Origin of the sequence: Massilia polaris, assembly GCF_012927275.1 — a bacterium.
GTDB lineage: Bacteria > Pseudomonadota > Gammaproteobacteria > Burkholderiales > Burkholderiaceae_D > Telluria_A > Telluria_A polaris.
Genome location: NZ_JABBGG010000016.1, coordinates 1 through 57671 on the forward strand (window position 1 = coordinate 1; position 57671 = coordinate 57671).

Consider the following 57671-nt stretch of genomic DNA (forward strand, 5'->3'; position numbering starts at 1 on the left):
GAAAGGCTGGTTAGCCTCCTGAATGACGAACGGCCCGATCGCAAATACGACCGGGCCGTCAAAGCGACACCGAAGCGCTACGCCGTTCGCGTCATTAAGAAATCACCTTAACTGAACGGCATTAGGCGCAAGCGCCGGTTTTTTCTGTTGGATGACAGCGATTACTTCGCGTTCATCAGCGCCACGGTGGTGTCCAGCATGCGGTTCGAGAAACCCCACTCGTTGTCGTACCACGACGATACCTTGACCAGGCGGCCCGAGACCTTGGTCAGCGTCGAATCGAAGTTCGACGATGCCGGGTTGTGGTTGAAGTCGATCGATACCAGCGGCTCGGTCTGGTAAGTCAGGATGCCTTCCAGCGGACCTGCGGCAGCAGCGGCCTTCATCAGCTCGTTGACTTCTTCCACCGTCGTATCGCGTTTGGCGATGAAGGTCAGGTCGACCAGCGAGACGTTGATGGTGGGTACGCGGATCGCGAAACCGTCCAGCTTGCCGTTCAGCTCAGGCAGCACCAGGCCAACCGCGGCGGCAGCGCCGGTCTTGGTCGGGATCATGCTCATGGTGGCGGAACGCGCGCGGCGCAGGTCTTCGTGCATCACGTCCGACAGTACCTGGTCGTTGGTGTAGGCGTGGACGGTGGTCATCAGGCCGGTTTCGATGCCGATCGCGTCGTTCAGCGGCTTGACCAGCGGGGCCAGGCAGTTGGTGGTGCACGATGCGTTCGAGATCACGGTGTCGGTCGACTTCAGCACGTCCTGGTTGACGCCGAACACGATGGTCGCGTCGACGTCCTTGCCGCCCGGCGCCGAGATGATGACTTTCTTGGCGCCGCCTTTCAGGTGGGCCGCCGCCTTTTCCTTGGTGGTGAAGAAGCCGGTGCACTCGAGCACGACGTCCACACCCAGCTCGCCCCATGGGATCTCAGCCGGGTTGCGCTGTGCGAATACGCGGATCGGGTCGCCGTTGACGATCATGTTGTCGCCTTCGACCGTCACGGTGCCCGGGAACTTGCCGTGCGCGGTGTCGTAGCGGGTCAGGTGGGCGTTCGACTTGGCGTCGCCGAGGTCGTTGATCGCAACGATCTGGATGTCCTGCTTTTTGCCGCCTTCATAGAAGGCGCGCAGCACATTGCGGCCAATGCGGCCATAACCGTTGATTGCTACTTTGATCGTCATACTCTACTCCTGATTAAAAGAAAAGAAGGGCGAGGCGCAGGCGCCAGCCGGCGCCCGCGCACTACAGGCAGACTTAAGCGGCCAGGACGAGCTTGGCCTTGGCGACCACGTTGTCGACGGTGAAGCCGAAGTGCTTGAACAGCACCGGCGCCGGCGCCGATTCGCCGAAGGTGTCGATACCCACCACAGCGCCTTCGAGGCCGACGTATTTATACCAAAAATCGGTGACGCCGGCTTCGATAGCAACACGCGGGATGCCGCGCGTCAAAACGCTGGCCTTGTAAGCGGCGTCCTGGCGATCGAACACGTCGGTCGACGGCATCGATACCACGCGCACCGGCGTGCCTTCAGCTTCCAGCACGGCAGCGGCTTTGAGCGCCAGTTCGATTTCCGAACCGGTGGCGATCAAAATGACCTTTGCGTTGGCGGCGTCGCGCAGCACGTAGCCGCCGCGCGCGATGTTGGCGACCTGCTCGGCGCTGCGTTCGACGAACGGCAGGTTCTGGCGCGAGAAGATCAGGGTTGCCGGGCCGTCCTTGCGCTGCACTGCCGCGCCCCATGCGACCATCGATTCGGTGGTGTCGCATGGACGCCAGTTGTCCAGGTTAGGGATCAGGCGCAGCGACGATACGTGCTCGACCGACTGGTGGGTCGGGCCGTCTTCGCCCAGGCCGATCGAGTCGTGGGTGAACACGAACACCGAGCGCAGCTTCATCAGCGCAGCCATGCGCAGCGCGTTGCGGCTGTAGTCCGAGAAGGTCAGGAAGGTCGCGCCGAACGGGATGTAGCCGCCATGCAGGGCGACGCCGTTCATGATCGCGCTCATGCCGAACTCGCGCACGCCATAGTTGATGTGGTTGCCCGGCTGGCCGGAACGGACCGCGACGATCTCTTTCCAGTTGGTCAGGTTCGAACCGGTCAGGTCGGCCGAGCCGCCCAGGAATTCAGGCAGCACAGGGGCCAGCGCCTGGATGGCGTTCTGGCTTGCCTTGCGGGTTGCGATGGTTTCTTTCTTGTCGACGGTCGCGGCGATAGCCTGGTCCAGCACTTGCTGGAAGTTGGCCGGCAGGTCGCCCTTCATGCGGCGCTCGAGTTCAGCTGCCAGCTCAGGGAATTGCGCGCGGTAGCCTTCGAACTTCGCATTCCAGTCGCCTTCGACCGCGGCGCCCTGCTGCTTGGCGTCCCATGCTTCGTAGATCGGCGCAGGGATGTCGAACGGGACCGCATCCCAAACCAGGTGTTCGCGCACTGCCGCGCATTCTGCGTCGCCGAGCGCCGCGCCGTGGACCTTGTCGCCGCCCTGCAGGTTTGGCGAGCCCTTGCCGATGATGGTCTTGCAGCAGATCAGGGTCGGCTTGTCCGACTTCTTCGCTTGTGCGATGGCCGCATCGACTGCCGCCACGTCGTGGCCGTCGACGTCCGGGATCACGTTCCAGCCGTAGGCTTCGAAACGCTTCGGGGTGTCGTCGGTGAACCAGCCTTCCACCTTGCCGTCGATCGAGATGCCGTTGTCGTCGTACAGGGCGATCAGCTTGTTCAGGCCGAGGGTGCCCGCCAGCGAGCACACTTCGTGCGAGATGCCTTCCATCAGGCAGCCGTCGCCGAGGAATGCGTAGGTGTAGTGGTCGACCACGTCGTAGCCAGGCTTGTTGAATTCAGCCGCCAGCAGCCACTCCGACAGCGCCATGCCGACCGCGTTGGCGATACCCTGGCCGAGCGGGCCGGTGGTGGTCTCGATGCCTGGCGTGATGTCGACTTCCGGGTGGCCCGGGGTCTTCGAATGCAGCTGGCGGAAGTTGCGGATGTCGTCCATCGACAGGTCGTAGCCGGCCAGGTGCAACAGCGCGTAGTGCAGCATCGAGCCGTGCCCGTTGGACAGCAGGAAACGGTCGCGGTTGACCCACTTCGGATTCGCCGGGTTGTGCTTGTAGTGCCCTGCCCACAGCGCAACGGCGATTTCAGCCATGCCCATTGGCATGCCAGGGTGGCCGGAATTGGCTTTTTGAACAGCGTCCATTGCCAGTGCGCGGATCGCGTTGGCCATCAGGGTGGTAGGGAGCGTAGGTTTCATGGATTGAATCAGTGAGGTCTAGGATTGGGAATGCGGTGCAGGCCGTGCTTGCTTAACCAAGTATTTTACCAGAGCGGGGTGGCGCCGAATTAAAATGCCTTCATTTCCACCAATAAGTTGCAGGATTTTCATGCCGCGTTTCTATTGCCCCGAGCCACTTGGCGTCGGCGCCACCATCGCCCTGCCCGAGGCAGTCGCCCACCACGTGCACGTCGTGCGCCTGCAGCCAGGTGACGAACTGTGCCTGTTCGATGGGGCCGGCGGCGAGTACCGGGCGACCCTGTCCAGCGTCGAGAAACGCCGGGCGACGGCCACGATCGTCACCCACGACCCGCGTGAGGCGGAGCTGCCTTACCAGGTGACCCTGGCGCAGGCCCTGCCCGAAGGCACGAAAATGGACTGGATTATTGAAAAGGCGGTGGAACTGGGCGTGAGCGCCATCCAGCCGCTGGCTGCCAGGCGCTGCGTGGTCAAGCTGTCGGGCGAACGCGCGGGCAAGAAGCAGGATCACTGGCAGGCGGTGATCGTGGCGGCGTCCGAGCAAAGCGGACGCAACCGGCTGGCCAGGCTTGGTGAACTGACCGACTTCGAGCGCTGGATCGGCAGCGGGGAAATGTCGAACTGTATCTTGCTGACGCCGCGCGCCACCCAGTCGCTGGCCGACTGGACCCGCGCTGTGCCGCCGCAGGCGGTCAGCCTGATGATCGGGCCGGAAGGGGGTTATACGCAGCAGGAAGAAGATGCGGCGATCCAGCGCGGGGCGATTGCGCTGTCGATGGGGCCGCGCATTCTGCGTACCGAGACAGCGGGACTCGCGGCCCTGGCCGCAATCAACGCCGCCTGGGGCGGCATGTAAGTTGGGGAAGCGGCCATGCCGGATCTGGAAACGGGTGGACAATTGCTGATCTACTGGTCCGGGAAGGGCTACCGGACGAAAACGGTCAAGATCGGCGATTAAGGCCGCGTGACCCGGCAAGCAAATTGGCCGCAGTGGCAGTTCGCGCGGAGGCGGCCTACGGCCTTGTCCGCCCTACCGAACCGGGTCCGCATAGATCAAACCCACCGTCTGTAAAAAAAACGCCCCGCAAGTTTCCTTGCGGGGCGTTTTTGCTAAGCGTTAAAGCTTAGAAGGTGTAGCTGGTGTTGAGGTACAGGGTGCGGCCCATCGTGTCTGCGTAACGTGGGTCGTAGCCAACCTGGTGGCCCGACGAAGTACGCAGCGACAGCGGTGGCTCCTTGTCCGTCAGGTTCTTCACGCCAACGCGCACATCCCACTGCTTGCTGATGTTGTACTTGCCCTGGTAGTCGATGGTCGAGTACGAAGGAACCTGCAGGCGGATCGCTTGCGTGATGTTCGCCTTGGTTGCGATGTTGTACGGGTTGGCCGCAGCATCGGTGTAACCATTGCGGTAGTTCAGCGTGAACGAGTTCACCATCTTGCCCGTTTCCAGCGCTGCGGTGATGCGAGCGACGTTGCGGAAAGTGACTTGGTTGTCGATGCCGTAACGGTCCATGCTGTCGGTCCAGACATTGTCCGTACCTGGCGTGGTGTAGTCCGCCTTCAGCATGTGGGTGCCGTTCACGTTGACCGACAGCTTGCCGAACGAGTACTTTTCACCCACGGTGAAGTCCCAGTCGATACCGCGGTAGTGCGAGCGGCCGATGTTGATTGGCGCCTGCAGGAACGACCACTTCTGTTCACCGGTTGCCGGGTTGGTGAACGGCGAGAACAGTTCGCGGAACTTGGCTGGATCGGCAAAGGCCTGGATTTCGCTGACCGACGATACCTGGTTGGTCATGCGGACATCCCACAGGTCGGCGCCGAAGGTAACGGTGTTCGACGGCTCGATGCGGAAGCCCAGGGTGTACTGCTTCGATTCCTCAGGGCTCAGCTCCGCATTACCGCCGCGCTTGACGTCGTACTGCTGGCGGCCCGGACGGCAGAAGCCTGCGTTTTCGGTCTCGAGCGACGGCGGGCAAACGTACGAACCGGAGGTGAAGCCTGCCGATACGACCGGGCTGGCGATCTGGTCCTGGTCGGCAACGCGGAAGCCGGTGCCGTAGGAAGCGCGCAGCAGGACCTGCTGTACCGGCGACCAGCGTGCGGTGACCTTGTAGGTGCTGGCGTCCTGCGAATCGCCGACGTCCTTGCCGGCCAGCGCATCCTTGACTGCCGAGTACTTGTCCCAACGGACAGCCGCGGTCATTTCCAGGTTCTTCAGGACCGGCAGTGCCAGTTCGGCGAACGCGCCGGTCGAGTCACGGGTGTAGTCGTTCTCGGCTGGCGCGTTGAACGCGTAGATGGTGCCGTTCTTGGCAGCCTGCGATGCGGTCTGCACTTGCTGCAGTTCGCGGTAGTCGGCGCCCACTGCAACGCTGGCCGCACCGCCTGGGAGTTCGAATACTTCGCGCGAGCCGCGTACATCGAAGCCCTTCAGGTCCGAATACGCTTCGCGGATCGAACCCTTGAACAGCGAGTTCTGGATCAGCGACTTGGTGGCCTCGCTCTGCGAACCCGATGGTGCGAACGGGTCGAAGCTACGGTTGCTCAGCATCGAGCGGAACTCGGAGTTGAGCATGTAACCGCCGGTGTACTTCTCGTCGATCTTGTACTTCGAGAGGGTCACGGCGCTGTTCAGGTCCCAGCCGAATGCAACGGCTTCAACGCCGGCGACCAGGTGGCGCACGTCGGTGATGGTCTGGCTGTCGCGGGTACCCCAGTCAACTGCGCGGAACTGCGCAACTGCGCCGGTCGCCAGTTCTTGCTGGGCCGGGGTCAGGTTCGGCTGGATGTACTGGTTGTACAGCGGCGTGCCTTTAGGGATGCTGACGTTGACCGGGTTGGCCGCGATACGCGCGGTCAGGTCGAAACGGGCCAGCGACAAGTCGGCGAATGCGATTGCGTTCTCGCCCAGCTTGATGCGGCCGCTGGAGAAGAAGGTGTCGCGCTTCGATTCAGGAATGATCTCGACGGTCGCGGCGAAGTCGAAGGAGCAGAAGTTGGTCTGCGCATCGTTCGACAGGTAAGGCACGTTCAGGTCGGCGCAGGCGCCGGTTGCCTTCTGGAACGGGTTGAAGCCGATCGCCTTGTTGACAGCCGGGTTGGTGAACGACACGGTGGCGTTGGCCGGGACGGTCGAGGTCGAGGTACGGTCGTAGATGTAGTTGACGCCTTCGTGCGAGAACGGAATGTAACCGGTTGCCGCGAAGCGGCGCTGTGGCGCCTTCAGCTGGCGCTGCTCGTCGTGGCGATAGGTCATCAGGACGTTGTAGCCATCTTCGTCGAGGTCGCCGAAGCCGCCGGTGATGCTGGCGTTGGCGCTCTTGCCGCCCGCGTGTTCCGGGTGCACATAGCCTGCCTCGACCGCCACGCCCTGGTAGTTTTTCTTCAGGATGAAGTTGATGACGCCGGCGATCGCGTCGGCGCCGTACAGTGCCGAGGCGCCGTCGCTCAGCACTTCAACGCGTTCAACCGCCGACAGCGGGATCGAGTTCAGGTTGACGGAGCTGCCGCTGTCCTGCAGTGGCGCCAGGCGGCGGCCGTTCAGCAGAACCAGGGTATAGGCAGTGCCCAAGCCGTGAATCGATGCACTTGTGCGGCCACCTGAGTTGGAACCGGCTGCGGTGGCTTCGATGGTGAAACCTTGCATCGCTGGCACTTTTTGAAGCAGGTCGGAGACCGTGGTCGCGCCAGTGCGCGCAATGGTTTCTTTCGAAATGACTTGCACCGGCAGAGCGCCTTCGCGCTGGATGCGCTTGATTGCCGAGCCGGTGATCTCCACTCGCTGGATGACTTGCTCTTGCGCCAGCGCGTTCGCGCCAACCAAGCCTGCCAGCAGGCCAATGGCCATGCGTACCGAACGCACGCCAGATTTCTCTTTAAACAACATATTGATCCTAGTGTTAGTTGCGATGAAAACGCGGGGCCCGGGCCGGGCGGTCTCGCTGCCGCCTTCTCGGCTTTCCAAAACACAATAAAGCCCACGCGCGCAACATTATGTCGTTTCGGCGGCGATTTAGGAAATATGCGGAATAAACTATGGGGAATTTACAACAGATGCATACATTCGACGGCTTGCCGAAGACGGGGCCAAACAAGCTTGGCACAACTAAAAAAGCCGTTCAGCTTTTAACTGAACGGCTTTTTACTGCATCTGCAGATATCTATCCAATTCTCACACCGGCGTGACCGGCCTTAGAGTTGGGTGACGACGAATTAAAACTTGTGGTCGTAGGATACCGAGAAGCGGCCCGAACGTGGTGCGGTCAGCGACAACGGGGTCTGGTACAGCGAGCTGATACGGGTACCGGTGTTGTACGCTTCGGTCACGTTCTGAACGACCTGGCGGTTGGTGACGTTGAACACGTCGAGACGCAGCTGCAGGCCAGGAAGCATTACTGGCTTGTAGGCAACGTTCAGGTCCAGGCGGTTATCCCATGGCAGACGGCCCAGGGTACCACGTGGGGTGATGACGTTTTCTGCACGGGTTGCACCAAGGCAGTAGAAGGTCGCGTTGGGGTAGTTCGGCGAATCGCCAGGCGCAGCGGCGGAGCCGATGCAGCTGCGTGGACGGCCCGATGCCAGCAGCACGTTACCACCGACGGTCACTTCAGGCAGAACCTGGTAGAAACCGTAGGCCTTGACCTGGTGTTCGCGGTCGTTTGGCAGCAAGCCATCGGCGCCGATCATCAGCTCTGGGTAATCCCAGGTCGAGGTCACAGCAACGTCAGCCTGGCCGTTGTCCGACTTGACCTGGCCTTCGGTGTTGCCTTTGTTCTTCGACCAGGTGTACATCAGCTTACCGTACCAGCCGTTGCGCAGTGGGTGCTCAGCGAAGATGTCAACCGCAGCGTAGGTACGCTTTGGCTTGTCGAAGCCTTGGTCTTCCGCAGTCAGGAACACCTTGGTCAGCTGCGAAGCATCGCCGGTGTAGTCAACCATGAAGGTGTTGTCCTGACCTGGGTTGAAGGTCTGGCAGGTGTTGCCCCACAGCGGGTTGGTGATGGCGATCTTGTTCGCTGCTGCATAGCGCTCGAACGGACGCACGTCGCAGAAGTCATCGATGGTCGACTGCAGCTTACGGTAGGTTGCCTTACCGCCGAAGTTCAGGCTAGGCGAGAACGCCTTTTCGAAACCGATCGTCAGTTCGTCCTGGAAGGCTGGCTTCATGTCGAGGGCAGCGAGGGTTGCCACGACTTTGTCCTGGCCATACTCGTTGTTGTTCGACAGTGGCTGGCTCAGCTGGGTCAGGCCGGTTGGCGCGCCGTTCGCGTCAACACCGCTGTACGTGAAGTACTGGGCGGTGAAGGTCGAGCGGCCAGCGCCACGTACCGAGATGTGGGTTGGAATAGGCACCGAGTAACGGCCTGCGGTACCGAATACCTTCAGGCTGGAATCGCCGTTGACGTCCCATGCTGCTGCGAAACGCGGCATGATCTGGTTCTTCATTTCCAGGAAGGTGGTCTTGCTGTCGTTCTGGTTCTTGAACGACTCGCTACGCACGCCCAGGGTCAGCATCACGTCCTTGGTGACCTGGTACTTGTCTTCCAGGTACAGTGCGCTCTGTTCGCCGAACGAATCGGTGACGGTCGAGAACAGGTCCTTGGTCACGTAGTAACCCTGGGTGCCGTAGCCGCCGCCGGTTGCTGGCGCAGGAATGGTCACGCCTGCAGGGCCGTCGAGCGGCGTGTTCGGGGTGTCGGTACGGAAGTAGGTCCAGACGCCGCCACCGGCGCGGATGTCACCGGCTTTCAGCGATTCGATCTTGGTCTGGTCGATACCACCACGGATGGTGTGCTGGCCGAGACGGTATTCCAGGTCGATACGGCCGGCTTTCACAATGTCCTTCGAGCCTGGCGCCAGGTGGGTGCCGGTAATGCCCTGCGGGTTGTTGTAGGTCAGGCCAGGAACGCGGTCGGCAGGCGCCGACGACACCTGGAACAGGGTCGGGTTGTAGCCTGGGAAGTCGTTGGTATGCACCGAATCCGTCTGGCCGTACAGTGCGGTCAGGGTCAGGTCCTGGGTGAAGTTACCGGTGTACTTCGCCATCTTGGTCTTGCCGCCGTTATCATTAACGTTGACGAGGGTCTGGGACGAGGTGACGGTGCCGGTACGGGTACGGGTAGCGTAGTCGAAACCGCTGTCCTCGATGTTCACGGTCGGGGTGTCGCCGATCGCGGTGAACTCGAGGCGGTGGTCGTCGGTGATGTTCCAGTCGACCTTGTCCATGTAGCGCTCGATCTCGGTGTTGCGATCGCGCCAGCCGTTTGCTGCGTTCGAGGTGCCGACGCGGAAGCCGTTGACCAGGCCCTGGTCGGTGTCGCTCTTTTCAGCAGCAGCGAAGAAGAACAGCTTGTCTTCGATGATCGGGCCGCCGACATAGGCGCCGTAGACCTTGCGTTCCTGGGTGTTCTGCTCACGGGCCAGGCGCAGGGTGCCGTCGGTCGCCGCGTGGTACGACGCGCCAGTGCGGGCGTAGTAGATGTCTTTCGACTTCGCGCGCCACGAATCCGGCTCGATCGTCATGATCGCGCCAGCTTCTCAGTTATTGGTACCGCTCTTGGTGATGATGTTGACCACGCCGCCGATCGAACGGCCGAACTCGGCGCCGAAGCCGCCGGTCAGGACCTGTGCTTCAGCAATCGCGCCGAACGGCAGCTGGGATGCGCCCTGGCCGGTCCGTGGGTTGACGACAGGGAAACCGTTGATGTAGTACGAGTTTCCCGAAGCAGCGCCGCCGCCGAAGGAAGCACCGCCGGCGAAACGCGAGTCGGCGCGGGTGGTGTTCGGAGCCAGCTGAATGATTGCTTCAACGTTGCGCGCGATTGGCAGTGCTGCCAGCTGGCGCGCGTTGAAGGTTGCACCGTTGTTGGTGCGGGTGACGTCGATGGTACGACGCTGACCGGTAATCTGAACCGTTTGGACACCGGTTGCAACCGGGGTGAACACAGCTTCAGCGCCCTGGCCGATGCTTGCGTCAACTTCGGTGGTGCCAACGACGGTGTCGCCCTTCATCTGCGTGACGCGGTAGGTACCGGTCGGCAGCGAAGTTGCCTGGAAGCGACCCTGTGCATCCGGGGTCAGCGTGCGGCGCAGGCCGGATGCCGGGTTCTCGATCGTCACTTTGACGTCTGCGCCTGGCGTCACGGTACAGAACAATCACGCACATTGCATGAAGTTGGTTCGAAGGCGATTAAAAGCAGTGCAAAAGGGCAATTTGCCGCAACGCATCAAAAGCCACGCTCGTCATATGCATATGCCGGGTCGTATCTAACGCAGGTAAAATAGCGGGTTGCAATTTAAAAACCCTATTTTTAAGCCTTGACGGAATACGTAATATGCTGCGAATTAATGAACTGAAACTGCCGCTGGACCATACCGAGGACGCGCTCACCGCTGCGATCCTCGGGCGCCTGGGAATCGGCAAAGATTCGCTGCGCGCTTATTCCGTATTCAAACGCAGCTATGACGCGCGCAAGCGCAGCGCCATCCTGCTGATCTATTCGCTGGACGTCGATACGGCCGAGGAGGCAGCCATCCTGGCGCGGCTGAAGCACGACATGCACGTGCTGCCCGCCCCCGACACCAGCTACAAGTACGTCGCCGGCGGCGAGCAGCTGCAGGGGCACGACAGCAACAAGCGCCCGGTCGTGGTGGGCACCGGCCCGTGCGGCCTGTTCGTGGCGCTGGTGCTGGCCCAGATGGGCCTGCGCCCGCTGATCCTCGAGCGCGGCAAGGAAGTGCGCGAGCGCACCGTCGACACCTTCGGCTTCTGGCGCAAGCGCAAGCTGAACACCGAATCGAACGTGCAGTTCGGCGAGGGCGGCGCCGGCACCTTCTCGGACGGCAAGCTGTACAGCCAGATCAAGGATCCCAGGCATTACGGCCGCAAGGTGCTGACCGAATTCGTCAAGGCGGGCGCGCCGGAAGAAATCATGTATGTGAGCAAGCCGCACATCGGCACCTTCCGCCTGGTCAAGATGGTCGAACAGATGCGCGAGAACATCATCGCGCTGGGCGGCGAATACCGCTTCAGCAGCAAGGTCACCGACATCGAAGTCGAGGAAAAAGACGGCGTGCGCCAGGTGCGCGGCGTGGTGCTGGCCAGCGGCGAACACATCGCCACCGACCACGTCGTGATGGCGATCGGCCACAGCGCGCGCGACACCTTCGAGATGCTGTACGAGCGCGGCGTCTACATCGAGGCCAAGCCGTTCTCGATCGGCTTCCGGGTCGAGCACCCGCAGTCGCTGATCGACGTGTGCCGCTTCGGCCCCAATGCCGGCAACAAGATCCTCGGCGCGGCCGACTACAAGCTGGTGCACCACGCCACGAACGGGCGTTCGGTGTACAGTTTCTGCATGTGCCCGGGCGGCACCGTGGTCGCGGCCTCGTCGGAAGAAGGCCGGGTCGTCACCAACGGCATGAGCCAGTATTCGCGCAATGAACGCAACGCCAACAGCGCGATCGTGGTCGGCATCACGCCGGACGATTATCCCGGCCACCCGCTGGCCGGCATCGCCTTCCAGCGCAAGCTGGAGGAAGGCGCGTTCGCGCTCGGCGGCGGCACCTACGATGCGCCCGGCCAGCTGATGGGCGACTTCGTGCGCGGCGTCGCCTCGACCGAATTCGGTTCGGTGGCGCCGTCGTTCAAACCCGCGGTGCACCTGACCGACCTGGCCACCGCCCTGCCCGAGTATGCGATCAGCGCGATGCGCGAAGCCTTCCCCGCCTTCGACAAGCAGATCAAGGGCTATTACAAGGAAGACGCGGTGCTGACCGGCGTCGAAACCCGCACCTCGTCGCCGATCCGCATCAAGCGCAACGACGGCGACCTGCAGAGCCTGAACACGCGCGGTCTGTTCCCGGCCGGCGAAGGGGCCGGCTACGCGGGCGGCATCCTGTCGGCCGCGGTCGATGGCATCCGGGTGGCGGAAGCGGTGGCGCTGTCGATGGCGGACTGACGCCCTCCCCGGCACGATTCGCGGCAGAAAAAAGGCCCGGTTACTGATCAGTAACCGGGCCTTTTGCCTTATTGCTTCCTGCTACAGCCAGCTTAGAACTTGTAGTTGGCGGTCACGTAGAAGGTACGGCCGAGCGGGTCGGTGTAGCGGCCGTCGTAGCCCACCTGGTTGCCGCCGCCGGCGTTGCGGATCGACAGCGGCGGATCTTCATCGAGCAGGTTCTTGATACCGGCCGTCAGGGTCAGGCTCTTGTACACCTTGGCCTTGAGCTGGTAGTCGAGCGTCATGTAGTCCTTGACGTCGCGCGCCATGCCGACCACGCCGCCGATCGCGCCGTTCGCATCGACGGTACGCACTGCCGCGTCGTCTTCGGTCAGCACCTGGTCATGGTAGCCCGAGCGGTAGTTCAGGGTCAGCGAGTTGCTCAGCTTTTCCGAGCTGCGCAGCGACAGCACCAGGCGCGAGATCACGCGGAAGGTGACGTTGCTGTACGAATCGAAACGGCCGATGCTGTACTCGATGCCGCTCGCGCTGCCCGGCACGTCCTGCTCGGCCTTGAGCATGTAGGTGCCGGTCCAGTTGGCCGAGAAGCTGCCCAGCCCGGTCTTGCCGAGGCGGTAGCTGGTATCCCAGTCGACACCGCGGTAGTGCGAGCTGGACAGGTTGACCGGGCTCAGGGTGGCCACCAGCACATTGCTCTTCTGGATAGGATCGAAGTAGATCGAGATCCATTTGTCGGCCAATGCAGGATCGCTGAAGATCTGCTGTTGCGACAGCGCCTGGATCTGGTTCTTCAGCTTGACGTCCCACAGGTCGAGGCCGAACGACAGGCTAGGAATCGGCTCGACGCGGAAGCCGAGCGTGGCCTGTTTCGAGGTTTCCGCCTTCAGGCCGGTGTCGCCGGACAGCGAATTGCCGCTGGTGAGCAGGCCGTATTCCGACGAACCCGGCTTGCAGTAAGGCAGGCGCGGATCGCCGGCCTTGAACGCAGGGCAAGGGAAGAAGTTGGACGAACCGAAGTTTTTGACCGGGTCGGCGATGTCGTTCATGGTCGGCGCCTTGAAACCGGTGCCGTAGGAACCGCGCACCAGCACGTTGCTGACCGGGGTCCAGCGCGCCGCCAGCTTGTAGGTCGCCTTGGCCACGTCGTTGCCGACGTCGCCAGGGTTGCTCGGCTTGCCGGCCACGTCGAAGCTGGTGTTACGGCGTTCGACGGCATCGTAGCTGTCGTAACGCACGGCAGCGGTCGCCTCGATCGTCTTGGTCACCGGCATCAGCAACTCGGCAAACGCGCCCCAGTTCTGGCGCACCGCGTCGAGCGGCAAGGCGCCGGTGCCGCCGCCGATGATCACGTCGGTCCAGTTCGGCTGGGTAGGATTCGGTCCCTGCAGGATCGCCGACGGCATGTCGTTGAAGCGCTGCTTGGTGAAGTCGGCGCCGGCGCCGAGCGCCGCGCGCCCGCCCGCCATGTCGAACAGTTCGCGCGAGGCGCGCGCGTTGAGCACGTCGATCTTCGACTCGGTTTCGTTCAGGGTCTGGCGCAGCACGGCCGGGGCCAGCGTGGCCTTGTCGTTGGGCGACAGTTCATACGGATTGAAGGCGCCCGAACGGATCAGCGCTTCGAATGCATTGCCGCTCAGGTAGCCAGCCACCGCATCGTCCTTCTGGGTGTTCTCGGAGTGGGTGTAGGAGGCGCTGGCATCCCAGCCGGCCACGCGGCCTTCGATGCCGATCACGGCGTGGGCCGCATCGGTGCTGTACTTGTCGGTGCGCCCGCCGGCGTCGTGGCCGCGGTAGTACAGGGTCGAGTTGAGGACGTCGGCCGGGTTAATGCCGAGGGCGGCCAGTTGCGGCACCACCGACTTGTTGTAGGCGCCGATGTAGTTCTGGTTGACGCGGGTGACACCGGTGACCGGATCGGTGGTGATCGGCGACAGCGGCTGTGCGGCAGGCGCATAGCGCGCGGTGTTGCTGAAGCGGGTCAGGACCAGCTCGCCGAACACGGTGGCGGCGTCCGATACCTTGACGTTGGCCGAAGCGAACACGCTGTCGCGCTTGAGTTCGGGCAGCAGCTGGACGGTCGACGCGTAATCGTAGCGGCAGACGCCGCCGCGCTCGAAGGTGTTGGCGCCGGTGCACTTCTTGTTCTTGAGCAGGTCGACCGAGAATATCTGGTAGTCGTCGGCGGTTTCGACGTCGACGTTGGCCGGGGTCGAGTTGACCGAGGTTTGCCAGGTCGCGAATTGCTTGCCGCCTTCGCTGAACTTGCGCACGCCGGAGCGGGCGAAATCGCGGTCCTTGGCGTTCAGCTCTTTCTGCTCGTCGTGGCTGTAGGCCAGCAGCACGTTGAAGCCGTCGGTGTCGAGGTTGCCGAAACCCTTGGACAGCGAGAAATTGGTGCTCTTGCCGCCCTTTTCCTGCGGCGAATTGTAGGTCGCTTCGATGTCGAAGTCCTGCTGGTTCTTCTTCAGGATGAAGTTGACCACGCCGGCGATCGCGTCGGAGCCGTACAGGGTCGAGGCGCCGTCGGTCAGGATCTCGACGCGTTCGACGGCCGACAGCGGGATCGAGGCCAGGTTGACGGCGCTGCCGGTGCCGTAAGGCGCCATGCGGCGGCCGTTCAGCAGCACCAGCGTGTAGTCGGTGCCGATCGCGTGCACCGAGGCGGTCTGGACGCCGCCGCCGCCGCCGTTGACCGAGGTCGACGAGGTGATGAAGCCCTGCATCGCCGGCAGCGCGGCGACCAGGTCGGCGACGTTGGACGCGCCGCTCTGCTCGATCTGGGCGCGGGTCAGGGTCTGGACCGGCAGCGAGCCTTCGGCGGCAATCCGCTTGATCGAGGAACCGGTAATTTCGACTCGCTGGATGACGGAACCGTCCTGCGCCACTTGCTGGGCGCCCACGGGGATGGCCATCAGGCCGAGGCTGGCGGCGGCGCCGGTCGCGAACAGCTGGCGCAGCGAACGGGATATGACTGTTTCTTTGATCATTATTATTAGTCCCTTGAAAATTTTAAAGTGATTGCACTTCGACTTCATTTCCGGTTGTAAAGACAACCTCAGGAGGCATGGAATCATAGCAAGACGATATCAGTCAATTATGTATTGACGATCTTTCAAATAAACAACAGTTTTAACTGAATGAATCACCTTGCATATGGCGGATGATCGCCATAGGGGGGCGGCCGCGATGGACGGCATCAAGGTGGCCGAAGCGGTGGCGCTGTCGATGGCGGCCAAGGTGTAAATATATTTGCAAATAGCATCATCTCTTACCCGAAGAGCATGCGAGAATTACGTAAATACACATACGCTTCTAAGCGTGGTTTTTGGGGAGTGGAGACATGCAGGACGCACAGGCGATGCGCGCGGAAGTCGCGCAACTGCAAGCGGCAGCCATTCATGCGCTGCAGGCAGGCAAGGAAGATGAAGCCGGACAATTATGGGCGCGCGTGCTCGAACGCGACGCCAGCCATGGCCTGGCGCTGATTTCGCTGGGCAAGCGGGCGTTTCGCCACGGCGACCTGGGCAGGGCGCAACTGGCCTTCGAACGGCTCGTCGCGGCCGACCCCGGACATACGCAGGGCTGGATCAACCTGGCGCTCACCCACCAGGGCCGCAAGGATGAAGCGGCCGAGCAGTCCGCCATCGACAGCGCGCTGCGCACCGACCCTTACGACCTGGTGGCGCTGATCCTGCGCGCCAACCTGCTGGAACGCCAGGGCCAGCGCCACAAGGCCGCGTCAGTCTATGGCGCGGTGGCCAGCGTGGCGCCGCCGCTTGCCGCGCTGGAGCCGGGCATGCAAGGCGCCGTCACCCATGCGCTGCAGTTCCGCGACCGCTACGATGCCGATTTCGGCAGCTTCCTGGACGGCTTCCTCGACAACCACTACCAGGCGATGGCGGGCGAAAACCTGCAGCGCTTTCGCGAGTCGGTCGACATCATGGTGGCGCGCAAGCGGCGCTACGAATCGCAGTCGATGGTGTTCCACTATCCCGGCCTGGTACCGTTGCCAATCCTGCCGCGCGCGCGCTTTCCGTGGCTGGATGCGATCGAGGCCGGCACCGACGCCATCCGCGCCGAATTCCTGCAGGTTCACGCGGCCGATCGCGGCTTCACGCCTTACCTTTCCTACCCGCCCGACATTCCGCACAACCAGTTCGCGGAATTGAATAATTCGGAGCGCTGGAGTGCCTTCCACCTGATCGCCGACGGCAAGCCGGTGCCCGAACATGCCGCACGCTGTCCGGAGACCATGCGCCTGCTGGCCGGCGCTCCGCAGCCGGACCAGCCGGGCCGCACGCCGACCGCCATGTTCTCGCTGCTCGCGCCGCGCACCCGAATTCCGCCGCATGTCGGCGTCAGCAACGTGCGCCTGGTCACGCACCTGCCGCTGATCATCCCGGAGCGCTGCGGCTTCAGGGTCGGCAACGAGACGCGCGACTGGAACCTGGGCGAGGGTTTCGTGTTCGACGACACCATCGAGCACGAGGCATGGAACGACAGCGACAAGTTGCGCGTGGTGCTGATCTTCGACATCTGGCACCCTGACCTGACGCCGCCCGAGCGCGCCATGATCACCGCACTGACCGAAGGGATCCAGCAGTTTCGCGATACGGCCGGCGAGTTTGCGCTATAAGCCGCGCCCCCTCCCTTCATGCCGCCCGGTCACTCCGCGCGGCATTTTTTTGTCCGCACTTCTGCATTTCTCCAGGCGTCCCTATTGTCGGGAACCGCCACCTGCTTCCATCCGAATGAGGCACGGGCTGCGATTGACAAAGTGTTCGAGAAATTCCGCCCGCTTAATCGCCTTGTTGCATACCTCGCCCGCCTCTGCATCTACCCAGTGGAGCTGAAATACATCCTTTGCCGTATCGCGACAGGATCGCCCGGGCTATTTGGCTGGCGACGCAGCAGCCGAGCGTTCGCGCGGTGGCGATCAAGACCGAAGAGCAGTCAATCCTCGCGATGCACCGCAGCCGCTAGCAGCTATCCACGGTGCCCGCGCAGCGCTACTCGCGACGAAGGAGCCGAGCATGTGGCTGCAGGAGCTGAAGAAACGGCGTCCGCAAAACGTGGTGATCGTCGCGCAGGCGAACTAGATGGGGTGAGTAGAGGACTTTCACCTGCAGGTAAGTGCGCCCTGCCGGGCGCACCAAAAAAAAACGGCGAGCCTGAGGCTCGCCGTTTTTGTCGTGCTATCTAATTAGATTAGAAGCGCGCGGTCAGGTTCATGTAGACGAAGCGACCCATCGAATCGTACACCTGTGGGAAGGTGTTCGCGTTGGCGCTGCCTGCGGCAGGAATTGCATTGCCGGAAGCCAGTGGTGGATCACGATCCGTCACGTTGTTGACGCCGAACGACAAGGTCATCTTCTTGGTCAGGTTGTACGCTGCGTTCAGGTCCAGGTAGTCACGTGCACCCAGTTGCTGCTCAACTGCAGCAACTGGAGCCGAGCCCAGCAGTTCCTGGCCACTCAGGCGCTCCTGCTTGACGGCGTCAAAGTGACGCCACGTTGCCGACAGGCTCAGGTCCCAAGGCGTGGTCCAGGTGCCGCGCAGCTTGTGACGCCATTCTGGAGTCGAGGTACCGCAAGTCTGGCCGAACAGGCCCTTGCAGTCGTACTCGCCCAAGCCAGGAACGTTCTCAACCGTGTACTTGTCAACCCAGGTGCCGTTCAACGTCAGGTCCAGGCTGCCCATTGCGCCGAGGCGCTGGCGATAGTTTGCACCGAGGTCCAGGCCGGAGGTGCCGATCGAACCGATGTTGGTCGTGGTGTTGGTCACGAAGCCAGCAGGGCCGTTAGGCGACAGCCACAGCGAACCCAGCGCATCACGCTTGATCAGGTTGCAGAATACCGGAGCGCCGGTGTTCAGGCACTGGTCCAGTGCGACGGATGGATCGACGCTGCTGATGGTGTCTTCGATCGCGATGTCGAAGTAGTCCAGCGTGATGGTCAGGTTCTTGGTCGGGGTGAAGACCAGGCCCAGGGTCTTGGTGGTGCCTTCTTCCGGCAGAACGTTCGGGTTACCGCCGTTCAGGTCCGAGTGCTGGTTCGCCGAGTTGTAAGGCACGTTGCCGTACAGGTTAGCTGGCAGGCCGGTGCGTGCGCACTGTGCCGCGGTCGCGGTCAGGGTCTCGCTGCCGATCGCGCCTTCGCACGGATCGTTAGCTGGACCGTTGTTGCCGATCGACTGAGGGTTGAACAGGTCGCGGATGGTTGGTGCGCGAACTGCCTTCTGGTACGAACCACGAACGCGAACCATGTCGACTGGCGCCCAGTCAATACCTACGCCCCAGGTGTCAGCATCGTAGCCGGCGCTGTATTCCGAGCGGCGGAACGAACCCGACAGGTCCAGGTTCTTGGCGAACATCTTGTCTTCCAGCAGCGGCAGGCGGAATTCGCCGAACGCTTCCTTGACCGAGAAACCGTCGACCAGCGCAGGCGCTGCGCCGCCGGAACCTGCCAGGTCACCGCTCAGCGATGCCTCATCAGGTTCGAACTTCAGCTTTTCCGAACGACGCTCGAAACCGAACGACACGCCGACGCCGCTGGTTGCCCATGGCGACTTGATACCGTAGGCGCCGAGATCGGAACCGATGTTGAAGCCAGCGATGATCTGCTGGGTGTAGCCCATCGAGTGGCCGGACGCGTTCAGATAGTCGAGTTGCGCCTGGGTGATGCCGCCCAGCGTGAACATGTTGTAAGGAACGCAATTTGGATCGCTGCCATCTACTTTCGAACGGCAAGCTGCTGCGCCGGTCACCGGATCGCGCACGACGTCGGTTGCCAGCGCGATGCGCTTGCTCGAGAAGTAGCCGGAGTTGGTTTCCGCGTGGTTCACGCGGGCGAACTGGCCGAATGCATCGTAGGTCCAGTTACCGACTTCGCCCTTGAGGCCAACCAGTTGACGGTACGACGTATCCTGGATGTCAGCAACGCGTGCGCCGCCTTCAACGTTACGCTTGCCCAGGGTGACGGCAACCGAGCTGCCTGGTGCGGTGATGCCCAGTGCGGTTTTCCATGCTGGCGACAGCAGTGGGTTGTCGTTGCGCAGGGTTGCCTGTGCACCGAAGAACACACCGCCCGGCGCCACTTGTGCGTCGGTCGTGTAGTTGTGGAAGTTGAACTCCTGGTACAGGCGAACTTGTTCGTTGATGTCGAAGTGAGCGCGTGCGTTAACGCCGGCGACTTTCGATGGACGCTGCAGGAAGTTCACAGGACCGTAGTTGTACGAATCGGTTGCCGCAACGTAAGGACGCACGGTGCCATTGGCGCCGTTGGTGAAGCTGCCGGCGCGGCCGTTGATGGCGACGCGGCCCGATGGGTTGGTGCCCGAACCGACGCAGCTGAAGCCGGTCGACAGGGACGAACCCAGTGCGCATGCGGAGAAATCACGCTCACTCTGCAGCAGGGCGTCGGTTTCCTTGTAGGACACGAACAGGGTAGCGTTACCACGGTTGTCGGCGAAATTGCCGCCGACCAGCAGGCTGGCGTCTTTCGACTTGCCGTCGAAGTTCTTGTCGTCAGGGACTGGGAAGCCCGCTTTCGAAACCAGCGACGAGACGCCGTTGCCCTGGCTGTGGTTGTAACCGCTGCCGTTCAACTGAAGCTCAACGCCTTCGAAGTTGTCGCGCAGGATGAAGTTGACCACGCCTGCGACCGCGCCTGCGCCGTAGACTGCGCCGGCGCCGCCGGTCAGTACTTCAACGCGCTTGATCAGTGCCGCTGGAACCTGGTTCACGTCGGCTGCAGTGCTATTGACGCTACCCGATGGCAGGCGCTTGCCGTTGACCAGAATCAGGGTGCGGTCCGAACCCAGGCCGCGCAGGCTGATCGTTGCGGTACCGGTTGCGCCGTTCGAGATGGAGGAACCTTGAGATGCGAACACCTGGGGCAGGTTGTTCAGCATGTCTTCAACGTTACGGACGCCATCAATCTTGATGTCCTTGGCGCTCAAGGTGGTGACTGGGCTTGCGCCTTCCGTGTTCAGCGTAGGAATACGCGAACCGGTAACTTCGACCCGTTGCATGGCTGCTGCTTCCTGGGCCGACGCAACCTGCATGCTGCCGAGCACCAGTCCACTAGCGAACATCAGGCGGATGGAGCGGGATAACACTGTTTCCGTGATCATTAAAAGTCCCTCGAATGTAATTATTAATACCCCGCCTTGTGGACGGAGCGTAGTCTTCATGGCTTGCGTTAAATTCCCTACGGAAATTACCCGTTCACCACGGCGAAAAACGCCGCACCTTCGTCTTCGACGATGAAGAAGGTTGTGCAGCATGGAACCATAATTAATTGTTTTTTGTCAAATAAGTAAAGATGCGTATGTGTCCAGAAACAACACATGCGGGGGAAATTTGTGCGCGTAAAACGCGGCAACAGCTTACAACCAGCCGGATTTCTTGAATCGGTAGTAGAGATAGCCGCACACTGAGGCCATCGCGATGATTGCCACAGGGTAACCGAAGCGCCATTTGAGTTCAGGCATAAATTCGAAGTTCATGCCATAGATGCCCGCAAATGCCGTCAATACGGCGAAGATAGCAGCCCAGGCGGCGAGCCGCTTGTTGACTTCGCCTGCCTCGATCGCGACCATGGATAGGTGTACCTGGATGGCGGTGGCGATGGTGTCGCGCATCGTGTCGAGGGTGGACTGGATGCGGTACAGGTGGTCGTGGATATCGCGGAAATATTCCTGTGTGTGTTCGAAGCCCGGCGGCACCCGGCCGCCGTACAGCTTGCCGACCTGGTCGATCAACGGTACGACCGCATGGCGTAGCTGCATGACCTTGCGTTTCAGTTCGTAAAGCCGCTCGATGTTGTCGCGCGACTGGGAACCTTCGGTAAAGATGCGGTCCTCGATTTTTTCCAGCTCGGATTCGAGCATGTCGACCACCGGGAAGTAGCGGTCGACCACGGCATCCATCACCGCGTACAGCACGAAGGCCGAGCCCATGGTCAGGAGGTGGGGTTCGCGCTCGGCGCGTGCGCGCACCCCGAGGAAACCCTTGGTGGCGTTGTTGCGCGCCGACAGCACGTAGTTGGGGCCGACAAAGACGTCGAGCTCGCCCAGCACCAGCTCGTCGCCGTTCAGTTCGACCATGCGGACGACGGCAAACAGCGAATCGCCGTATTCCTCTATCTTGGGACGCTGGTTGCCGCGCAGTGCGTCCTCGACAGCCAGTTCGTGCAGCCCGAACTCTTCCTTCATGGTCGCCAGTTCCCCAGGCTGGGGATCGGCCAGCGCCACCCAGACGAAGCAATTCGGCAGCGCAAGGTAGTCGCTGATCGCCTCGACCGAGATATCGCAGAGTTTCTTGCCTTCCTGGTAGGCGACGCAGTTGATCAGCATGACCGTCCTGTAAGCTGTGCAAAAGGCAACAGCTTACTATAACAAGCCCCTGCCTATTCGTCCTTTGCGCCACCTATCCCCAGTTCGGCGATCTTGCGTGTGATGGTGTTGCGCCCGATGCCCAGGCGCACCGCCGCGTCGTTCTTGCGCCCGTGCGTGTATTTGAGCGCCGCGCGGATCAGGGTCGATTCGAACTGCCGCCCCAGCACGTCCATCACTTCGAGCTGGCCGGCGCCCAGCATCCTGGCGGCCTGCAGTTCCAGCAAACTGGCCCAGTCGCCCTGCCCCGCCATGCCCGGCAGCGGCGGCGCGAGCGGGTGCTGCGGCACATCGACCGGCGCCAGCGCCACCTTGTCCCAGCCGCCGCCGTTGCCATGCATGAGCTCGGGCGGCAGGTCCTTGACTTCCACAGTCTGGCCCGGCGCCATCACGGTGATCCAGTTGCACAGGTTTTCCAGCTGGCGCACATTGCCCGGCAGCTCGAGGCTGCTGAGGAACTGCATCGCCGAATCGCTCATGCGCTTGGTTTCGACGCCCAGCTGGCGTGCACTCTGCACCAAAAAGTGGCGCGCCAGCAAGGGGATGTCCTCGCGCCGCTCGCGCAGGCTCGGCAGGCGCAAACGGATCACGTTAAGCCGGTGGAACAAGTCCTCGCGGAACAATCCGTCGCGCACGCGCTGCTCCAGGTTCTGGTGGGTGGCGGTGATCACGCGCACGTTCGCCTTGAGCGGCTGGTGGCCGCCGACCCGGTAGAAGTGGCCATCGGACAGCACCCGCAGCAGGCGGGTCTGCAGGTCGAACGGCATGTCGCCGATTTCATCGAGGAACAAGGTGCCGTTTTCGGCCTGTTCGAAGCGTCCGCGCCGGGTCGCCTGGGCGCCCGTAAACGCGCCGCGCTCATGGCCGAACAGTTCGGATTCCAGCAGGTCTTTCGGGATCGCCGCGGTGTTGAGCGCGATGAAGGGCTGGCTGGCGCGCGGGCTGTGCTTGTGCAGCGCGCGCGCCACCAGCTCCTTGCCGGTGCCGGACTCGCCGGTGATCAGGACGGTGACGTTCGACTGCGACAGGCGCCCGATGGCGCGGAACACTTCCTGCATCGCCGGCGCCTGGCCGAGAATTTCCGGGGTGCCCTGCGGCCCCGCTTCGACGCTGGTCTCGCGCAGGCTTTCCTCCTGCGCGCGGCGGATCAGCGCGACCGCCTTGTCGATGTCGAAGGGCTTGGCCAGGTATTCGAAGGCGCCGCCCTGGAAGGCCGCGACGGCCGAGTCCAGGTCCGAGTAGGCGGTGATGATAATGACCGGCAACCCAGGGCATTTTTCCTTGACGGCCTGCAGCAGTTCGAGGCCGGACTCCCCTGGCATGCGGATATCGGACACCAGCACCTGCGGTGTTTCGAGTTCCAGCGCGGCTTTCGCGTCATGGGCGTTGGCAAAACTGCGCGTGGCAAGGTTTTCGCGCGCCAGGGCTTTTTCGAGCACCCAGCGGATCGAGGCATCGTCGTCGACTATCCAGATTGGTTTCATGTATTCGCGCTTTCCCGCTAAATCGATCTGCAATGGGACCGCTTGCACACCCTCGCCGGGCCGTCTCAGGGGAGCGGCAGCAGGATGCGGAAGTCGGTCAGGCCGGGACGGCTCTCGCACTCGATCACACCCATGTGCTGCTGCACGAAGGTCTGAGCGAGCGTCAGTCCCAGGCCGCTGCCGCCATCCCTGCCCGACACCAGCGGGTAGAAGATGCGGTCGCGGATCTGGGGTGGGATGCCCGGTCCATTGTCGATGATATGCAAGTCTAATGCCAGCGCGTAGCGGACCTTCGCCAACGTCACCTGGCGCGCCACCCGCGTCTTGAAAACGATCTCGGCGTCGCCGGCCGCGATCCTCCCCGAAAGCGCCAGCGCGGCGTTGTGGGCGATGTTGAGCACGGTCTGGATCAACTGCTCCTTGTCGCCGCGGAATTCGGGAATCGAGGCGTCGTAGTCGCGCCGGATCGCCAGGCCGGTGGGAAACTCGGCCAGGATCAGGCTGCGCACCCGTTCGCATACTTCGTGGATATTGACGTCGCCCACGATGTGCGGGCGCCGGTGCGGGGCCAGCAGGCGGTCGACCAAAGTCTGCAGGCGGTCGGCTTCCTTGATGATCACCTGGGTATATTCGCGCAGCTCGGCCAAGTGGAGCGGCGGCAGCTCCAGCTCGAGCAGCTGGGCCGCGCCGCGGATGCCGCCCAGCGGGTTCTTGATCTCGTGCGCCAGGTTGCGGATCAGTTCCTTGTTGGCCTGGCTCTGGTCGAGGATGCGTTCCTCGCGGTCGAGCTTGAGCTGCTGGACGTTCGCGCGCAGCTCGATCAAGGTCGCGCCATTGTCGAGCGTGCTGACGATGCTGTGCACGTGCAGCGCTTCGCGCCCGCTCCGCTCCAGCGTCAGGTCCTGGCGGATGTCGGCGTACTTGTGGGCCTTGGCCTGCTCGCACAGCGCGACCAGCTCGTCGCCATTGGCGAACAGGGTGGAAATGGTCTTGTGCGACAGCGCCTTCAGCGAGCTGTCGAGCAGGCTCTCGGCGGCCGCGTTGGCGTACTCGATGCGCCCGGCCGCGTCGGCAATCAGCACCGCCGATGCCAGCAGGTCGAGGCCGGCGAGCGCTTCGGGTTTCATCGGATGTTTCCGATTTCGCGTTTCAGGGCTTCGACATTCTTTTCGCCGCGGAAGATGTTGTCGCGCATCTCGGCGACCCGGGCCTGATACTTGGCGTAGTTCTTTTCGTTGCCCTGGCGTTCAGGCTCGCCGCCGTTGAACTCGCGGCGCAGGTCGGCCAGGCGGCGCTCCTCGCTGCGCAGTTCGTCGGTCAGGATGGCGCGGCGGTCGTCGTCGCGCGCCTTCTGCTGGGCGTTGTCGACGCGCGGGAAGTCGGTCGGCGTTGCCGCCGTCGCGGCACGGGCCGGGGACGCCCCCTTGCGCGCGGGCGGAGCCGCGATCGAACCGGGCACCTCGAGCATCCTGCAGCCCGGACGATTGTTGTCGGTCAGCTCGCGCCGGCCCTGGCTGTCCGTGCACAGGTAAATGCCGGCCGCCGCCATCGGCGCGGCGCCCATCAGCGCGAAGCCGAGAACGGCAGGGAAAAACCTCGTTGTCATTAGCATCAGCTTAGCGAGCACATGAATCCATGCGGAAATTAAAGTCACCCCGAATATACAACATTCGAAAAAAAACGCGGGGAAAGCCGTGGCTTTCCCCGCGTTTTTTACAGCCAATTGCCACATTCGATGCCAGCCTGTTCACACAAGCTGAAAGACCGGCAACGAAAGCTGTTAGCAGGAATAGTACATGTCGAATTCGACCGGGTGGGTGGTCATGCGCATGCGTTGCACTTCGGTCATTTTCAGTTCGATGTACGCGTCGATCATGCTGTCGCTGAAGACGCCGCCGCGGGTCAGGAACTCGCGGTCCTTATTCAGCGCGTCGAGAGCTTCTTCCAGCGATGCGCAGACGGTCGGGATCAGCGCGTCTTCTTCCGGCGGCAGGTGGTACAGGTCTTTCGACGCCGCTTCGCCCGGGTGGATCTTGTTCTGGATGCCGTCCAGGCCAGCCATCAGCAGGGCTGCGAAGCACAGGTAGACGTTTGCCAGCGGGTCAGGGAAACGCGTCTCGATGCGGCGGCCTTTCGGGTTTGCCACGTGCGGGATGCGGATCGATGCCGAACGGTTGCGTGCCGAGTACGCCAGCTTGACCGGTGCTTCGTAGCCAGGCACCAGGCGCTTGTACGAGTTGGTGCCCGGGTTGGTGATCGCGTTCAGCGCCTTGGCGTGCTTGATGATGCCGCCGATGTAGAACAGCGCGTCATCCGACAGGCCTGCATAGCCGTCGCCTGCGAACAGGTTCTTGCCTTCTTTCCAGATCGACTGGTGCACGTGCATGCCCGAACCGTTGTCGCCGACGATAGGCTTCGGCATGAAGGTCGCGGTCTTGCCGTAGCTATGGGCGACGTTCCAGATCACGTACTTCATGTTCTGGGTCCAGTCGGCGCGCTCGACCAGGGTCGAGAACCTGGTGCCGATTTCGTTCTGGCCGGCGCCGGCCACTTCGTGGTGGTGCACTTCGACCGGGATGCCCAGCGCTTCGAGGATCAGGCACATTTCCGAACGCATGTCCTGGAAGCTGTCGACCGGAGGAACCGGGAAGTAGCCGCCCTTGACGGTCGGACGGTGGCCGCTGTTGCCGCCTTCGATTTCCTTGCCGGTCGCCCACGACGATTCGTCCGAATCGATCTTGACGAAGCAGCCCGACATGTCGATCTTCCAGCGCACGCTGTCGAAGATGAAGAATTCCGGCTCAGGACCGAAGAAGGCGGTGTCGCCGATGCCGGTCGACTTCAGGTAGGCTTCAGCGCGTTTGGCGATCGAGCGCGGGTCGCGGTCGTAGCCCTTGCCGTCGGATGGCTCGATGACGTCGCACTGCATGAACAGCGTGGTCTCTTCCATGAACGGGTCGATGTTCGCGGTATTCGGGTCCGGCAGCAGGATCATGTCCGATGCTTCGATACCCTTCCAGCCGGCGATCGACGAGCCGTCGAAGGCGTGACCCGACTCAAACTTGTCGAGGTCGAAGTGGGAAACAGGAACCGTAACGTGCTGTTCCTTGCCGCGGGTGTCGGCAAAACGAAAATCAACGAACTTGACTTCGTTGTCCTTGACCATCTTCAAGACTTCTGCGGCTGTTCTTGCCATTCTGACTCTCCTAAATGAAATGGGTGGTTGCCGGGCGCGACGGCGCGACACGGCAAATCTTAACCGGGATATTAGCAGGAAGCATGCCAGCCGAAAAAACCTGTCTGCCTCGTTTGGAAACTTTGAATGCAGTATGAAAAGCTTCTATAGTGAGTCTGGCGCACGCCTCGCTAGAAGCACCATCTTAGTGCATCTGGCGTTTTTTGCACCACCATGCAGCGCGATGCACCCAAATGGCGAGCCGCCCCGGGCTGGTGCGCCAGCTTCTATAATAGTCCCAAATATCCCATCTGGAACAACCATGACGACCATCGACGAGATCCTTGAGCACGCCCGCAGCGCCGCTCCCGGCCAGCCCTATGCTGGCGCAGTCACGCCGCAGCTGGCTTACCAGCTGCTGCAACTCGACCCGCGGGTCAAGCTGGTCGACGTGCGCACCAACGCCGAGCGCGCATGGGTCGGCAAACCCGCGATTCCCGAGGGGCAGCACCTGGCGATCGAATGGAACACCTGGCCGGCCGCCACCCAGAACCCCGATTTCGTTCCGCAGCTGGAGCAGGCCGCCGGCAAGGAAGATGTGCTGTTGTTCCTGTGCCGCTCGGGCGTGCGTTCGCGCCACAGCGCGAAAGCCGCCACCGAGCGCGGCTACACGCAGGCGTTCGACATCCTCGAAGGTTTCGAAGGCGACAAGGACAGCGAAGGCCACCGCAAGACCGTCAGCGGCTGGTGCAATGCCGGCCTGCCGTGGATTGGCGCGTAAGCGCGCACTTACACCACCGCCGCCGGCGCTGGCGCTGCGGCGGTTTCGTCGCGCGCTGCGGCGCGCACACGCTGGCGCACGAAGTTGATGTGGCTGCGCAGGCCGTACAGGGCATCGGCGAACGCCAGCGGAATTGAAATCCGGTTCACCATCGCCTCGATCTCGTCGAGGCGCTTGAGCATGGCGGCGCACACCTGCGCCCGGTCTTTACCGGTTGCAGCGTCGAGCTCCTGCTCCACGGTGCGCAGCTGGCCGTACCAGCGGTACACGCGCGACTTGATGCGCCACACGTACAGCGGCGGCACCACCTTCGACAGCGGAATCCACAGCGCCGCCAGCGCCACCACCACCACCCACATCCGGTCCAGCAAGTTCGCCATCCAGAAGCTCATGTAGCGCTGCAGCAGAGGCGCGCCGTCCTTGTAGAACTTCTGCGCCTCGCGCGCCACCGGGATTTCGGTAAAGCGCGCGGACGGGAACTGGCCCTGGGTCTGGAACCAGCCGGTGCCGCCGTGGATCTGGCTGGCCGACTGCACGAACAGGTCCACCAGCGCCGGATGCAGGTCGTCGCGCGCCACCAGCGTGGCGGTCGGCGCGATCAGGTGATAGTCCTGCGACGGGATGTCGCGCCCGACGTCGACGATCCCGCGCGGCAGCACCACATGCGAAACGAACGGCAGGCGGCGCGCGTAGGCTTCGGCCTGGCTGAAGTCGAACAGCTTGATGCCGGGGGTTTGCAGCAGCATCTGCACCAGCGGCGCTTCCGGGCCGGAGCTGAACACCAGCGCGTCGATGCGGCCTTCCAGCAGTTCGACGGTGGCGGGCGTGTTCTCCAGCGCGCCGATGGTCAGGTCGGACGGCTCGACGCCGTTCAGCTCCAGCACCTTGCGCAGCAGCTTGGGCACGCCGGTGCCTTCCGGGCCGAGGTTGATCTTCTTGCCCTTCAGGTCGGACAGCTGGGTGACGGCGACCGGCTCGCGCATGAACAGCCACACCGGTTCGGTGAACAGGCTGCCCAGCGAGACCAGGCCCGCGCGGCGCGCCTCGGCTTCTTCGGTGGAGCCGCTTTGCACGAAGGCGATGTCGACTTTGCCTTCGTTGAGGAGCTGGAGGTTTTCCTGCGACCCGAGCGAGCTTTGGCGTGTGACCTTGATGTCGTGTTTGGCGAGGGCGGCGGCGTACTGCTTGCCGAATTCCTCGTAGGCGCTGTTTTCCTGGCCGGTGGCAAGCAGGACCTGGCGCGGCGGGGCCGGATCGACCGCCAGGTAGGCGGCCGCGCACAGCACGGCGATGATGATGACTGTGGGACCGGCGGTGGCGACCAGGTCGCCGAACGAGAACCGGGTGAATTTACGGATGTTGGACATTACTCTGCGCATGGGTTTCATGCCCGGTACGATGCCAACAATTCAACAACAATGCAAGCCACGCTTTGTCGTTCCCGGGCTCGGCGCCCCCCTTGGCGGGAACCCAATAGCGCCGACGTTTCGATCAGCATGGGTTACCGCGGGGCCGCCGAGGCGTTGGCGGGAACGACATCCTTATCCGCCGCAGACCTTCAATGGCGCCGCACCCGCAACCGCCGTCTTCGGCGGCTCGATCATCGGCATCAGGCTTGGCGCCAGCGTCGCCAGCAACTGCACTGGCAACGCGCTGGTGAAGTCGTAATCGGCCGCACTCGGTCCTGCGACATACGCCGTCATGCTGCCGAAGAAGCGCTCACCGATGTTGAACACGAAGGTCGCCGAACGGTTCACATAACGCGACTCGATCAGCCGGCCGCCGGCGCCATACACTTCGAAGCGCTGGTCGCCGGTACCGGTCTTGCCGCCGACGGCGATGACCTGCCCGTCCGACATCATGAATGCCGTCTTGACGCGCTTGGCGGTACCGTCCGATACCACGCCGCGAATCGCCTCGGACACCGCCGCCGCGACTTCCGGCGCCAGCACCTGCTCGCCCTGCGCTTCCTTCGCAGGCTTGACCAGCGTCTCATACGGCGTGCCCTGGGCGAAGTGCATCGAGTCGATGCGCTGCGTCGGCTTGCGCACGCCGCCGTTGACAATGATGCCCATCATTTCCGCCAGCGACGCAGGACGGTCGGCCGACGCGCCCAGCGTGGTCGCATACGACGGCGTCAGCGAGTCGAACGGATAGCCCATCTTTTTCCACTGCGCGTGGATCTTGAGGAAGGCCTCGACTTCGAGCAGGCCGGCGATACGGCGGTCCTGCGCGTGCTTGCGGTGCGTATTGAACAGCCACGCGTACACCAGCTGGCGTTCGCGCACGCTGGCGTCGGCGATCTCGGCGAACTTGGCGCCCGGGTGCGTACGCATGTACCCGACCAGCCACAGTTCGAGCGGATGGATGGTGGCGAGGTAGCCGCGGTCGGCCAGCGACATGTTGGCCGGCGAGTACTGCACGTACATGCGTTCGATGCGTTCCTGGTCGACTTCATTGGCCGAGACCAGGTTATCGTTCAGGAATTTGCCGAACTGCGCGACGCTGGCTTCCGGCGCGATCGTGCGGTGCACGTTGGCCAGGCGGGTCGGCGTCGGACGCAGGCTGGCCAGCAGCACCTTCTCGGCTTCGGCCAGGTTCTTGCCGCGGTATTTGTTATAGAAGCGCGTCAGGAACTCGCGGCCTTCGCGGTCGGCGAAGCGGGCCAGGTATTCGGCGCGGCGCGGGTCGGTCGAATCGGCCAGCAGCGCCGCCGACGATCCAGGCAGCTGGAACATGTAGTAGCGGACCACGTCGCGCATCATGCGCACGAACACCAGGTTGGTCGAGCTGCGCAGCGCCGCGCGCACCGTCATGATCTTGCGGTCGTCAAGCTTGCTGAAGTTGCCGAAGGTGTGCAGGCCGCCACCGGTGAAGAAGCCTTCGTACGGGCTGGCCGAGTATTTGCGCTCGAGCGCCGCTTCAAGTATCGCGGGCAAGGTGCGCGCTTCCGCCTTCTGGTTGAGCGTGAAGTATTCGACCGCCCACTGCGACATGCGGTCCTTCGGATCGATGACCGTCGAACGCAGCATCTTCGCGTCCATGCCGGCGAAGCGCTTGTGCAACTGGTCGACGATGTCCATGTAGGTGACCAGCGTGCGCAGCTTGGCGGTCGAGCCCAGGTCGAGCTTGGCGCCTTCGTTGATGTCGAGCGGCTGGTCGTAGTTATCGGTCTGTACGCGCAGGTAGTTGGCCTTCTCGCCGCGTTCGAGCAGCGTGAAGCTGTAGACCACCTTGGACGGGTCGCCGTTGCCGAGCATGCCCTTGCCGGTCAGGCCGGCGGCGCCGGCCTTCTCGGCGTCGCGCAGTTCGCGCAGCACCGCGGTGACGGCATTCTGCGCGTTCGAATCGAGCGTGGCGACCACCGCCAGGTCGAGGCGGTCGAGATTGTACAGGCGCGATTCGCCGAGCAGGCCGCCGAGGTGCGTGCGCACCGCGTTGGAGGCCTTGCGCGTGACGAAGGTATTGGCGGCAGGCTGCGCCACGCCGGACGATGCCGACGGCTTGAGCGGCATCCGCATGGCAGCGTCGCGCAGCGCCGGTGAAATCACGCCGGCCTGGGCCAGCACGCGCAGGTGGGTATTGGTCAGCTGCTCGAGGTCGTCGCCGCCGGCGCCCAGGTAGTGGGCAGGACGGCGCTGGGCGATCATCAGGCTCAGGGCTTCCTTGTACATCTGGGCCGCCTGCGGCGTGTCGATGCGGCCGTTCAGCACGCGGTTGACGTCCTCGAACTTGCGGCCATACCAGACCCACATGCCGTCGCCGATGCCGTTCACTTCGCCGTAGCCAGGCTTGGCCGACAGCGGCACGGTGTTGAGGTAGTCGACCACGACCTGGCGGCGCGCCCTGGTGGTGTCTTCGCCGTACTGGTAGGCGCGCAAGGTGGCCGAGGCCATCTGGACCAGCTTCTCGCTCAGCGAGCTGGTACGTCCGTCCGGCGAGTGACGGTACTTTTCGATCTGGGTCGCCAGCGTGCTGCCGCCGGCCGAGCGCTTGTCGCCGCCGGTGAACACGCTCAGCGATTTGTCGAGCACGGCCTTGCTGAAGCGGTCCCACTCCACGGCGGGATTGCGTTTCGGGTTTTTGGTGTCGAGCAGTTCGCGGTTCTCGATGAACAGCAGGCTCTTGACCAGCAGCGCCGGCGCCTTGTCGAAGCCGTCGTAATAACGTTCCGGGAACTGCGACGAGAACAGCGGCGCGCCGCGGCAGTCGAGGATCGTCAGCCCGACCTTGGTCTTTTCGCGGAAGGTGGCGAACAGGCCCATGTCGGCCATTTCCACCATCTTCGGCGACTGCCGCGCCTGCGATTCGATCGCGTAGTGACGGGTCTGCAGCTTGCCCAGGTAATCGGGCAGGTTGGCGTAGCCGAGGCGTTCGTCGTACGGGCTGTCGTGCGGGAAGCGGATCGTGCTGCTCGGGCCGGGGCCGACTTTATAGTCGAGCCTGGATGCCAGGCGCGCGAAAAACTCGGCCTGCATCGTCGAAGTGCGCATCTCATATGCGGCGAGCGCGGCGATAACCGCCAGCACCAGCAACAGGATGAGGATCAGGACGGGCTTGAATCGGCGTGGCGGTTTTTTTTCTGTTTGCAGCTCGGGCATGTCGCCTTCCCCCTCCGGCACTGGCGCAGGATCGGGAACGAGCGACAAATGCGGATGCGGGTAGTTCAGGTGCGGCGCCCTGTCGGCGCCGCCATTAGTCAATGCGATCGACGCTGCACGCGCACGCATTTTGCGGACTGCGCGGTCAACGATGATGCGGGGCCGTCGAAAACGACGATTACTTTCCATGATGGCTCAACCGGTTTGAATCAATTTTACTTGGAATACACCCGTTCAACCTTCGCCATCTTGCATCTGGTCTGTACGAGTGTTTGAAGTGCACTGTGGTTAGCGAATTAACACCCGAAATCCCACTCTAGATTTCGTCTCGCGATGTATGTCATTCCACCACATCAACCCCTGTGTACGAAGGCGTGTTCAAGAAAAGTTTGATTTCGGCGTTTGATTTTCGCAAAAAAACAACGGCTGAGTTACGTGGCAAAAAATGCCGCGACCAAAGCCGCGCTTTGGCTTGCCGAAGCGCTAACGCGCGTCGGTGCGGCAACGTACACAGCACGTATTAAATTCGCAATGCACGATCGTCAAGAAACGGTTTGCACGACTTCGCTGCGCGCGCGTGCGCCGCGCAGGTCCGCCAGCGCCTGCATGCAGTAATACTGGAACCACAGGCCGGTGAAAATGAAGATCACCACATACAACCAGATCGACAGCGCGGCCAGGAACGGGAACAGGAACACCGCCACAATCGTCCCGCCGATCCACACGATGCCTGGCAGGGCGCCGGCCGCGCCGGAGAATATCCCGATCAGCATCAACTGGCGCTTGTGCGCCTTGATGATGGTGGTGCGCTCTTCTTCGCTGGCGTGTTCGGACAGCGCGTCGTAGCTCATCACGCGCTGGGTAAGCCATCCCCACAAGGCGGCCTGCGCGATGATGGCGATGGGCGCGATCGCATACAGCGGCAGCGAGAACAGCCACAACGGCACGAAGACCAGGAAGCCGGAAAGGTTTACCATCAGGCTGCCGATGAAGCTGCCGCCCTGCTTCTTTTCAAGCTGCGCGAACTGGCGCTGGCTGACGTGGCGCACGATCGCCGGCATCGCCACCACGCCCATGAACAGCAGCGAGCTCACCACCATCAGCGGCAGCAGCGTCAAGAGCGCGACCAGCGGGACGATGACGGTCTTCAGGAAGCCGAGGCCGAAGGTGGAGAGGACGCTGCCACTGGTGCTGAACAAGCCGTAGTCGGCGAACAGCGCGTGCATGGTGTCGAGCATCGGCTGCAAGCCGGTCCACAGCAGCGCGCCCCACAGCAGCAGCGACAGCAGGAACGGAATCACCGACAGCAGCAGCATTTTTCCGGTCAGCTGCGACATCAGCGCGCGGCCATAGGCGGTAAGTACGGGGCGCAGCAGGTTCTGGTTCATGGATGGCGTTGCCTGGTGGTCGTGGAAACAGGCAAAGGATAATCGAAACGCCGCGTTAGCGTTGCAAGGTGCTCAATTGGCGGATTGCTACGCCATGGACTACAATTCCCGATCACCCCGTACTAATTAAGGAAAACACCATGTCCACTACCACTACTGAATCCGGCCTGCAGTACGAAGACAGCACCGTTGGCGACGGCGCCGAAGCGAAAGCCGGCCAGCACGTCACCGTGCACTACACCGGCTGGCTGCGCAACGACGACGGCACCCAGGGCGCGAAATTCGATTCGAGCAAGGACCGCAACGATCCATTCCAGTTCAATCTCGGCGCCGGCCAGGTCATCCGCGGCTGGGACGAAGGCGTGCAGGGCATGAAGGTCGGCGGCAAGCGCCGCCTGACGATTCCGGCGGCGCTGGGTTATGGCGCACGCGGCGCGGGCGGCGCGATTCCGCCGAACGCCACGCTGATCTTCGATGTCGAACTGCTGGGCGTTTAAGGAGCTTCCATGAGCTTGCAGGAACAATTCACCCAGGCCCAGGCCGATTCGAAGAACTTGCCCGAGCGGCCGGACAACATGACGCTGCTGAAGATCTACGCGCTGTACAAGCAGGGATCGAGCGGCGACGCGCAGGGCGAACGCCCTGGCATGACCGACTTCGTCAACCGCGCCAAGTTCGACGCGTGGGACGCGCTCAAGGGCACGTCGCAGGATGAGGCGATGCAGCAGTACATCGACCTGGTTGAAGAACTGAAGGGCTGATGAGCTGTCGTTCCCGCGAAAGCCTCGGCGGCCCCGCGGGAATGACGCTATGCTGAACCGAACACCTTCTGCATTTTCTCCATCACTTTCGCGCGGATCGAGGGCGCGAATGCGCCCATCAAAAATCCCAGCTTGATTTCCATCGCCGCTTGCTGCGCGCCCAGCGTCAGTGCGCCCGTCACACCGCTGCGTTCGAAACGCAGCACGTCGCCATCCCAATTGCAGGCCAGGCCATATTCGCGGGCGATCTTTTCCGCCACTTGTTGCGCCGCCTCGCGCGCTCGTTCCGGCGTCAGGCTGTGCGCCTGGACGATGTTGATGTCTGCCATGTGGCAATTCCCAAATCTAAACAAAAGCGGGCATGATACCGTGTCGTCCCCGCTCCCGCAAAGTTGCCAGCCGGATGGTGAAATCGGCAATAATAGGGCTTGCACCTACATCCCGGAAGACCATGACCGACATCCAGCTGATCGCCGCCATCATCTTCGGCCTCGCCCTCGTGCACACCTTCGCCGCCTCGTCATTCTCCCGGCTGGCCCATCGCTTCCCGCGCCATGCCGGGCTGCTGCACTTCTTTGGCGAAGTCGAGGTGGTGTTCGGCCTGTGGGCGATCGTGCTGGTGCTGGCCATCGCGCTGGTGTCGGGCGGCGCCGCGGCAATGGACTACGCCGAATCGCGCACCTTCACCGAACCGCTGTTTGTGTTCGTGATCATGATCGTGGCCGCCTCGCGCCCGGTGCTTGAAACCGTGCGCGCGCTGGTGTCCGCGATGGCCAGGATCACGCCGGTGCGCACCGCCGTCGCGCACGTGTGGCTGTGCCTCGGCGTGGTGCCGCTGATCGGCTCGTTCATCACCGAGCCCGCCGCCATGACGCTGGCTGCGCTGATGCTGGCGCCGACCGTGTTCACCAAAGATAAACCAGAGTGGCTCAAGTACGCCGCGCTTGGCGTGCTGTTCGTGAACATTTCGATCGGCGGCACCCTGACCTCGTTCGCGGCCCCGCCGGTACTGATGGTCGCGCACACCTGGGGCTGGGATTCGGCCTTCATGGCGTCGACCTTCGGCTGGCGCGCCGCCATCGCGGTGATGGTGAATGCGACGGTGGTCACCTTCCTGCTGCGCTCCCACCTCGGCAACGAGGTGGCGCAGCCCGCCGCCACGCCCGCGCCAGTCGTGGTGCGCGCGATCCACCTCGCCTTCCTGGCCGGCGTGGTCGCGTTTGCACACCATCCGGTGATCTTCCTCGGCCTGTTCCTGCTGTTTGTCGGCTTCACCCAGGCCTACGAGCAGTACCAGTCGCCGCTGCTGGTACGCGAGGGCCTGATGGTGGGCTTCTTCCTCGCCGGCCTGGTGGTCCTCGGCGGCATGCAGCAATGGTGGCTGCAGCCGATCGTCTCCAGCCTCGAGCCGACCGCGCTGTTCTTCAGCGCCACCGCGCTGACGGCGATCACCGACAACGCCGCCCTGACCTACCTCGGCTCGCTGATCACCGGCCTGTCCGACCATGCGAAGTACATGCTGATGGCGGGCGCCGTCGCCGGCGGCGGCCTGACCGTGATTGCCAATGCGCCCAATCCGGCCGGCGCGGCGCTGCTGCGCAGAGGCTTCAACGGCGAAGCGATCGGCGCCGGCGGCCTGCTGCTCGGCGCCCTGCTGCCGACCGCGATGGCGGTCGTGATGTTCCTGGTTTAACACGCCCCCACGTTTTAGCAGCGCTTTCGTCCGGCGCTTGCGCGGAATCAAACGAAGTTTGACCGCCAAGCGCCAGTATTTCCCTGTGAACGTTGCCGCCAGCCATAATCGGCGCGCGCTACCTTGCGGAGAAACGAAATGGATGATCGCGTCAGCCTGCCCATTGAAGTCCTGCCCGACCGCGAACAAGCGCCCGTCAGTTTTATCCCCACCCCGACCGCGTCCTACCGCCGGCACCGCAAGGCCGCCGCGCTGGTGTACGAACCCGGCAAGCCGCGCATCGGCCTGGCCGACCAGCCGGCGCCGGCGCCGGCGCCGCTGCCATATGCGTTCGGCGCGCGGGTGCTGATGTGGAAGCAGGACCCGTCGGTCAGCGAGATCGGCACGCGCAAGGTGTTCCTGCCGGGGATCGTGCTGGCCGGGCCGCGCGACGCCCGCATCATGTACGGCGAACCGGGCATCGCGCCGGTCAGCCCGAATGCGTTCGGCGATTTCGTCGCGGCGCCCGACACGCCGCAGTTCGACGCCGTCCATACCTTCGCGGTGGTGCGCCAGACCCTGACGATGTACCAGCGCGCGCTGGCGGGCGGCGATGGCGGGACGCCGCTGCCGTGGCAGTGGAACAGCAGCATCGACACGGCGCCGCTGCAGCTCTACCCGCACGGCCTGCCCAACACGATGAACGCCTTCTACAGCCGCTCGCAATGCTGCCTGAGGTTCGGCGACTTCATTCCCAGCGGCGCGGTGGAGCGCGTTTACACCTGCCGTTCGTTCGACATCGTGTCGCACGAAACCGGCCACGCCGTACTTGACGGCCTCAAGCCCGACTGGCTGCTGGCCGACAATCCGCCCCAGACCGGCGGACTGCACGAAGCGTTCGGCGACCTCACCGCGATCTTCCTCGCGCTGTCGCAGCTGGACCAGTGCGAAGCCATCATCGCCCAGACCAAGGCGCGCCTGCACGACAAGACGTTTTTGGCCGACATCGCCGAGCAATTCGGCCTCGCGCTGGGCCGCTCGAACGGCCTGCGCAACGCCGACAACGACATCACGCTGTCGGAAGCGGGCAGCGAGGTGCATGCGATCTCGCAGGTGTTCACCGGCGCCGTATACGACATCCTGGCCGACATGTTCAACCACGAGCGCGACCCCGGCATGCTGGACGACGCCGCGGTGCTGCACCGGGTCGGCGACTACCTGCGCGGCCTGCTGCTGCGCGCAATGATCGCCGCGCCCGACCGCGGCGCGACCTATGCCGACGTGGTCAACGAGATGATCCGCATCGCCACCGCGGATGGCGGTCCGGTCGAATACCGCAACTTCATCCGCAACCGCTTTGTCGTGCGCGAGGTGGTCGACTCGCCGATGGCGCTGACCGAAGACCTGCCGTCCGGGATGCTGCTGGCGCCCGGCGTGCAGGACCCGCCCGGCGCGGTGCAGGACAGGCGCGCCTGCTGCGGCACGATGAACCTGGCCGAGTACTACGGCATCGACCATGTCTTCGACGCCGAAGTGCAGGCGCTGGCGCAGTGGTGCGCCGACCATGGCCGGACCGGCGCGGCGCCAGTGCGCGACGACACCGCCGCGGACGGCAACCGCAGCGCCCTGCCCGCGCCATGAAGATCTCGGTCACGGGCGGCGGCGGCTTCGCCGGCACGCTGGAGCACTACGAAGTCGAGACAAAGCACCTGCCGCAGGGCGATGCGCTGGAAGCGCTGCTGCAGAACCTCGATTTCTTCCACGCTCACGAAGCGCCGCCTGCAGTCGGCGCCGACATCGCGCGCTGGGAAATCACGGTCGATGATGGACAGCAATGCCGAACCGTCGCATTCGCGGAAGACGGCGGCCCGGCCTGCGCCCGCTGGAAACCGCTCCTCGACCGCCTGCGCGGGGCCGGATAAGGCGCAGGCGGGCGCGTTTCGGCACCCCGGTTTGTTAAATTAATGGCAAATCCGCGGCCTGAGGCGGCATTTGCTTATTTGTATAGTGTCTAAGCCTGAATTGTGGGAAAAACCGAATTGCCTTAAAATACAGTGCTTTGCTATGGTTGGCGGGCACTCCCAGCGCCTCCCCGCACTACCCATTTAATTCATAGGACTGTTATGACCCACGTTGTCACCGAATCGTGCATCGCATGTCGCTACACTGATTGCGTCGATGTATGCCCGGTCGATTGTTTCCGGGAAGGCCCGAATTTTCTGACGATCGATCCGGACGAGTGCATCGACTGCGCAGTCTGCGTGGCTGAATGTCCCGTCAACGCGATCTACGCGGAAGAAGACGTGCCGTCCGACCAGCAGCAGTTCATCAAGATCAACGTTGAACTGGCGCGCGCGTGGCCATCGATCACCAAGACCAAACCGCCTCTCCCGGACGCCGAGGAGTGGAAGGACGTCAAGGATAAGCTGGGCAAGCTGGTCCGCTAAGCGGAGCTGGCGCTTTACCAGGCCCGGCTTTCCGCGAGCCGGCGCAAGCGCCTGTGCAGCGCCCCGCATCACCAAATCAAAATCAACAGGAAGTAATCGTATGACAATCTCCGCCACCCACGAAGCAGGCAGCGTCGCTGCCAACAGTACCTTTTCCGGCGCAATCGAAACCGATGCGGTCATTATCGGCGCCGGCCCGGTCGGTCTGTTCCAGGTGTTCGAACTCGGCCTGCTTGAAATCAAGGCCCACGTGATCGACTCCCTGCCGGCAGTGGGCGGACAGTGCGTTGAACTGTATCCGGACAAGCCGATCTACGACATCCCTGCCGTGCCAGTGTGCACCGGCCAGGAACTGACCGACAACCTGCTCAAGCAGATCGCGCCGTTCGAGCCGACCTTCCACCTGAGCCAGGAAGTCACCGGGGTCCAGCGCCGTGAAGACAACCGCTTCAACGTCGAAACCTCGACCGGCACCCGGTTCATCACCAAGACCATCTTCATCGCGGCCGGCGTCGGTTCGTTCCAGGCGCGCACCCTGAAGGTGGACGGCATCGAGGCGTTCGAAAACAGCCAGCTGCACTACCGCGTCAAGGACCCTTCGATTTTCGAAGGCAAGAACCTGGTGGTGTGCGGCGGCGGCGACTCGGCGCTCGACTGGGCCCTGAACTTCGTCGGCAAGGCCGAGTCGGTGGTGCTGGTGCACCGCCGCGACGACTTCCGCGCCGCGCCTGCCTCGGTCGCCAAGATGAAGGCCCTGTGCGACGAATACGAAATGCAGCTGATCACCGGCCAGGTCACCGGCTTTGACGCCAAGGACGGCACGCTGTCCGAAGTCAAGGTTACCGGCGCCGACGGCGTGACCCGCCGCGTGCCGCTCGACATGCTGCTGGTGTTCTTCGGCCTGTCGCCGAAGCTGGGCCCGATCGCTGAATGGGGCCTCGACATCGAGCGCCGCCAGCTGAAGGTCGTGGACACCGAAAAGTTCGAGACCAACGTGCCGGGCATCTTCGCCGTGGGCGACATCAACACCTATCCGGGCAAGAAGAAGCTGATCCTGTCGGGCTTCCACGAGGCGGCCCTGGCCGCCTTCGGCGCCGCGCCATATATCTTCCCGGACAAGAAGATCCACATGCAGTACACGACGACCTCGCCGAAACTGCACAAGATCCTCGGCGTCGAATCGCCGACTTTCGACTAAACAGCGTTCAGTACCATTGACGCAACCGAGAAATGCCCCGCCGGGGCATTTTCTGTTTTGTGTTAAGTGGCTCATAAACGAACCCCGCATTCCCGTGTTAAAACAGATCGTGAACGGAAGTAAGCTTACTCCCGACTAGTTAGTTGGTAGATTGCCAATGGGCATAACTAATTGCATTCCCGTCTCGCGAATGGCCTATAATTGACCGCGCAAGGCAGGAACGTACGCCCGTGCACTTTTATTCAAGGAATCTGTATGCTTTATCATTTACACGAGATGCAACGCTCATTCCTGACGCCGCTGATACAGTGGGCTGAAGCGTCATCCAAACTCTTCTCGAACCCGGTCTCGCCGCTTGCGCACACCCCGTTCGCGCAACGCATCGCCGCCGGCTACGAACTGATGTACCGGCTCGGCAAAGATTACGAAAAGCCGGCCTTCGGCATCGACACTGTCACGATCGGCGCCGACACCGTGCGCATCGTCGAACGCATCGAAGTCGACAAGCCGTTCTGCCGCCTGCTGCACTTCCGCAAGGACCTCGACGCCGCCGCTTTCGCCGCGCTTGACCAGCCGAAGGTGCTGCTGGTCGCGCCGCTGTCGGGCCACCACGCGACGCTGCTGCGCGACACCGTACGGGCGCTGCTGCCGAACCACGACGTCTACATCACCGACTGGACCGACGCGCGCATGGTGCCGCTGTCGGTCGGCCCCTTCCATCTCGACGACTACATCTTCTACGTCCAGGACTTCATCCGCCACCTGGCGCCCGAGCTGCACGTGATCTCGGTATGCCAGCCGACGGTGCCGGTGCTGGCCGCGATCGCGCTGATGGCGACCGCCAAGGACCCGAAACTGCCGAAGACGATGACGATGATGGGCGGCCCGATCGACCCGCGCCGTTCGCCGACCGCGGTCAACGACCTGGCGACCGAGAAGCCGTTCTCGTGGTTCGAGAACACGGTGATCTACTCGGTGCCGGGCAACTACCCAGGCGCGGGCCGCCGCGTGTATCCGGGCTTCCTGCAGCATGCCGGCTTCATCGCGATGAACCCTGGCCGCCACGCGGAGAGCCACCGCGAGTTCTACAACCACCTGGTTGCGGGCGACGACGAGCCGGCCGAAAGCCACCGCCAGTTCTACAACGAGTACAACGCCGTGCTCGACATGCCGGCCGAGTACTACCTCGACACGATCAAGACCGTGTTCCAGGAATTCGCGCTGCCGATGGGCACGTGGAAAGTTGGCGGCCAGCTGGTGCGTCCGCAGGACATCAAGACGGTCGCGCTGCTGACGGTGGAAGGCGAGCTGGATGACATCTCCGGCACCGGCCAGACCCAGGCTGCGCACGACCTGTGCAGCGGCATTCCCGCCAAGATGAAGCAGGATTACGTCGCCGCGAAGGCAGGCCACTACGGCATCTTCTCCGGCCGCCGCTGGCGCGAGACGATCTGCCCGAAGATCGGCGAGTTCATCCGCCAACACGGCTAAGCTTCCCCGTTCCCCGTTCCCCGCTCCACAAGATGCCGCTGATTCAGCGGCATTTTTTTTTGGGGTCAGGTCTGTCATTCGGACACGGGCCCAGCCTTAAGGGTGCCTTACGGCTGGGCCCGTGTCCGAATGACAGACCTGACCCCACTTATTGGGCCCGTGTCCGAATGACAGACCTGACCCCACTTATTGACCTGACCCCACTTATTAGTTCATCCGCCAACACGGCTAAGCTTCCCCTCCTCGCTTCACGAAATGCCGCCTAACCAGCGGCATTTCTTCTTTCGGGGTCAGGTGGTGGATAATGTCGTTTTCCCCACGCTCCCCATCCGTGACCAAGTCCCTCGCCGACCAGCTTGAAGACCTGCTACCCCAAACCCAATGCACCAAGTGCGGGTATGCCGGCTGCCGCCCGTACGCCGAGGCGATCGCCGCGGGCGAGGCGGACATCAACCAGTGCCCGCCCGGCGGCATCGAAGGCGCGGCGCGGCTCGCGGGCTTCCTGAACCGCCCGATCATCCCGATCAACCCCGCCAACGGCATCGAACGCCCGCGCCCGGTCGCCTTCATCGACGAAGCCCTGTGTATCGGCTGCACGCTGTGCATCCAGGCCTGCCCGGTCGATGCGATCCTCGGCGCCACCAAGCAGATGCACACGATCCTCCCGAGCCTGTGCACCGGCTGCGACCTGTGTGTCGCGCCCTGCCCGGTCGACTGCATCACGATGATGCCGGTGACGGGCGAACGCACCGGCTGGTCGGCCTGGTCGCAGCAGGACGCAAACGCCGCGCGCTCGCGCCACGATTTGCGCGCCATGCGCCTGCAGCGCGAACGCGCGGAGAACGACGCGCGGCTGGCCGCAAAGGCAGCCGAAAAGCTGAAAGCAGTGACCCTCGAGGCGGCCAATACGCCCGAGGAACTGGCCGAGAAAGAACGCAAGCGCGCGATCATCGCGGCGGCCTTGGAGCGTGCGCGCATCAAGGCCGAAGAACAGAAGAGCACCGGCCAATGAACGCTGCAAAACGACACGAAATCTTCTCGCGCCTGCGCGCCGCCAATCCGAATCCGGTCACCGAACTGGAATACACGACCCCGTTCGAACTGCTGATCGCGGTGCTGCTGTCGGCGCAGTCGACCGACGTCGGCGTCAACAAGGCCACGCGCAGGCTGTACCCGGTGGCCAATACGCCGCAGGCGATCCTCGACATGGGCGAGGACGAGCTGAAGACCTACATCGCCACCATCGGCCTGTATCACACCAAGGCGAAGAACGTGATCGCGACCTGCCGCATGCTGGTGGAGAAGCACGGCGGCGAGGTGCCGCGCACGCGCGAGGAGCTGGTGGAGCTGCCGGGTGTCGGCCGCAAGACCGCCAACGTGGTGCTGAACACGGCGTTCGGCGAAGTCGCGATGGCCGTGGATACCCACATCTTCCGGGTATCGAACCGGACCAATATCGCACCGGGCAAGAACGTCGACGAGGTAGAGCACAAGCTGCTCAAATTCGTGCCGAAGGAGTTCCTGCTCGACGCCCATCACTGGCTGATCCTGCATGGCCGCTACACCTGCATCGCGAGGAAGCCGCTGTGCTGGAACTGCGTCATTGCCGACCTGTGCGAATATAAGGCGAAGACGCCGGCGCCGGCCAACCTGCTCCCGAAGGAACCACGATGATTATTGCTACTCACAGCGGCAAGTTCCACGCGGACGACGCCTGGGCCGTCGCGGTACTGAATATCCTTTTCCCCGACAGCGAAATCATCCGGACCCGCGACACGGCCCTGATCGACGCCGCCGACTTTGCCATCGATGTCGGCGGCGTCTGGGACCCGGCCACCGGCCGCTTCGACCATCACCAGAAGGGATTCGACGCCGCCAGGCAGACCGGCGTTCCCTATGCGAGCGCGGGACTGGTGTGGAAGGAGTATGGGGCGCGCTGCGTCGCCGCCCTCGCCGATGTGCACACCGGCCAGCAGCTGACCGAAGATGCAGCACGCCAGCTGGCGTACGCGATCGATGCCGACATCGTGCAGTACCTCGACTTGTCCGATGTGGGCGCGGCAAAAAATGCGCCCGGCGGCTATGGACTCTCGGCAGTCATCTCGGGCTTCAATCCCAACTGGCTGGACGAACAAAGGATGGGATATGGGGACGCGGCGGATGCCTACCGGCTCAGCCAGTTCCGGCGCGCGATGGCGGTCCTTGCCGACATCATGGTCAATGCCGTCAAATACCGCGTCGGCGTGCTGCTCGCGCTCGAACAAGTGCGGCAAGCGGAGCCGCTGGAAGATGGCAGGGTGCTGTTCCTGAAGAACGCCGCGCTGCCGTGGACGGCCGTGGTGCGCAAGGAGATGCCGAAAGTCCTGTTCGTCATCAGCCACAGCATTTCTGAACAGCGTTACATGCTGCACACCGTGTCCGTCAGTCCGGAGAGTTTCACGGCACGGGCCGACCTGCCTGCCGCATGGGCTGGACTGCGCGACGCAGACCTTGCGGCTGTCACCGGGATTCCCGATGCGACCTTCTGCCATAACGGCAGGTTTATCGCGGCGGCAAAGTCATTCGAGGGCATCCAGGCGATGGCGAGACAGGCCGTGCAATCTGTTGATGATGCCGGCCCGCCTGAGAGCGCGAGCGTCCCGCAGACCGCTGCGGACGATGCCATCGGACAGCCGAAGCTGTAGCGCGTCGGCGGACTTACGTCGGCGTGTCGACCATGTCCCAGCCGGCATGCTGGAAGCGCACCAGCCAGTTCAGCGCGTGATGGCGCTCCATGACGACGTCGGCATCCACTCCCGCCGCTTCGCCACGCTTCTTGAGGCGCTGCTGGCGAATGTGCCAGTGCAGGCGGTAGGTCAGGTCGAGGGCGTCGAGGATCCCGGCGTCCGGGCGCACGGAAGGACCGCGCATCTCGATCAGCTTCGCAACGGTGCTGGCGGTATCGCAGGGCTCCGAAGGGAACCGCAGCTCGTCCACCATGCCAAGCGCCCATTCCAGCAGGTACAGGCTTTCGTAGCGCCACATGAACTGCGCGCATTCCTGCTGCGACGGCGCTTCCTTCTCCAGGAACGCGCGCTCTTCGGGCGACAGGTGATCGTCCGCGAGCGGCATCTTCGACAGCAGGGTGTCGGCGCTCATCGGCTCGCCCGAGGCGACCGATTCGGCGCGCAGGGAGATCAGCAGCAGCGCGCGGGCGCGTCCCACGATGTCGTCCCTGTCCCGCAGCACCAGTTCGTCTTCGCACACCAGCGGCGGCAAAGTGTCCGGGACGTCGATCCCGCGCGCCGCCAGTGCAGCCTCGCTGGCCGCCTTGCGCGTCCACGCGCGCGCCGGATACGGCACGCGCGCCTGCGGATCGGTGCTGCCGTCGCCGGCATCGACCAGCACATGCCCGTCCGGGTCGATGACCTGGCCGTCTTTGGTGAACAGCACCGCGTTGACCTCTTTCGCCCACGCGTACAGCGCTGCGGTATCGTCGGCGCCGATACTGATGGCGAGGTGATGCTGCACGCGCTGCAAATGCAGGATCACATGGTATTTGTCGCGCGACATCTGGCCGTCGCCGCGGTCCAGCACATAGCCGCAGAAGTCATTCAGGTGGGCCAGCAGCTCGGGGTCGGACAGGTCGCGGCGCAGGTGCAGGACATGCGCGAACGGCGGCTTCGGGATCTGCACCAGGGTGCAGTAGGCATTGAACAGCAGCGTCGCGCCGACGGGGGCGGCCGGGGCGGCTGCTTGCCGGGACGGGAGGAGGCTGCGAAATTTTTCAAGCATCGTCAGATCAATACCATATTGTCGCGGTGGATAAGCTCGGGTCCTTCGAGGAAGCCGAGGATTGTTTCGATGTCGGCGGACGGTTTGCGCATGATACGACGCGCCTCTGAACTGGTGTAGTTCGTGATGCCGCGCGCGACCGGCGCGCCGTCTAGCGACAGGCAGGTGATGACCGCGCCGCGGCCGAACTCCCCCCTGACCTCGACCACGCCGATCGGCAGCAGCGACTTGCCTTCCTTCGTCAGCTTGGCGACTGCGCCGGCATCCAGCACCACCTGCCCCGCCGTGTGCAGGTGGTCGGACATCCACTGCTTGCGCGCCGTGGTGCGGCCGGTCTGCGCCAGCAGCTGGGTGCCGATCGCTTCGCCGTTCGCGAGGCGCGTCAGGACGTCGTCCTCGCGCCCCCAGGCGATCACGGTATCGGCGCCCGAACGCGCAGCGCGCCTGGCGGCGAGGATCTTGGTGAGCATGCCGCCGCGTCCCAGGGCGCTGCCGGCGCCGCCGGCCATCGCTTCGAGCGACGGGTCGCCGGCCTTGCCTTCGGCGATCAGGTAGGCGGCAGGGTCCTTGCGCGGGTCGGCGTTGAACAGGCCCTTCTGGTCGGTCAGGATGATCAGGGCGTCGGCTTCGATCAGGTTGGCCACCAGTGCGCCGAGCGTGTCGTTGTCGCCGAACTTGATCTCGTCGGTGACGACGGTGTCGTTTTCATTGATGATCGGGACCACGCCGAAACGCAGCAAGGTGGTCAGCGTCGAACGCGCGTTGAGGTAGCGTTCGCGGTCGGCCAGGTCGGCGTGCGTGAGCAGCACCTGGGCGGTGCCGAGGCCGTGCGCGCGGAAGCTGGTTTCGTAGATCTGCGCGAGGCCCATCTGGCCGACGGCGGCGCAGGCCTGCAGTTCGTGGATATCGGTGGGGCGCTTGTCGAAGCGCAGGCGCAGCATGCCTTCGGCGATCGCGCCGGAGCTGACCAGCACGACTTCCTTGCCGAGGTTGCGGAGTGCGGAGATTTGCGCGGCCCAGCGCGCGATGGCGGCGTGATCGAGTCCGCGGCCGTCGTTGGTGACCAGCGAGGAGCCGACCTTGATGATGATGCGGTTAGCTTTTTGTATGACTGAGTTCATCGGCGCGCGTTCCAACAGGTCGCGGGCGCAGCGCCAGCAGCCCGAGGCCGCCCACCAGCTCCAACCCGCATACGACTAACAAAAATCCCTGGGGCAGGCCGATGGCGAAAGCCGCGATGAGGCGGCCGGCCGGCTGCGCCAGGAGGAATAATGCTGTGATATCGCCGAGGAGTGGCTGGTCGCCGTGCCTTGCCGCCAGCAGCGCCAGTCCCGCGGTAGCGAGCCTGACGCCGACATAGATGGCGAAAAACTGGCTGTAGCCGTTTACGCCAACGAGTAACATCCCCATGCTGGTCGCCACGCGGTCAGGATCGAGCAGGGCCGCGAGCGCGGCCAGCGAGCTGGCGATGGCGATGAGCTTGAGCAGCGAATACCGCAGCCGCGCCCGTTGCATGGGTACTGCCAATTTCAATCCAGGATCTTGAAACGTGGATCGTCCGGGTCGATCGATGCGATGCCGCGCGCTTCCTCGGTCATCTGCGTTTCTTCCGCACGGTGCTCGCTGTTGCGCTTTACTTCGAGGTGCATGTAGATGGCGTTGACCAGCTCCTGGCAGCCGTCGCGGTTCAGCGCCGATATCTCGAACACAGGGCCCTTCCAGGCCATGCGCTTGACGAAGTCCTTGACGACCTTCTTGCGGTCCGTTTCCGGCACGACATCCAGCTTGTTGAGCACCAGCCAGCGCGGCTTGGCGACCAGCGATTCGTCGTACTTCTCGAGTTCCTTGACCAGCGCCTTGGCTTCCTTGACCGGATCGACGTTGGTTTCGAACGGCGCCATGTCGACGATGTGCAGCAGCAGGCCGGTACGCTGCAGGTGGCGCAGGAACTGGTGGCCGAGGCCGGCGCCTTCGGAGGCGCCTTCGATCAGGCCCGGGATGTCGGCGATGACGAAGCTCTTCTCGTGCGACACGCGCACCACGCCCAGGTTCGGGTGCAGTGTGGTGAACGGGTAGTCGGCGATCTTCGGCTTGGCGTTCGAGACGGCCGTGATGAAGGTCGACTTGCCGGCGTTCGGCATGCCGAGCAGGCCGACGTCCGCCAGCACCTTCAGTTCCAGGCGCAGTTCGCGGCGCTCGCCCTCCTTGCCCTCGGTCTTCTGGCGCGGTGCGCGGTTGGTCGAGGACTTGAAGTGGATGTTGCCCCAGCCGCCCTCGCCGCCCTTGGCCAGCAGTTCGGTCTGGCCGTGTTCGGTCAGGTCGGCGATGATTTCGCCGTTGTTGTTATCGACGATCAGCGTACCAACCGGCATGCGCATGAAGATGTCGTCCGCGCCCTTGCCGTAGCAATCGGAGCCGCGCCCGGCTTCACCGTCGCGCGCCTTGTGCATCTTGGAGTAACGGAAGTCCACCAAGGTGTTGATGTTGCGATCCGCAACCGCCCAGATGGAGCCGCCTTTGCCGCCGTCGCCGCCGTCCGGACCGCCGAACGGGCGGAACTTCTCGCGGCAGAACGAGGCGCAGCCATTGCCGCCGTCGCCACCGATGACTTCGATTTTTGCTTCGTCGATAAACTTCATATTTGTACCGCCATAAAACTAAAAAGGCTCTACCTTGGGCAGAGCCTTTCGATGGAAGGCTTGCGCCTTACAGATTTGCGCCGCGAACGGCGCGAGCGCGTATTACGCTGCTACCGCTTGAGCGGCAACGACGGTGACGAACTGCTTCGAGCCGAGGCCCTTTTTGACGAACTTGACGGTACCGTCGACCAGCGCGAACAGGGTGTGATCCTTGCCCGTACCGACGTTGGTGCCTGCGCGCACTGGGGTACCGCGCTGGCGAATGATGATGCCGCCTGCGTTGATAGCCTGGCCGCCGTAGACCTTAACGCCAAGGCGTTTTGATTCTGAGTCACGGCCGTTGCGCGTTGTGCCGCCGCCTTTTTTGTGTGCCATTTAGATGCTCCTTGATAGCTGGATTAAATCGGGCAAACAGCAATTAGCCGTTGATCGATACGATTTGGATTTCGGTGTAGTTCTGACGATGGCCTTGGTGCTTCTGGTAGTGCTTACGACGACGCATCTTGAAAATCTTCACCTTATCGTGACGACCGTGTGCCACAACAGTAACCAGAACCGTTGCACCTTCGACCAATGGCGCACCAAACTTGATGGTGTCGCCCGCGCCTACTGCGAGTACTTGATCGATGGTGAGTTCGGAACCAATGTCTGCCGGTATCTGTTCTACTTTAAGTTTTTCGCCAGCGACAACTTTGTATTGTTTGCCACCGGTTTTTATGACCGCGTACATGATTTGAAACCTCATCAAATGTTAGAAAGTTTCCCTGGCCGGAAGCCGGGGAACCGCGAATTATACACGGGATGGGTTTTCGCGTCAAAAGGCGTGCACAAGCGGCGTAGTTCGTGGTATGTCAGCAACTTTCGATCCCTGCCCTTGCGCGGGCGCCAATGTGGCCATCGGGACGACATCGCGTGCTTGTCGTATAATCCCCACACCTAACGTCCAATGCAGGTCCGCCTTGTCCGCCGCTACCCCAAACGCACAACAGAACAACATCGCCCACTCGATCGCTCCAGACATGGAGGCGGTTAACAAGGTGATCCGTGAACGCCTGCATTCCGAGGTCACCCTGGTGAACCAGATTGCAGAATACATCATCAGCGCCGGCGGCAAGCGCATCCGGCCGGTGCTGGTCCTGCTGGTTGCCAATGCTTATGGCTACCGCGGCACCGCCCACCACGAACTGGCGGCGGTGGTCGAGTTCATCCACACCGCTACCTTGCTGCATGACGACGTGGTCGACGAATCGTCGATGCGGCGCGGGCGCCAGACCGCCAATGCGCTGTTCGGCAATGCGGCATCGGTGCTGGTGGGCGACTTCCTGTACTCGCGTTCGTTCCAGATGATGGTTGGCCTGAACAATATGCGGGTCATGCAGATCCTGTCGGACGCGACGAATGTGATCGCCGAAGGCGAAGTGCTGCAGCTGCTGAACATGCACGACCCGGACGTCACCCAGGAAAGCTACCTCAAAGTCATCCGCTCGAAAACGGCCAAGCTGTTCGAAGCGGCGGCCCAGCTGGGCGCGCTGCTTTCGGGCGCGACCGATGCCGAGATCGATGCGGCCGGCGAATACGGGCGCTCGCTCGGCACGGCGTTCCAGCTGATCGACGACGTACTCGACTATGCGGGCGACGCTGCCGAAATCGGCAAGAACGTCGGCGACGACCTGCGCGAGGGCAAGCCTACCCTGCCGCTGATCTACCTGATGGAAACCGGCACGCCGGAACAGCGCGAACTGGTGCGCAACTGTATCGAGCAAGGCGACGAGCAGCATTTCGACGCGATCCTGGCGGCCATCACCACCAGCGGCGCCCTCGATTACACCCGGCGCGAAGCGGAGATTGCCGCCAGGCGCGCGGCGGACGCGGTATCTGGCCTGCCGGAAAGCCCATACAAACAAAGCTTGCTCCAGCTCTGTACCTTCGCAGTTGACAGGAACCACTAGCGTTTTTAGAATTTAAGCGTTGCCTACCAGTACATCTAAATCAACGCGCACTGTGCCGATCCCTGACACCCTTACGTCGGTGGGCGGGTATCGTCTTCCAGATTCTGAAAGTCGGCGCGACACTCAAATTGAAAATCCTTGTGTAGGTGATTCGATTCCGCCCCGGGCCACCAAGAACATGTCTCGCGCAACGCCCACTCATGCAGTGGGCGTTGTTGTTTCTGGGAGTCGCAGTCCTCGGCTCGGGCCGATTTCCGGTCCAGATTCATACCGCAGCACTTCGTCGCGGCCTGTACCCTCCCGCGTGTGCCGCTTCGCCGTTGCTCGGTTGGTATCAGGGCCAACATTGGGGATTACACGTAGGCAAGAAGTGATATCCGGTTATTCCTCACGGGCATTGGGTCGAAGAGGCATGCCGGCAAACTCGGCAACGCAGCATGCACAGCCTATTTCAACACAGCAGAACAAATTACGCATGAACGCAATTTATACCCTTTCAATCGCGTGCGTCTCTGGCAGATACCTTTCGGAAGAGTATCGCTTCATACTTGATGCGCCTGCGGATTCCACACCCGTCCAGCCTGGGGCCGATCAACGGCAAGCGGGCATAACGGCAAGCGGGCATTCAAGAACCTTGACATCCTCCCCGTCCTAAAGGACGGGGATTCCTACGGCGCCGCGCGATGATCTGCGGGTCGCTTCGGCGGGTTCCTGCTTCACCGAGCGGCCTAACTGCACCGACTCTCCACAGGCTAAAACGCGATGTCCTCGCGCTAAAACATTGATCGCACCGACCACGTCGGCGTGATTTTCATAGCCACAATCGACGCACAGAAATGTCGCCTGAGTTTGCCGATTGTCTTTCGATACGTGGCCGCAGCGCGGGCACGCCTGGCTTGTGTGGTGCGGCGGCACGGCCAGTAGAATACCGCCGTTCCACGCCACCTTGTAGCCAAGCTGCCGCCTGAATTCGCCCCAGCCCTGATCGAGGATGGCGCGGTTCAGGCCGCTTTTCTGGCTCACCTTCTTGCCCGGTTGTTCGACCGTGCCTTTGGAAGACCTGGACATGTTCCGTACCTGCAAATCCTCAATGCATACGAGCGCGTGGGTTTGGCTGATCGTCGTTGTGGCCTTGTGCAGGAAGTCTTTGCGGGCGTTGGCGATGCTGGTGTGAATCTTCTGGACGCGGGCCTTTGCCTTCGTCCAGTTGTTGCTGAACTTGACCTTGCGGCTCATGCGCCGCTGGTAGCGGGCCAAGCGCTGCTGGTGTTTCCTGAAGCTGTTGACCGGCGCAATGAAGCTCGCATCGCTCATGGTTGCGAACCGGGCAATGCCAACATCGATACCGATGGCCGTCGTCGCCGTGGGCAAGGGCTGTTCGACCTCTCGTTGCGTCTGGATCGACGCGAACCACTTGCCGCCGCACTGGCTGACGGTGACGTTGCGGACTTCGCCCAGCACGTCGCGGCTGTGACGGTAGCGCAGCCAGCCGAGTTTGGGCAGGAAGATGCGGGCGTTGAACCGGTCGAGCTTGATCTGTTTCGGGTCCGGGTAGCGGAACCTGTCGCCGCCGCCTTTGCGCTTGAAGTTGGGAAAGTCGGCGCGTTTCTCGAAGAAATTCTTGTATGCCCTCTCCAAGTCTTTTAGCGCTTGTTGCAGCGGATGACACGGCGCATCTTTGAGCCACGGTGTGTCGATGCCATTGCGCCAGCCGGTGAGCGCTTTGCATAGGCCAGCGAACCCGATGAACTTGTTGCCCGCCGCGTGATTCTCCTTTTGCATCGCCAGCGCCTTGTTGTAGACGAAACGGCACGACCCGGCGAATCGACGCATATCGCGCGCCTGCTCGCCATCTGGCATCAGTTCGTATTTGAAGGCTTGTAGACGTTGCATGCTTCGATTATAGTTGGTCTATGAGCAATGATAACGACATTAGACAAGGAAGGCACTGCGTTTTTTTGATGCATGTGCATTTGGTCTTCGTGACAAAATACCGCCGGGAAGTCTTCACGAAAGCGATTCTTGACGACCTGCGCCCGATGTTTGCCAGCGTCTGCGTGGACTTTGAAGCGGAACTAGTGGAGTTCGACGGCGAGGACGACCACGTTCACCTGTTGGTGAACTACCCACCGAAGGTTGCCGTCTCCAATCTGGTGAATAGCCTGAAGGGCGTGTCCAGTCGGATGATTCGGAAGAAGAATTATCCGAGCATCGGAAAGAAACTCTGGGGCGGGGCGCTGTGGTCGCCGTCCTACTTCGCCGGTAGCTGCGGCGGCGCACCCATCGCCGTTATCCGGCAGTACATCGAGCAGCAGCAGACCCCGCACTAAAAGCAACGGCAAGGACGGCTGCGCCGTCCGCGCTCTTGACCCCGCCCTGAAGCACGTGGCTTGCCGCGCACCTGGTCAATAACCGCGCAGCATGAATTCAATGCACGACTCTGCGATCAACTGGTCACTCGACGACAGCCGACCAGCCTGCCGACGCAACAGACTCGCAGGCACCGCCAGAAGGTTGGGAGTGTCCATGACATATTGTTGCTGATCGACCTCAATCAGGGCCTGCACGCCTTGCACGATTGCTCTGGGCGGCACATGGCGGGAAAGTGGGATACACCACCTGGTGCTGAGGCGAACGAAATCACTCTGCACATCGACATACAGGAGATGCCGAGCGGCCTGGTTCGGATTGACGAATATATCAAATCTCGCCATGGTCACCAGCCAACATTTCCGGATGCTCCGCCAGAAAACGTTGCAGTTGCTCCGCAGCAGTTCCCTCTTCCTCGATCTGGCGCGCATACTGCTCCAGCGCGACACGATTGTCCAGCGCCCACTGCGTGCAACCATCGTAACCGCCGGGCGGTACCCATCCATCCGGCACTTGAAGGATCTGCGGCGTCTGAGGCGGCGCGGTCGCCACGATACGGACCGGTATCAGTTCGAATCTGTCGCCTGGATGAAGAATGACGTCAAACAACTTGCCAGCATATTTCTTTCCCAGCGATATTTGGCCGCTGGCGCCAACTTCCTTCAGCATATTCGCCCCCATATTTTCATGCAATCATGCGGCACGATCAAAAATATGTCAACAAATCGCCCGGCGCACCGAAGAGCATCGACGCGCTGCTTGAAAATCCTTGTGTCGGTGGTTCGATTCCGCCCCGGGCCACCAAGAACATCGTTCACGCAACGCCCACTCATGCAAGTGGGCGTTGTCGTTTCTGGGATTCGTAGTCCTTGGCTCCGGTCCATCTCCGGTAGGCAAGGCGACGATGGTTCTGGCCGGAAGTCCCGTCCGAATCGTCCAAACGTCTGCAAAGCGAGAAATCACAAATGCGGCGAGGACGATGAATATTAAAAACTTGGACGCCCATGATCTGTGGTGTAATGAACCCTTGCACCTTGTTAGCTGCAAAGTTAGTGCACGACTGTAAGCGTTAGAACTCCGGCAAACAAAACCGAGGCTTTGCCCTCCCCTTCCAAGCCCTTGCTTGAAATCCGCTAATCGTTTGGTCTTCCCCAATGCGACTTGGTTAGCGACGGCTCTTCACTGTTGCAAAACGGAAAGACCACAATGCAATCACCACTCTCGCTTCAAGTCCGCGCTCCAGATGCGACAGCCACCAGGACGCATGCGCGGCTATCAGTGCGTTTGCGTGAAGAAACTCGGCTTGAACACAAATCCGTGGAGGCGGCGTGCGGCCTTCCTGGCGCTGTTCGGCACCTCTCAGACTACAGCAGTTGCCTCCTCGACTTTTATGGCATCTTCAGTCCAATTGAGCGGCACATCGCCACGTTCACGGAATGCTCATATCTGGGCCTGTCGATGCAAAAGCGTGCCCGGGTGCCGTACCTGCAACAGGATCTTCGGCTATTGAATGTGGATCCTGATTCGTGGCGGGAAGCGCCAGCCCAAGCCTTACCCGCTCTGCCTCAGTTCGCTTTTGCTCTCGGCGCACTGTATGTCCTGGAAGGATCGACCTTGGGGGGGCAAATCATCATGTCAGCGCTACAGGCACAACTGCGTATCCCGGTCGACATACCGGGCGGTTTTTTTGCGGGCAGGGGCGAGCAAACCGGACCGCTCTGGAATGAATTTCGAGACGCTCTGGACGTCTACGGGCAACAGTATCCCGAGGCGTCCGCAGACGTGATTGTCGGAGCAAAACGCACATTCGACGCGATTGGAAATTGGTTTAATGAAAACAACAACCGATTCAGCTCATGAACGCCGTTGATCAGCCAACGTTGGCAGTGGCCGGCCAAGACGCTTTTGCATCCTGCGAGCGCGAGCCGATTCACACACCAGGTTCAATCCAGCCACATGGCATTTTGCTCGCAGCATGCATGCAGGACCTGTGCATCACGCATCTCAGCGGAAACTTTGAAGAGTCCACGGGGCTGTCTGCCCGTGGAATTTTGGGCACATCGCTCTCCAGCGTTCTTGGACAAGATGCATGCACGGCTATACTTGCGGCCCTCGACAGCGAGAGCTACGCACCTGCCAACGCGCTGGTTGTCAACATACCGTTTCCCAAGCAGCCAAGGCGCAATGTACTGGCACATCGCATAGACGATGTACTGGTCGTGGAAATTGAAGATGCCTCGCTCGCGCCTGAGCAGGAGACTTCACTATATCGCGCGCATGTCATCATTCAAGGCTTGCGGCGTGCTTCCTCGCTCGAACAACTTTGTAACGGCGCGGTCAACGAAATCCGCTCGCTCACCGGGTACGACCGGGTCATGATCTACCGTTTCACCGAAGCTGGCCACGGTCAAGTCATCGCGGAGGATATGCGCGCCGACCAGCCCTCGTATTTTAATCTTTATTATCCCGCTTCCGACATCCCGCCGCAGGCAAGACGCCTTTACCTTCTCCAGCGCGTACGCACGATCGTCGATATGAGCTATCGGCCAGTTCCAATCCTGGTCGCTCCAGATTTCAAAGGGGAGTCAACGCTCGATATGACCTTATGCGGCTTACGCAGCGTTTCGCCGGCCCATATTGAATACATGCACAATATGGGAGTCGGCGCGACCTTGGGCATTTCGCTCATTCGTGACGGCCAGCTTTGGGGAATGGTGGTATGCCACCATCTGGAGCCACGCAAACCGTCGACCGCTGTCCGCAGCCTGTGCGATGTGATCGGGCAGCTGCTCTCTTTGTTGATCGTGCAGGTTGCCGAAGGCGAGAAGCTCAAGAAGAACATCGAGCAACAAAAACTGCTCCAACGCATCGGGAATTCCCTCGATAGCGCCCCCACCGTTATGCAAGCTCTGCGCGACAGTGCCGATGATCTGATGCAGCTTGTACATGCCGATGGTGCATTGATTCGGCTTGGTGGGCAACAACATATGCTGGGCCGCGTTCCCGAGGATGCCGCAAAAGTGGCTTGCCTAATAAAAAAACTGCACTCGGAATTTAGCGATGAGCCCATAACGATCGAAGCACTCGGAGAGCTTCATCCCGAATTCCGCGAATTGAGTGACGTGGCCAGTGGATTGCTGTTTCTCCCTCTTGCCAACAATCCGGGGGACGCCATCATCTGGTTTCGCGGTGAGCTTGCCCGCACAGTCGAATGGGCCGGCGACCCCAACAAAAGCATCGATATCAGCCTTGATACGGGCCGGGTCTCCCCCCGCAAATCGTTTCGCGCCTGGCGGGAAGTTGTGAGGGGACACTCGCTGCCATGGGCCGTTACCGACCAGGGCGCCGCGCTTGACCTGCGGCGCTTGATTTCCTCGGGGCTTTTGCATAATGCCGAAGCCCATCTGGCCAGGCTCAGCATTGTCGATCCGCTCACTGGATTGGCCAACCGACGCGCACTGGATGGCCGGATCGCCCTATGGCAAGCCGGCAAGGCCAATACTGCAGCGATGTTGATCCTGTTCGATCTGAACCGATTTAAGAACGTCAATGATTCGCTCGGACACGCTGCGGGCGACGAACTGCTGATGCAAGTGGCTCAACGCATTGGCCAATCAATTCCTCCGCAGTACATTTATGCACGATTGGGAGGCGATGAATTCGTCGTCTTTGGCGATAGCGACGCGGTCGCCAATGCCGAAGACATTGCAAAAAATATCCTGGCAATGTTTGATGAGGCCTTCGTGCTCAATGGCGAACCTTATCGTGCCAGCACCAGCATCGGGATTGCGGTGACAAGCAACGGCAGCGGTAAGGACATTCTAAGGGAAGCCGATGCGGCCATGTATGCGTCGAAGCGACAAGGTGGCAGCACCGCCGTGTTCTTTGACGAAACGCATCACAAAATTGCGCTCGACAAGCTCGAAGTCGAACAGGATCTTTTTCTCGCATTGACAAAGAAAGAATTTCGTCTCGTGTATCAAGCCCTGGTCGAGGTTTCGACCAAAAAAATCTATGGGTTTGAAGCGCTGATCCGGTGGGAGCATTCCAGACGAGGCTGGATTTCCCCGGTCGAGTTCATTCCACGAGCGGAGCAAACAGGTCTCATCATCCAAATCGGTGACTGGGTTCTGGGCGAGGCAGTGCGACAAGCTGCTTGCTGGCGACGCATGGGCCACCAGATCGTAGTTTCCATTAACGTTGCCGCCCTCCAACTTTCGCTCGGTGACTTTGCTTCGCGCGTGAGCAAGGTTCTTCAAAGTGAAGACCTGCCACCAGAAGCGATTTGCATCGAGATCACGGAAGGGACATTGATGGATACAGTCGCAATCCAGGAGCTTGAGCGGGTGCGGGATCTGGGCATTGCGATATCGTTGGACGATTTCGGCACCGGTTATTCGTCGCTGTCTTATTTGCGCGCACTGCCGGTCGACATCATTAAAATTGATCGCAGCTTCGTCACCCCCTTGGGCAATGACAAAAAAGCCTCGCAATTTTTTCGGGCCATTGTCGGCCTGATTCAAACGATTGAATTGAAGGTGTTGGCAGAAGGCGTGGAGACGGAATTGCAGTGGCAGGAATTGAAGGATGCGGGTTGCAATGCAGCGCAGGGGTATCTGTTTTCCAAACCGGTCAGTGCTGCCAATGCCACACTGCTTTTGGATGGCCCCGCACCGCATAGCAGCCTGGTTTGACAAAGAATGACGTGCCCGACAGTGAGACGTAACCGCACGGCGAGCTGAAACAAAGTTGGCGCGCGCCGACGCCACGTTGGCTCGCATTGAACAGCACATCGGCACAGTCGCTGGGCGCAGTCCGCATGGTGTTTGCACCCATAGTACTGGCATACCTGAACCGCTACCCCGATTTGAAGGTGGAGATCGTGACCGAGGGGCGCATGGTCGACATCGTGGCCGAGGGCTTCGATGCCGGGATTCGCCTGAGCGAGATGGTGCCGCAAGACATGGTTCGCATACCGATCGACGGTAATCTCCGGATGGCGGTGTTGAGCAATAATCCGAGGTCGATCGATTGCACGCAGGCTGCAACCATCGGCTGGTGGTCGATGAGAACCACCGCACAGTTCTCAATCGTCAATTCGTTCGTGTTGGCCTGCACCGTCATAATATGCTCCAATAAGTAGTGACTGGGGTGAGGGGGAGCGCGCAGTTTGCCGCCTCCCACCGCCCAGCTGTTGTTGTCGAGGTTGGCATCCTTCTGACAGCAGCCGGTGGCGCTTTCTCATGAGGATGACGAACACAGTCTAGGTAAGTCCCAATTGGGCCACTGGTTACTAGATCCGCATTACTCCGATCCAAAAATGGACGAATAAGATGATGGATTTAAATGACGTGGCACTGTTTGTTCAGGTAATTCGCGCCGGCAGCTTCGCCGAAGCCGCTCGGCGATTGGGCATCCCCTCCAATAGCGTGAGTCGGCGCATACAAGAATTGGAACGCCGAATGGGCGTCGCCGTGATACTGCGCTCGACGCGCAAGCTGGTGCCTACGGATGCGGGCCGAACCCTGTATGAGCGATGCGCGGAGCCAATCGGATCGTTAATCGAGGCATCGCAGGAACTCGCCAATGGTAGCGAATTGACGACGGGAACGCTGCGCGTTGCCGCGCCCGCCGATTTTTTTCAGTTGGTTTCTCATGGACTGGATCGCTGAGTTTTCTCGCGGCCCATCCACAAATTCGCATCGAATTCGTCCTAAGCGACGCCCGTGCAGACCTGTTGGGCGACGGCATTGACCTCGCACTTCGCGGCGGCAAGATCCTTGAGCCGGACTTGGTCGCACGAAAAATCGGGACCAGCCGCTTCGTACTGGTGGCAAGCCCAGCGTATCTCGCTGCGCGCGGCTTGCCGACCACACTTGAGGATCTGGAGAGTCACGATTGCATCACGGCCCCGAGCCAGGCAGGGCGCTCGTCGTGGTCACTGGACAGCCCGACCGGGCCAGTGGTAGTCAATGTCGAGGGGCGATTTAGCGCCAACATTGCGCAAGTCATGCTCAATGCCTCGCTCGCGAACTTGGGAGTCGCGCTGGTGCCGACGATGATGTCGGCGCCTCACCTGCACACGGGACGGTTGCAAGAAGTTCTGCCAGCGTATGGGCGGGATGGCCTTTGCATTCACCTTGTCCTTGTGTATGTGAGACGCATATACCTGCCGCGTGCTATCAGCGCCTTCATCGATTTCATGATTGTAAAAGTGCAAGCGCATGGACTGGGCTAGTGCGAAATCCGCCGCCAGCGCAGGCCGGATCCCCCTTTCCGATCCACCGCCCGGTCGGCGTGATGTCGGGCGCGGTCGCGCCCGATCCGTACTG

At 62.2% G+C, this 57671-nt stretch carries 47 protein-coding genes; 22 read left to right on the plus strand and 25 right to left on the minus strand.

Annotated elements, in window-relative coordinates; all coding sequences use genetic code 11:
* Positions 1-161: 161 nt before the first annotated feature.
* Positions 162-1175, minus strand: coding sequence for a type I glyceraldehyde-3-phosphate dehydrogenase (gene gap / locus HHL21_RS20095; RefSeq protein ID WP_169469242.1), 1014 nt, complete (start codon positions 1173-1175; stop codon positions 162-164).
* A 73-nt stretch (positions 1176-1248) separates the two neighbouring features.
* Entirely contained in the window at positions 1249-3246 is a 1998-nt protein-coding gene (gene tkt, locus HHL21_RS20100; RefSeq protein ID WP_169469244.1) for a transketolase, read from the minus strand.
* Positions 3247-3376: 130 nt separating this feature from the next.
* On the opposite strand from tkt, the gene HHL21_RS20105 reads away from it, so the two are divergent.
* Positions 3377-4102 carry a 16S rRNA (uracil(1498)-N(3))-methyltransferase gene (locus HHL21_RS20105; RefSeq protein WP_169469246.1) on the plus strand — a complete coding sequence of 242 codons (726 nt, stop codon included), beginning with the start codon at positions 3377-3379 and terminating at the stop codon, positions 4100-4102.
* 268 nt (positions 4103-4370) lie between these two features.
* On the opposite strand, the gene HHL21_RS20110 is transcribed toward HHL21_RS20105, so the two are convergent.
* The 3 genes from HHL21_RS20110 to HHL21_RS21820 all read right to left on the minus strand — a co-directional run bounded on the left by HHL21_RS20110 (position 4371) and on the right by HHL21_RS21820 (position 10393).
* Positions 4371-7136, minus strand: a complete 2766-nt coding sequence (locus HHL21_RS20110) for a TonB-dependent receptor domain-containing protein (RefSeq protein WP_169469248.1) — start codon at positions 7134-7136, stop codon at positions 4371-4373.
* Between the two features lie 326 nt (positions 7137-7462).
* On the minus strand, positions 7463-9772 hold the full coding sequence (locus HHL21_RS20115) for a TonB-dependent receptor (RefSeq protein ID WP_229496621.1): 2310 nt from the start codon (positions 9770-9772) through the stop codon (positions 7463-7465).
* Positions 9773-9787: 15 nt separating this feature from the next.
* Positions 9788-10393 (minus strand): TonB-dependent receptor, encoded by a 606-nt coding sequence (locus HHL21_RS21820; protein ID WP_370659769.1) that lies wholly within the window; start codon positions 10391-10393, stop codon positions 9788-9790.
* Between the two features lie 191 nt (positions 10394-10584).
* Here HHL21_RS21820 and HHL21_RS20120 point away from each other — a divergent pair, with 191 nt between their 5' ends.
* The gene (locus HHL21_RS20120) at positions 10585-12210 is read left to right on the plus strand and encodes an NAD(P)/FAD-dependent oxidoreductase (RefSeq protein WP_169469250.1); all 1626 of its coding nucleotides are present in this window, start codon (positions 10585-10587) and stop codon (positions 12208-12210) included.
* Positions 12211-12302: 92 nt separating this feature from the next.
* Here HHL21_RS20120 and HHL21_RS20125 read toward each other — a convergent pair whose 3' ends face one another.
* Positions 12303-15200 carry a TonB-dependent receptor domain-containing protein gene (locus tag HHL21_RS20125; protein WP_169469252.1) on the minus strand — a complete coding sequence of 966 codons (2898 nt, stop codon included), beginning with the start codon at positions 15198-15200 and terminating at the stop codon, positions 12303-12305.
* A gap of 353 nt (positions 15201-15553) precedes the next feature.
* On the opposite strand from HHL21_RS20125, the gene HHL21_RS20130 reads away from it, so the two are divergent.
* On the plus strand, positions 15554-16849 hold the full coding sequence (locus HHL21_RS20130; RefSeq protein ID WP_169469254.1) for an aspartyl/asparaginyl beta-hydroxylase domain-containing protein: 1296 nt from the start codon (positions 15554-15556) through the stop codon (positions 16847-16849).
* 572 nt (positions 16850-17421) lie between these two features.
* On the opposite strand, the gene HHL21_RS20140 is transcribed toward HHL21_RS20130, so the two are convergent.
* The 6 genes from HHL21_RS20140 to glnA all read right to left on the minus strand — a co-directional run bounded on the left by HHL21_RS20140 (position 17422) and on the right by glnA (position 26289).
* Positions 17422-20331, minus strand: a complete 2910-nt coding sequence (locus tag HHL21_RS20140) for a TonB-dependent receptor domain-containing protein (protein WP_370659770.1) — start codon at positions 20329-20331, stop codon at positions 17422-17424.
* Positions 20332-20601: 270 nt separating this feature from the next.
* The gene (corA, locus tag HHL21_RS20145; RefSeq protein WP_169469256.1) at positions 20602-21570 is read right to left on the minus strand and encodes a magnesium/cobalt transporter CorA; all 969 of its coding nucleotides are present in this window, start codon (positions 21568-21570) and stop codon (positions 20602-20604) included.
* Positions 21571-21623: 53 nt separating this feature from the next.
* The gene (gene ntrC, locus HHL21_RS20150) at positions 21624-23093 is read right to left on the minus strand and encodes a nitrogen regulation protein NR(I) (RefSeq protein ID WP_169469258.1); all 1470 of its coding nucleotides are present in this window, start codon (positions 23091-23093) and stop codon (positions 21624-21626) included.
* 65 nt (positions 23094-23158) lie between these two features.
* Complete coding sequence (gene glnL, locus HHL21_RS20155; protein ID WP_169469259.1) at positions 23159-24220, minus strand: nitrogen regulation protein NR(II); 1062 nt, start codon at positions 24218-24220, stop codon at positions 23159-23161.
* On the minus strand, positions 24217-24699 hold the full coding sequence (locus HHL21_RS20160) for a DUF4124 domain-containing protein (RefSeq protein ID WP_169469262.1): 483 nt from the start codon (positions 24697-24699) through the stop codon (positions 24217-24219). Before HHL21_RS20160 ends, glnL begins: the two co-directional genes overlap by 4 nt.
* Before the next feature lie 174 nt (positions 24700-24873).
* On the minus strand, positions 24874-26289 hold the full coding sequence (gene glnA, locus HHL21_RS20165; protein ID WP_169469264.1) for a type I glutamate--ammonia ligase: 1416 nt from the start codon (positions 26287-26289) through the stop codon (positions 24874-24876).
* Between the two features lie 301 nt (positions 26290-26590).
* Between glnA and HHL21_RS20170 the strand changes: the two genes are divergently transcribed.
* A complete protein-coding gene (locus tag HHL21_RS20170; RefSeq protein WP_169469267.1) occupies positions 26591-27049 on the plus strand; it encodes a rhodanese-like domain-containing protein in 459 nt (152 codons plus the stop codon).
* An 8-nt stretch (positions 27050-27057) separates the two neighbouring features.
* Here the strand turns inward: HHL21_RS20170 and HHL21_RS20175 are convergent, their stop codons facing one another.
* The 3 genes from HHL21_RS20175 to HHL21_RS20185 form a co-directional block, all read right to left on the minus strand.
* On the minus strand, positions 27058-28416 hold the full coding sequence (locus tag HHL21_RS20175; protein WP_169469268.1) for a TAXI family TRAP transporter solute-binding subunit: 1359 nt from the start codon (positions 28414-28416) through the stop codon (positions 27058-27060).
* A gap of 174 nt (positions 28417-28590) precedes the next feature.
* The gene (locus HHL21_RS20180) at positions 28591-31650 is read right to left on the minus strand and encodes a transglycosylase domain-containing protein (protein WP_169469323.1); all 3060 of its coding nucleotides are present in this window, start codon (positions 31648-31650) and stop codon (positions 28591-28593) included.
* 542 nt (positions 31651-32192) lie between these two features.
* Positions 32193-33038 carry an EI24 domain-containing protein gene (locus HHL21_RS20185; protein ID WP_229496625.1) on the minus strand — a complete coding sequence of 282 codons (846 nt, stop codon included), beginning with the start codon at positions 33036-33038 and terminating at the stop codon, positions 32193-32195.
* A gap of 140 nt (positions 33039-33178) precedes the next feature.
* Here HHL21_RS20185 and HHL21_RS20190 point away from each other — a divergent pair, with 140 nt between their 5' ends.
* Positions 33179-33535: an FKBP-type peptidyl-prolyl cis-trans isomerase gene (locus tag HHL21_RS20190; protein WP_169469270.1), complete on the plus strand. Its 357-nt coding sequence runs from the start codon at positions 33179-33181 to the stop codon at positions 33533-33535.
* Positions 33536-33544: 9 nt separating this feature from the next.
* On the plus strand, positions 33545-33799 hold the full coding sequence (locus HHL21_RS20195) for an acyl-CoA-binding protein (protein WP_169469272.1): 255 nt from the start codon (positions 33545-33547) through the stop codon (positions 33797-33799).
* Between the two features lie 47 nt (positions 33800-33846).
* On the opposite strand, the gene HHL21_RS20200 is transcribed toward HHL21_RS20195, so the two are convergent.
* The gene (locus HHL21_RS20200) at positions 33847-34128 is read right to left on the minus strand and encodes a polyhydroxyalkanoic acid system family protein (protein WP_169469274.1); all 282 of its coding nucleotides are present in this window, start codon (positions 34126-34128) and stop codon (positions 33847-33849) included.
* A gap of 122 nt (positions 34129-34250) precedes the next feature.
* Between HHL21_RS20200 and HHL21_RS20205 the strand changes: the two genes are divergently transcribed.
* From HHL21_RS20205 to HHL21_RS20245, 9 genes are all read left to right on the plus strand, one after another.
* Positions 34251-35492, plus strand: coding sequence for a putative Na+/H+ antiporter (locus HHL21_RS20205; protein WP_169469276.1), 1242 nt, complete (start codon positions 34251-34253; stop codon positions 35490-35492).
* Positions 35493-35630: 138 nt separating this feature from the next.
* Positions 35631-37112: a gluzincin family metallopeptidase gene (locus HHL21_RS20210; RefSeq protein WP_169469278.1), complete on the plus strand. Its 1482-nt coding sequence runs from the start codon at positions 35631-35633 to the stop codon at positions 37110-37112.
* Positions 37109-37393 carry a protealysin inhibitor emfourin gene (locus tag HHL21_RS20215; RefSeq protein WP_169469280.1) on the plus strand — a complete coding sequence of 95 codons (285 nt, stop codon included), beginning with the start codon at positions 37109-37111 and terminating at the stop codon, positions 37391-37393. The genes HHL21_RS20210 and HHL21_RS20215 overlap by 4 nt, the downstream gene beginning before the upstream one ends.
* A 201-nt stretch (positions 37394-37594) precedes the next feature.
* Complete coding sequence (fdxA, locus tag HHL21_RS20220; RefSeq protein ID WP_169469282.1) at positions 37595-37918, plus strand: ferredoxin FdxA; 324 nt, start codon at positions 37595-37597, stop codon at positions 37916-37918.
* A 100-nt stretch (positions 37919-38018) separates the two neighbouring features.
* On the plus strand, positions 38019-39116 hold the full coding sequence (locus HHL21_RS20225) for an NAD(P)/FAD-dependent oxidoreductase (protein WP_169469284.1): 1098 nt from the start codon (positions 38019-38021) through the stop codon (positions 39114-39116).
* Between the two features lie 255 nt (positions 39117-39371).
* Positions 39372-40607: a polyhydroxyalkanoate depolymerase gene (locus HHL21_RS20230; protein ID WP_169469286.1), complete on the plus strand. Its 1236-nt coding sequence runs from the start codon at positions 39372-39374 to the stop codon at positions 40605-40607.
* A 304-nt stretch (positions 40608-40911) separates the two neighbouring features.
* Positions 40912-41619, plus strand: coding sequence for an electron transport complex subunit RsxB (rsxB, locus tag HHL21_RS20235; RefSeq protein ID WP_169469288.1), 708 nt, complete (start codon positions 40912-40914; stop codon positions 41617-41619).
* Positions 41616-42281: an endonuclease III gene (gene nth, locus HHL21_RS20240; protein WP_169469290.1), complete on the plus strand. Its 666-nt coding sequence runs from the start codon at positions 41616-41618 to the stop codon at positions 42279-42281. The genes rsxB and nth overlap by 4 nt, the downstream gene beginning before the upstream one ends.
* Positions 42278-43291 carry an MYG1 family protein gene (locus tag HHL21_RS20245; RefSeq protein WP_169469292.1) on the plus strand — a complete coding sequence of 338 codons (1014 nt, stop codon included), beginning with the start codon at positions 42278-42280 and terminating at the stop codon, positions 43289-43291. The genes nth and HHL21_RS20245 overlap by 4 nt, the downstream gene beginning before the upstream one ends.
* A gap of 13 nt (positions 43292-43304) precedes the next feature.
* On the opposite strand, the gene HHL21_RS20250 is transcribed toward HHL21_RS20245, so the two are convergent.
* The 6 genes from HHL21_RS20250 to rplU form a co-directional block, all read right to left on the minus strand.
* Positions 43305-44381, minus strand: a complete 1077-nt coding sequence (locus HHL21_RS20250; protein WP_169469293.1) for a DUF4272 domain-containing protein — start codon at positions 44379-44381, stop codon at positions 43305-43307.
* A 2-nt stretch (positions 44382-44383) separates the two neighbouring features.
* Positions 44384-45502: a glutamate 5-kinase gene (gene proB, locus HHL21_RS20255; protein WP_169469295.1), complete on the minus strand. Its 1119-nt coding sequence runs from the start codon at positions 45500-45502 to the stop codon at positions 44384-44386.
* A complete protein-coding gene (locus HHL21_RS20260) occupies positions 45477-45908 on the minus strand; it encodes a DUF4345 family protein (protein ID WP_229496627.1) in 432 nt (143 codons plus the stop codon). Before HHL21_RS20260 ends, proB begins: the two co-directional genes overlap by 26 nt.
* 2 nt (positions 45909-45910) lie before the next feature.
* Positions 45911-47020, minus strand: coding sequence for a GTPase ObgE (gene obgE / locus HHL21_RS20265; protein ID WP_169469297.1), 1110 nt, complete (start codon positions 47018-47020; stop codon positions 45911-45913).
* Positions 47021-47122: 102 nt separating this feature from the next.
* Complete coding sequence (gene rpmA, locus HHL21_RS20270; protein ID WP_169469299.1) at positions 47123-47395, minus strand: 50S ribosomal protein L27; 273 nt, start codon at positions 47393-47395, stop codon at positions 47123-47125.
* 43 nt (positions 47396-47438) lie between these two features.
* Positions 47439-47750: a 50S ribosomal protein L21 gene (gene rplU, locus HHL21_RS20275; protein WP_106760570.1), complete on the minus strand. Its 312-nt coding sequence runs from the start codon at positions 47748-47750 to the stop codon at positions 47439-47441.
* Between the two features lie 229 nt (positions 47751-47979).
* Between rplU and ispB the strand changes: the two genes are divergently transcribed.
* A complete protein-coding gene (ispB, locus tag HHL21_RS20280; protein WP_169469301.1) occupies positions 47980-48969 on the plus strand; it encodes an octaprenyl diphosphate synthase in 990 nt (329 codons plus the stop codon).
* Positions 48970-49620: 651 nt separating this feature from the next.
* On the opposite strand, the gene HHL21_RS20285 is transcribed toward ispB, so the two are convergent.
* A complete protein-coding gene (locus HHL21_RS20285; RefSeq protein WP_169469303.1) occupies positions 49621-50862 on the minus strand; it encodes an RNA-guided endonuclease InsQ/TnpB family protein in 1242 nt (413 codons plus the stop codon).
* Positions 50863-50882: 20 nt separating this feature from the next.
* On the opposite strand from HHL21_RS20285, the gene tnpA reads away from it, so the two are divergent.
* Positions 50883-51299 (plus strand): IS200/IS605 family transposase, encoded by a 417-nt coding sequence (tnpA, locus tag HHL21_RS20290; RefSeq protein ID WP_169469305.1) that lies wholly within the window; start codon positions 50883-50885, stop codon positions 51297-51299.
* Positions 51300-51374: 75 nt separating this feature from the next.
* On the opposite strand, the gene HHL21_RS20295 is transcribed toward tnpA, so the two are convergent.
* Together HHL21_RS20295 and HHL21_RS20300 are read right to left on the minus strand one after the other, a co-directional pair.
* The gene (locus HHL21_RS20295; RefSeq protein WP_169469307.1) at positions 51375-51683 is read right to left on the minus strand and encodes a CcdB family protein; all 309 of its coding nucleotides are present in this window, start codon (positions 51681-51683) and stop codon (positions 51375-51377) included.
* Positions 51670-52008, minus strand: coding sequence for a type II toxin-antitoxin system CcdA family antitoxin (locus HHL21_RS20300; protein WP_169469309.1), 339 nt, complete (start codon positions 52006-52008; stop codon positions 51670-51672). The genes HHL21_RS20295 and HHL21_RS20300 overlap by 14 nt, the downstream gene beginning before the upstream one ends.
* A 537-nt stretch (positions 52009-52545) precedes the next feature.
* On the opposite strand from HHL21_RS20300, the gene HHL21_RS20305 reads away from it, so the two are divergent.
* The 5 genes from HHL21_RS20305 to HHL21_RS21835 all read left to right on the plus strand — a co-directional run bounded on the left by HHL21_RS20305 (position 52546) and on the right by HHL21_RS21835 (position 57577).
* Positions 52546-53199, plus strand: coding sequence for a biliverdin-producing heme oxygenase (locus HHL21_RS20305; protein WP_169469311.1), 654 nt, complete (start codon positions 52546-52548; stop codon positions 53197-53199).
* The gene (locus HHL21_RS20310; protein WP_169469313.1) at positions 53196-56033 is read left to right on the plus strand and encodes a bifunctional diguanylate cyclase/phosphodiesterase; all 2838 of its coding nucleotides are present in this window, start codon (positions 53196-53198) and stop codon (positions 56031-56033) included. The genes HHL21_RS20305 and HHL21_RS20310 overlap by 4 nt, the downstream gene beginning before the upstream one ends.
* An 86-nt stretch (positions 56034-56119) precedes the next feature.
* Positions 56120-56482 (plus strand): type 2 periplasmic-binding domain-containing protein, encoded by a 363-nt coding sequence (locus tag HHL21_RS20315; RefSeq protein ID WP_229496629.1) that lies wholly within the window; start codon positions 56120-56122, stop codon positions 56480-56482.
* Positions 56483-56672: 190 nt separating this feature from the next.
* Positions 56673-57011 (plus strand): LysR family transcriptional regulator, encoded by a 339-nt coding sequence (locus HHL21_RS21830; protein WP_229496631.1) that lies wholly within the window; start codon positions 56673-56675, stop codon positions 57009-57011.
* Between the two features lie 29 nt (positions 57012-57040).
* Entirely contained in the window at positions 57041-57577 is a 537-nt protein-coding gene (locus HHL21_RS21835) for a substrate binding domain-containing protein (protein ID WP_441295190.1), read from the plus strand.
* The last annotated feature ends 94 nt before the right edge of the window (positions 57578-57671 follow it).

Coding starts and splice junctions, on each gene's coding strand:
- HHL21_RS20160 (WP_169469262.1), bottom strand. CDS start 24,699: ATGACAACGAGGTTTTTCCCTGCCGTTCTCGGCTTCGCGCTGATGGGC.
- HHL21_RS20225 (WP_169469284.1), top strand. CDS start 38,019: ATGACAATCTCCGCCACCCACGAAGCAGGCAGCGTCGCTGCCAACAGT.
- HHL21_RS20115 (WP_229496621.1), bottom strand. CDS start 9,772: ATGACGATCGAGCCGGATTCGTGGCGCGCGAAGTCGAAAGACATCTAC.
- proB (WP_169469295.1), bottom strand. CDS start 45,502: ATGAACTCAGTCATACAAAAAGCTAACCGCATCATCATCAAGGTCGGC.
- rsxB (WP_169469288.1), top strand. CDS start 40,912: ATGTCGTTTTCCCCACGCTCCCCATCCGTGACCAAGTCCCTCGCCGAC.
- nth (WP_169469290.1), top strand. CDS start 41,616: ATGAACGCTGCAAAACGACACGAAATCTTCTCGCGCCTGCGCGCCGCC.
- tnpA (WP_169469305.1), top strand. CDS start 50,883: ATGAGCAATGATAACGACATTAGACAAGGAAGGCACTGCGTTTTTTTG.
- HHL21_RS20300 (WP_169469309.1), bottom strand. CDS start 52,008: ATGCTGAAGGAAGTTGGCGCCAGCGGCCAAATATCGCTGGGAAAGAAA.
- HHL21_RS20305 (WP_169469311.1), top strand. CDS start 52,546: ATGCAATCACCACTCTCGCTTCAAGTCCGCGCTCCAGATGCGACAGCC.
- HHL21_RS20310 (WP_169469313.1), top strand. CDS start 53,196: ATGAACGCCGTTGATCAGCCAACGTTGGCAGTGGCCGGCCAAGACGCT.
- HHL21_RS20250 (WP_169469293.1), bottom strand. CDS start 44,381: ATGCTTGAAAAATTTCGCAGCCTCCTCCCGTCCCGGCAAGCAGCCGCC.
- HHL21_RS21830 (WP_229496631.1), top strand. CDS start 56,673: ATGATGGATTTAAATGACGTGGCACTGTTTGTTCAGGTAATTCGCGCC.
- HHL21_RS20230 (WP_169469286.1), top strand. CDS start 39,372: ATGCTTTATCATTTACACGAGATGCAACGCTCATTCCTGACGCCGCTG.
- HHL21_RS20285 (WP_169469303.1), bottom strand. CDS start 50,862: ATGCAACGTCTACAAGCCTTCAAATACGAACTGATGCCAGATGGCGAG.
- obgE (WP_169469297.1), bottom strand. CDS start 47,020: ATGAAGTTTATCGACGAAGCAAAAATCGAAGTCATCGGTGGCGACGGC.
- rplU (WP_106760570.1), bottom strand. CDS start 47,750: ATGTACGCGGTCATAAAAACCGGTGGCAAACAATACAAAGTTGTCGCT.
- HHL21_RS20200 (WP_169469274.1), bottom strand. CDS start 34,128: ATGGCAGACATCAACATCGTCCAGGCGCACAGCCTGACGCCGGAACGA.
- ntrC (WP_169469258.1), bottom strand. CDS start 23,093: ATGAAACCAATCTGGATAGTCGACGACGATGCCTCGATCCGCTGGGTG.
- HHL21_RS20180 (WP_169469323.1), bottom strand. CDS start 31,650: ATGCCCGAGCTGCAAACAGAAAAAAAACCGCCACGCCGATTCAAGCCC.
- corA (WP_169469256.1), bottom strand. CDS start 21,570: ATGCTGATCAACTGCGTCGCCTACCAGGAAGGCAAGAAACTCTGCGAT.
- HHL21_RS20125 (WP_169469252.1), bottom strand. CDS start 15,200: ATGATCAAAGAAACAGTCATATCCCGTTCGCTGCGCCAGCTGTTCGCG.
- tkt (WP_169469244.1), bottom strand. CDS start 3,246: ATGAAACCTACGCTCCCTACCACCCTGATGGCCAACGCGATCCGCGCA.
- HHL21_RS20295 (WP_169469307.1), bottom strand. CDS start 51,683: ATGGCGAGATTTGATATATTCGTCAATCCGAACCAGGCCGCTCGGCAT.
- HHL21_RS20190 (WP_169469270.1), top strand. CDS start 33,179: ATGTCCACTACCACTACTGAATCCGGCCTGCAGTACGAAGACAGCACC.
- HHL21_RS20195 (WP_169469272.1), top strand. CDS start 33,545: ATGAGCTTGCAGGAACAATTCACCCAGGCCCAGGCCGATTCGAAGAAC.
- HHL21_RS20110 (WP_169469248.1), bottom strand. CDS start 7,136: ATGTTGTTTAAAGAGAAATCTGGCGTGCGTTCGGTACGCATGGCCATT.
- HHL21_RS20210 (WP_169469278.1), top strand. CDS start 35,631: ATGGATGATCGCGTCAGCCTGCCCATTGAAGTCCTGCCCGACCGCGAA.
- HHL21_RS20185 (WP_229496625.1), bottom strand. CDS start 33,038: ATGAACCAGAACCTGCTGCGCCCCGTACTTACCGCCTATGGCCGCGCG.
- HHL21_RS20170 (WP_169469267.1), top strand. CDS start 26,591: ATGACGACCATCGACGAGATCCTTGAGCACGCCCGCAGCGCCGCTCCC.
- HHL21_RS20215 (WP_169469280.1), top strand. CDS start 37,109: ATGAAGATCTCGGTCACGGGCGGCGGCGGCTTCGCCGGCACGCTGGAG.
- fdxA (WP_169469282.1), top strand. CDS start 37,595: ATGACCCACGTTGTCACCGAATCGTGCATCGCATGTCGCTACACTGAT.
- HHL21_RS20245 (WP_169469292.1), top strand. CDS start 42,278: ATGATTATTGCTACTCACAGCGGCAAGTTCCACGCGGACGACGCCTGG.
- HHL21_RS20120 (WP_169469250.1), top strand. CDS start 10,585: ATGCTGCGAATTAATGAACTGAAACTGCCGCTGGACCATACCGAGGAC.
- HHL21_RS20105 (WP_169469246.1), top strand. CDS start 3,377: ATGCCGCGTTTCTATTGCCCCGAGCCACTTGGCGTCGGCGCCACCATC.
- glnA (WP_169469264.1), bottom strand. CDS start 26,289: ATGGCAAGAACAGCCGCAGAAGTCTTGAAGATGGTCAAGGACAACGAA.
- HHL21_RS20130 (WP_169469254.1), top strand. CDS start 15,554: ATGCAGGACGCACAGGCGATGCGCGCGGAAGTCGCGCAACTGCAAGCG.
- glnL (WP_169469259.1), bottom strand. CDS start 24,220: ATGAAACCCGAAGCGCTCGCCGGCCTCGACCTGCTGGCATCGGCGGTG.
- rpmA (WP_169469299.1), bottom strand. CDS start 47,395: ATGGCACACAAAAAAGGCGGCGGCACAACGCGCAACGGCCGTGACTCA.
- gap (WP_169469242.1), bottom strand. CDS start 1,175: ATGACGATCAAAGTAGCAATCAACGGTTATGGCCGCATTGGCCGCAAT.
- HHL21_RS20175 (WP_169469268.1), bottom strand. CDS start 28,416: ATGTCCAACATCCGTAAATTCACCCGGTTCTCGTTCGGCGACCTGGTC.
- HHL21_RS20205 (WP_169469276.1), top strand. CDS start 34,251: ATGACCGACATCCAGCTGATCGCCGCCATCATCTTCGGCCTCGCCCTC.